This is a genomic window from Pseudomonas sp. GW821-FHT05H12 (genome assembly GCF_059419385.1).
In genome coordinates, this window is record NZ_JBWKRS010000036.1 from 1 (window position 1) to 57671 (window position 57671).

48 protein-coding genes and 1 pseudogene (1 of these 49 running past the window's edge) are annotated in these 57671 nt (G+C 62.4%); 16 read left to right on the forward strand and 33 right to left on the reverse strand.

Going from position 1 to position 57671, the window contains the following annotated elements; all coding sequences use genetic code 11:
- Positions 1-102: 102 nt before the first annotated feature.
- The 5 genes from hslU to AC07SU_RS25270 all read right to left on the reverse strand — a co-directional run bounded on the left by hslU (position 103) and on the right by AC07SU_RS25270 (position 7128).
- Entirely contained in the window at positions 103-1440 is a 1338-nt protein-coding gene (hslU, locus tag AC07SU_RS25250; RefSeq protein ID WP_176997236.1) for an ATP-dependent protease ATPase subunit HslU, read from the reverse strand.
- 36 nt (positions 1441-1476) lie between these two features.
- Complete coding sequence (hslV, locus tag AC07SU_RS25255; RefSeq protein WP_016972722.1) at positions 1477-2007, reverse strand: ATP-dependent protease subunit HslV; 531 nt, start codon at positions 2005-2007, stop codon at positions 1477-1479.
- 257 nt (positions 2008-2264) lie between these two features.
- Complete coding sequence (locus AC07SU_RS25260; RefSeq protein WP_016972721.1) at positions 2265-2966, reverse strand: SPOR domain-containing protein; 702 nt, start codon at positions 2964-2966, stop codon at positions 2265-2267.
- A gap of 1 nt (position 2967) precedes the next feature.
- Positions 2968-4704 carry an arginine--tRNA ligase gene (argS, locus tag AC07SU_RS25265; protein WP_494998568.1) on the reverse strand — a complete coding sequence of 579 codons (1737 nt, stop codon included), beginning with the start codon at positions 4702-4704 and terminating at the stop codon, positions 2968-2970.
- 204 nt (positions 4705-4908) lie between these two features.
- Positions 4909-7128: a primosomal protein N' gene (locus AC07SU_RS25270; protein WP_494998569.1), complete on the reverse strand. Its 2220-nt coding sequence runs from the start codon at positions 7126-7128 to the stop codon at positions 4909-4911.
- Positions 7129-7488: 360 nt separating this feature from the next.
- Between AC07SU_RS25270 and rpmE the strand changes: the two genes are divergently transcribed.
- Together rpmE and AC07SU_RS25280 are read left to right on the forward strand one after the other, a co-directional pair.
- Positions 7489-7707 carry a 50S ribosomal protein L31 gene (gene rpmE / locus AC07SU_RS25275; protein ID WP_010213765.1) on the forward strand — a complete coding sequence of 73 codons (219 nt, stop codon included), beginning with the start codon at positions 7489-7491 and terminating at the stop codon, positions 7705-7707.
- A gap of 293 nt (positions 7708-8000) precedes the next feature.
- A complete protein-coding gene (locus AC07SU_RS25280) occupies positions 8001-9269 on the forward strand; it encodes a malic enzyme-like NAD(P)-binding protein (RefSeq protein WP_176997232.1) in 1269 nt (422 codons plus the stop codon).
- Between the two features lie 195 nt (positions 9270-9464).
- On the opposite strand, the gene AC07SU_RS25285 is transcribed toward AC07SU_RS25280, so the two are convergent.
- Positions 9465-11927: a penicillin-binding protein 1A gene (locus AC07SU_RS25285; protein WP_494998598.1), complete on the reverse strand. Its 2463-nt coding sequence runs from the start codon at positions 11925-11927 to the stop codon at positions 9465-9467.
- A gap of 222 nt (positions 11928-12149) precedes the next feature.
- Here AC07SU_RS25285 and pilM point away from each other — a divergent pair, with 222 nt between their 5' ends.
- From pilM to hemE, 10 genes are all read left to right on the forward strand, one after another.
- Positions 12150-12803: a type IV pilus assembly protein PilM gene (gene pilM, locus AC07SU_RS25290; protein WP_494998599.1), complete on the forward strand. Its 654-nt coding sequence runs from the start codon at positions 12150-12152 to the stop codon at positions 12801-12803.
- The gene (locus tag AC07SU_RS25295) at positions 12803-13354 is read left to right on the forward strand and encodes a PilN domain-containing protein (protein WP_178918594.1); all 552 of its coding nucleotides are present in this window, start codon (positions 12803-12805) and stop codon (positions 13352-13354) included. The genes pilM and AC07SU_RS25295 overlap by 1 nt, the downstream gene beginning before the upstream one ends.
- The gene (locus AC07SU_RS25300; protein WP_494998570.1) at positions 13351-14322 is read left to right on the forward strand and encodes a pilus assembly protein PilP; all 972 of its coding nucleotides are present in this window, start codon (positions 13351-13353) and stop codon (positions 14320-14322) included. The genes AC07SU_RS25295 and AC07SU_RS25300 overlap by 4 nt, the downstream gene beginning before the upstream one ends.
- A gap of 69 nt (positions 14323-14391) precedes the next feature.
- The gene (locus tag AC07SU_RS25305; RefSeq protein WP_494998600.1) at positions 14392-15717 is read left to right on the forward strand and encodes a type IV pilus secretin PilQ; all 1326 of its coding nucleotides are present in this window, start codon (positions 14392-14394) and stop codon (positions 15715-15717) included.
- 4 nt (positions 15718-15721) lie between these two features.
- Positions 15722-16240 (forward strand): shikimate kinase AroK, encoded by a 519-nt coding sequence (aroK, locus tag AC07SU_RS25310; protein ID WP_017138567.1) that lies wholly within the window; start codon positions 15722-15724, stop codon positions 16238-16240.
- Positions 16241-16364: 124 nt separating this feature from the next.
- Complete coding sequence (gene aroB / locus AC07SU_RS25315) at positions 16365-17465, forward strand: 3-dehydroquinate synthase (RefSeq protein ID WP_176997228.1); 1101 nt, start codon at positions 16365-16367, stop codon at positions 17463-17465.
- A gap of 10 nt (positions 17466-17475) precedes the next feature.
- A complete protein-coding gene (locus AC07SU_RS25320; protein ID WP_494998571.1) occupies positions 17476-19035 on the forward strand; it encodes an SPOR domain-containing protein in 1560 nt (519 codons plus the stop codon).
- A gap of 350 nt (positions 19036-19385) precedes the next feature.
- Positions 19386-23831 (forward strand): glutamate synthase large subunit, encoded by a 4446-nt coding sequence (gene gltB / locus AC07SU_RS25325; RefSeq protein ID WP_494998572.1) that lies wholly within the window; start codon positions 19386-19388, stop codon positions 23829-23831.
- A 32-nt stretch (positions 23832-23863) separates the two neighbouring features.
- On the forward strand, positions 23864-25282 hold the full coding sequence (locus AC07SU_RS25330; RefSeq protein WP_010213750.1) for an FAD-dependent oxidoreductase: 1419 nt from the start codon (positions 23864-23866) through the stop codon (positions 25280-25282).
- Positions 25283-25504: 222 nt separating this feature from the next.
- Positions 25505-26572, forward strand: a complete 1068-nt coding sequence (gene hemE, locus AC07SU_RS25335) for a uroporphyrinogen decarboxylase (protein WP_494998573.1) — start codon at positions 25505-25507, stop codon at positions 26570-26572.
- 153 nt (positions 26573-26725) lie between these two features.
- Here hemE and AC07SU_RS25340 read toward each other — a convergent pair whose 3' ends face one another.
- The gene (locus AC07SU_RS25340) at positions 26726-28000 is read right to left on the reverse strand and encodes an MFS transporter (protein WP_494998574.1); all 1275 of its coding nucleotides are present in this window, start codon (positions 27998-28000) and stop codon (positions 26726-26728) included.
- A gap of 124 nt (positions 28001-28124) precedes the next feature.
- Here AC07SU_RS25340 and AC07SU_RS25345 point away from each other — a divergent pair, with 124 nt between their 5' ends.
- Positions 28125-29018 carry a LysR family transcriptional regulator gene (locus AC07SU_RS25345; protein ID WP_176997221.1) on the forward strand — a complete coding sequence of 298 codons (894 nt, stop codon included), beginning with the start codon at positions 28125-28127 and terminating at the stop codon, positions 29016-29018.
- 321 nt (positions 29019-29339) lie between these two features.
- On the opposite strand, the gene AC07SU_RS25350 is transcribed toward AC07SU_RS25345, so the two are convergent.
- From AC07SU_RS25350 to AC07SU_RS25445, 20 genes are all read right to left on the reverse strand, one after another.
- Positions 29340-29783: a hypothetical protein gene (locus AC07SU_RS25350; protein ID WP_494998575.1), complete on the reverse strand. Its 444-nt coding sequence runs from the start codon at positions 29781-29783 to the stop codon at positions 29340-29342.
- A gap of 26 nt (positions 29784-29809) precedes the next feature.
- Positions 29810-31036, reverse strand: coding sequence for a beta-ketoacyl-ACP synthase (locus AC07SU_RS25355; RefSeq protein ID WP_176997219.1), 1227 nt, complete (start codon positions 31034-31036; stop codon positions 29810-29812).
- Positions 31036-31764 (reverse strand): 3-oxoacyl-ACP reductase FabG, encoded by a 729-nt coding sequence (gene fabG, locus AC07SU_RS25360; RefSeq protein WP_176997218.1) that lies wholly within the window; start codon positions 31762-31764, stop codon positions 31036-31038. The genes AC07SU_RS25355 and fabG overlap by 1 nt, the downstream gene beginning before the upstream one ends.
- Positions 31761-32222: a hotdog family protein gene (locus AC07SU_RS25365; RefSeq protein ID WP_176997217.1), complete on the reverse strand. Its 462-nt coding sequence runs from the start codon at positions 32220-32222 to the stop codon at positions 31761-31763. The genes fabG and AC07SU_RS25365 overlap by 4 nt, the downstream gene beginning before the upstream one ends.
- Complete coding sequence (locus AC07SU_RS25370; protein ID WP_494998576.1) at positions 32219-33385, reverse strand: beta-ketoacyl-[acyl-carrier-protein] synthase family protein; 1167 nt, start codon at positions 33383-33385, stop codon at positions 32219-32221. The genes AC07SU_RS25365 and AC07SU_RS25370 overlap by 4 nt, the downstream gene beginning before the upstream one ends.
- A complete protein-coding gene (locus AC07SU_RS25375; protein WP_494998601.1) occupies positions 33382-33864 on the reverse strand; it encodes a hypothetical protein in 483 nt (160 codons plus the stop codon). The genes AC07SU_RS25370 and AC07SU_RS25375 overlap by 4 nt, the downstream gene beginning before the upstream one ends.
- Positions 33864-34595, reverse strand: coding sequence for a class I SAM-dependent methyltransferase (locus tag AC07SU_RS25380; protein WP_494998577.1), 732 nt, complete (start codon positions 34593-34595; stop codon positions 33864-33866). Before AC07SU_RS25380 ends, AC07SU_RS25375 begins: the two co-directional genes overlap by 1 nt.
- Positions 34592-35839 carry an NAD(P)/FAD-dependent oxidoreductase gene (locus tag AC07SU_RS25385; RefSeq protein WP_494998578.1) on the reverse strand — a complete coding sequence of 416 codons (1248 nt, stop codon included), beginning with the start codon at positions 35837-35839 and terminating at the stop codon, positions 34592-34594. The genes AC07SU_RS25380 and AC07SU_RS25385 overlap by 4 nt, the downstream gene beginning before the upstream one ends.
- A 33-nt stretch (positions 35840-35872) precedes the next feature.
- Positions 35873-38185 (reverse strand): MMPL family transporter, encoded by a 2313-nt coding sequence (locus AC07SU_RS25390; RefSeq protein ID WP_494998579.1) that lies wholly within the window; start codon positions 38183-38185, stop codon positions 35873-35875.
- The gene (locus tag AC07SU_RS25395) at positions 38175-38861 is read right to left on the reverse strand and encodes an outer membrane lipoprotein carrier protein LolA (protein WP_494998580.1); all 687 of its coding nucleotides are present in this window, start codon (positions 38859-38861) and stop codon (positions 38175-38177) included. The genes AC07SU_RS25390 and AC07SU_RS25395 overlap by 11 nt, the downstream gene beginning before the upstream one ends.
- Positions 38858-39283 carry an acyl-CoA thioesterase gene (locus AC07SU_RS25400; RefSeq protein ID WP_176997211.1) on the reverse strand — a complete coding sequence of 142 codons (426 nt, stop codon included), beginning with the start codon at positions 39281-39283 and terminating at the stop codon, positions 38858-38860. The genes AC07SU_RS25395 and AC07SU_RS25400 overlap by 4 nt, the downstream gene beginning before the upstream one ends.
- Positions 39276-40817, reverse strand: coding sequence for an HAL/PAL/TAL family ammonia-lyase (locus AC07SU_RS25405; RefSeq protein WP_176997210.1), 1542 nt, complete (start codon positions 40815-40817; stop codon positions 39276-39278). Before AC07SU_RS25405 ends, AC07SU_RS25400 begins: the two co-directional genes overlap by 8 nt.
- Entirely contained in the window at positions 40801-41736 is a 936-nt protein-coding gene (locus tag AC07SU_RS25410) for a lysophospholipid acyltransferase family protein (RefSeq protein WP_494998581.1), read from the reverse strand. The genes AC07SU_RS25405 and AC07SU_RS25410 overlap by 17 nt, the downstream gene beginning before the upstream one ends.
- Positions 41733-42467: a glycosyltransferase family 2 protein gene (locus AC07SU_RS25415; protein WP_494998582.1), complete on the reverse strand. Its 735-nt coding sequence runs from the start codon at positions 42465-42467 to the stop codon at positions 41733-41735. Before AC07SU_RS25415 ends, AC07SU_RS25410 begins: the two co-directional genes overlap by 4 nt.
- Before the next feature lie 164 nt (positions 42468-42631).
- Entirely contained in the window at positions 42632-44302 is a 1671-nt protein-coding gene (locus tag AC07SU_RS25420; protein WP_494998583.1) for an ApeI family dehydratase, read from the reverse strand.
- Positions 44299-44844: a COG4648 family protein gene (locus AC07SU_RS25425; protein WP_494998584.1), complete on the reverse strand. Its 546-nt coding sequence runs from the start codon at positions 44842-44844 to the stop codon at positions 44299-44301. Before AC07SU_RS25425 ends, AC07SU_RS25420 begins: the two co-directional genes overlap by 4 nt.
- On the reverse strand, positions 44841-45095 hold the full coding sequence (locus AC07SU_RS25430; protein WP_003187949.1) for an acyl carrier protein: 255 nt from the start codon (positions 45093-45095) through the stop codon (positions 44841-44843). Before AC07SU_RS25430 ends, AC07SU_RS25425 begins: the two co-directional genes overlap by 4 nt.
- A gap of 9 nt (positions 45096-45104) precedes the next feature.
- Positions 45105-45374: a phosphopantetheine-binding protein gene (locus tag AC07SU_RS25435; RefSeq protein WP_176997206.1), complete on the reverse strand. Its 270-nt coding sequence runs from the start codon at positions 45372-45374 to the stop codon at positions 45105-45107.
- Positions 45352-46164 carry a lysophospholipid acyltransferase family protein gene (locus tag AC07SU_RS25440; protein ID WP_494998585.1) on the reverse strand — a complete coding sequence of 271 codons (813 nt, stop codon included), beginning with the start codon at positions 46162-46164 and terminating at the stop codon, positions 45352-45354. The genes AC07SU_RS25435 and AC07SU_RS25440 overlap by 23 nt, the downstream gene beginning before the upstream one ends.
- Positions 46140-46859, reverse strand: a complete 720-nt coding sequence (locus AC07SU_RS25445; protein WP_494998586.1) for a beta-ketoacyl synthase chain length factor — start codon at positions 46857-46859, stop codon at positions 46140-46142. Before AC07SU_RS25445 ends, AC07SU_RS25440 begins: the two co-directional genes overlap by 25 nt.
- 348 nt (positions 46860-47207) lie before the next feature.
- Here AC07SU_RS25445 and AC07SU_RS25450 point away from each other — a divergent pair, with 348 nt between their 5' ends.
- Positions 47208-47978, forward strand: coding sequence for a ParA family protein (locus tag AC07SU_RS25450; RefSeq protein ID WP_028615448.1), 771 nt, complete (start codon positions 47208-47210; stop codon positions 47976-47978).
- 98 nt (positions 47979-48076) lie between these two features.
- On the opposite strand, the gene trxC is transcribed toward AC07SU_RS25450, so the two are convergent.
- Positions 48077-48511 carry a thioredoxin TrxC gene (trxC, locus tag AC07SU_RS25455; protein ID WP_494998587.1) on the reverse strand — a complete coding sequence of 145 codons (435 nt, stop codon included), beginning with the start codon at positions 48509-48511 and terminating at the stop codon, positions 48077-48079.
- Positions 48512-48745: 234 nt separating this feature from the next.
- Here trxC and AC07SU_RS25460 point away from each other — a divergent pair, with 234 nt between their 5' ends.
- Positions 48746-49033, forward strand: a complete 288-nt coding sequence (locus tag AC07SU_RS25460) for a type II toxin-antitoxin system HigB family toxin (protein ID WP_494998588.1) — start codon at positions 48746-48748, stop codon at positions 49031-49033.
- A gap of 5 nt (positions 49034-49038) precedes the next feature.
- Positions 49039-49440, forward strand: a complete 402-nt coding sequence (locus AC07SU_RS25465; protein ID WP_176997203.1) for a helix-turn-helix domain-containing protein — start codon at positions 49039-49041, stop codon at positions 49438-49440.
- Positions 49441-49470: 30 nt separating this feature from the next.
- Here the strand turns inward: AC07SU_RS25465 and selO are convergent, their stop codons facing one another.
- From selO to AC07SU_RS25490, 5 genes and pseudogenes are all read right to left on the reverse strand, one after another.
- Positions 49471-50934: a protein adenylyltransferase SelO gene (gene selO, locus AC07SU_RS25470; RefSeq protein ID WP_494998589.1), complete on the reverse strand. Its 1464-nt coding sequence runs from the start codon at positions 50932-50934 to the stop codon at positions 49471-49473.
- Between the two features lie 48 nt (positions 50935-50982).
- Positions 50983-54321 (reverse strand): mechanosensitive channel MscK, encoded by a 3339-nt coding sequence (mscK, locus tag AC07SU_RS25475; RefSeq protein WP_176997201.1) that lies wholly within the window; start codon positions 54319-54321, stop codon positions 50983-50985.
- A 52-nt stretch (positions 54322-54373) separates the two neighbouring features.
- Positions 54374-56116, reverse strand: a complete 1743-nt coding sequence (locus AC07SU_RS25480) for a potassium/proton antiporter (RefSeq protein ID WP_176997200.1) — start codon at positions 56114-56116, stop codon at positions 54374-54376.
- A gap of 244 nt (positions 56117-56360) precedes the next feature.
- Positions 56361-57233 carry a methyl-accepting chemotaxis protein gene (locus AC07SU_RS25485; RefSeq protein ID WP_370004714.1) on the reverse strand — a complete coding sequence of 291 codons (873 nt, stop codon included), beginning with the start codon at positions 57231-57233 and terminating at the stop codon, positions 56361-56363.
- 30 nt (positions 57234-57263) lie between these two features.
- A pseudogene (locus AC07SU_RS25490) lies at positions 57264-57671 on the reverse strand (MCP four helix bundle domain-containing protein); its annotated part runs 369 nt beyond the window's last position; the annotation flags it as partial.

The following is a 57671-nucleotide window of genomic DNA, read 5'->3' on the forward strand; positions in this document are numbered from 1 at the left end:
CCCCCCCCCCCCCCCCCCCCCCCCCCCCCCCCCCCCCCCCCCCCCCCCCCCCCCCCCCCCCCCCCAGCTCCCACATTAAAGCAAAGCGGCTCTACGTGTGGCTTACAGAATGTAGCGCGACAGATCTTCGTTCTGCGCCAATTCGCCCAAGTGGCTGTTGACGTACTCAGCGTCGATCTTGATCACCTCGCCATTCTGCGCCCCAGCCAGGTCGCCGGCGCTGAAGGACACTTCCTCCAACAGACGCTCCAGCAGGGTGTGCAGGCGACGGGCCCCGATGTTCTCGGTCTTCTCGTTGACCTGCCAGGCGATCTCCGCCAGGCGCTTGATACCGTCTGCTTGGAACTCAATGCCCAGGCCTTCGGTTTTCAGCAGCTCACGGTATTGCTCGGTGAGCGACGCGTGCGGCTCGCTGAGGATGCGTTCGAAATCGCCCGGGGTCAGCGCCTTGAGTTCCACGCGGATCGGCAGGCGGCCTTGCAGCTCCGGCACCAGGTCGCTTGGCTTGCTCAGGTGGAAGGCACCCGAAGCAATAAACAGGATGTGATCGGTCTTGACCATGCCCAGCTTGGTGTTCACGGTGCAGCCTTCGATCAGCGGCAGCAAGTCGCGCTGTACGCCTTCGCGGGACACATCGACACCACCGGAGTTGCCGCGCTTGGCCACCTTGTCGATCTCGTCGATAAACACGATGCCGTGCTGCTCGACGGCTTCCAGGGCCTTGGCCTTGAGTTCTTCCTCATTGACCAGGCGCCCGGCTTCTTCGTCGCGCACCAGTTTCAGCGCGTCCTTCACCTTGAGCTTGCGGCTTTTCTTCTTGCCCTTGCCCATGTTGCTGAACAAATTTTGCAGCTGGCTGGTCATTTCTTCCATGCCAGGCGGTGCAGAAATATCGACGCTGGAGGCTTCGGAGACTTCGATCTCGATCTCTTTGTCGTCCAACTGGCCTTCACGCAGGCGCTTGCGGAACAGCTGACGGGTGTTGGAGTCCGAGGCCGGTGCGGCGTCTTCGTTGAAGCCCATGCGTGCCGGGGGCAGTAGGGCGTCGAGGATGCGCTCCTCGGCGGCGTCTTCGGCGCGGTGGCTGACCTTGGTCACTTCCTGTTCGCGCAGCATTTTCAAGGCCGCGTCGGCCAGATCACGAATGATCGACTCGACGTCACGGCCCACGTAGCCCACTTCGGTGAACTTGGTGGCTTCGACCTTGATGAACGGCGCGTTGGCCAGCTTGGCCAGGCGACGGGCAATCTCGGTTTTACCGACGCCGGTCGGGCCGATCATCAGGATGTTCTTGGGCGTCACTTCAACGCGCAGTTCTTCGGGCAATTGCATCCGGCGCCAGCGGTTACGCAGCGCAATGGCTACGGCGCGCTTGGCATCGTCCTGGCCGATGATATGGCGATTGAGTTCATGGACGATTTCGCGGGGAGTCATGGACATAGTAGTTGGCGGCCTCAAGCCGAATAAGCCTGGGGCTTACTCAGCGAGGTCCTGCTCCTCAATGGTCAGGTTGTGGTTGGTGAACACGCAGATATCGCCGGCAATGCCCAGGGCCGTCTCGACGATTTCACGGGCCGACAAATCGGTCTTTTTCAACAGTGCGCTGGCGGCTGCCTGGGCGTAGCCACCGCCGGAACCCATGGCGATCAGGCCGTGTTCGGGTTCCACCACATCGCCGTTGCCGGTGATGATCAGGGATGCGTCTTTGTTGGCGACGGCCAACATGGCTTCCAGGCGGCTGAGGGAGCGGTCGGTGCGCCATTCTTTGGCGAGTTCGACCGCGGCGCGAACGAGGTGGCCCTGGTGTTTTTCCAGCTGGCCTTCGAAACGCTCGAACAGGGTGAAGGCGTCGGCGGTGGCGCCGGCAAAGCCTGCGAGCACCTGGCCGTGGTACAGGCGACGCACTTTCTTGGCGTTGCCTTTCATCACGGTATTACCCAGGGAAACCTGGCCGTCGCCGCCCATGACGACTTTGCCGTGGCGACGTACTGAAACGATGGTGGTCAAGGGGAGAGTCTCCACGCAGCGGGGCGAAAATGCCCTGATGAAAACTCATATGGGGGTGGCGGGGGGGATTTCAACTGTAGGACATGTGTGCGGACGAGCGGTGTTTACAGGTCTTACACACTTTTGAGAACGCCCTAAACCAAATGTGGGAGCTGGCTTGCCTGCGATTACGGTGTGTCAGTCACTGAAAATATTGACTGTTACACCGTAATCGCAGGCAAGCCAGCTCCCACATTTTGTCCCGCGTTGAGCTTGTGTCAGCGGCTTTGGCGTTGTTGTAACAACAGGTTGCTAAAGCCGGCGCCGGCCAGTTGTTTCTGCGCCACGGTCAGCTGTTCACGGTTACTGAACGGCCCCACCAGCACGCGATACCAGGTCGCATCCTTCACCGTGCCGGACTCGACCGTCACGGCCTGGCCCAACAGAATGATCTGCGCACGCACGCGGTCCGCGTCCGCCTGTTTCGGGAACGAACCCGCCTGCAGGAAGAACTTGGTCACCGGCGCGGCCTTGGTAGTCGCCACCGGTGGCGGTGGCGGCGGGGTAATCCCGGCCAGCGCTGCCTGGGCGCGGGCGGTGTCGATTTTCGCGGCTTCGGCTGGCGTTACCGGCGTGGTCGGCACTTGTGGCGTCGGCAGGGTTTTCTCCGGCACGGCGTCAGGCGGCACGATCACTTCCGATTCCGGCAGCAGCGTGTAGAAGTCGTACTTCGGCTTCACCGGTGCGGTCGGGCTTGGCGCGGTCTTGTTGGCTTCGGCGATCTTCGTGGCCTTCTGCTGCTCTTGCTTGACCCGTTTGACGTCATCGCCCTTGCCCGGCTCCAGCTTCATCAGGATCACGACAAACGCACCGACCGCCAGGCCGATGGCCATCCACAACCAGCCTGGAATAGGCTTCTTCGCCGGGGCCTGGTAGCGGCTGGCGCCGCGCTTGGGTGCAGGTTTTTTCTTGGCAGCCAACTTACATACGCTCCAGAGTTTCCAGGCCCAACAGCTCCAGGCCTTGCTTGAGGGTCCGTCCAGCCAGTGCGGCGAGGCGCAGGCGACTTTGCTTCTGGGCTTCGTCGTCTGCGGTGAGGATCGGGCAGTTCTCGTAGAAACTGGAGAACAGGCCGGCGACTTCGTACAGGTAGGTGCACAGGATATGCGGCGTACCTTTCTCACCGACGCTGTTCAGCACTTCGCCGAATTGCGCCAGCTTGGCGGCCAGTTCCTGTTCGTGCGGGGCGTCCAGCACGATGTGGCCTTCCACTTCGCTGAAGTCCTTGCCCAGCTTGCGGAACACGCCGGCTACGCGGGTGTAGGCGTACAGCAGGTACGGCGCGGTGTTGCCTTCGAAGTTCAGCATCAGCTCGAAGTTGAAGCTGTAGTCGCTGGTGCGGTGCTTGGACAGGTCGGCGTATTTCACCGCGCCAATGCCCACCACGCGGGCAATGTTGCGCAGGTCGGCCTCGGCCAGCTCCGGGTTCTTTTCCTTCACCAGGTTGTAGGCGCGCTCCTGGGCTTCGGTCAGCAGGTCGATCAGCTTCACGGTGCCGCCGTCGCGGGTCTTGAACGGGCGGCCGTCGGCGCCGTTCATGGTGCCAAAGCCCATGTGCTCCATGTGCATCGGGTGGGTGATGAAGCCCGCACGACGGGCCACCTCGAACACCTGCTGGAAGTGCAGGGCCTGGCGCTGGTCGACGAAGTACAGGGCGCGGTCGGCCTTGAGTACGCCGCTGCGGTAGCGCACGGCCGCCAGGTCGGTGGTGGCGTAGAGGTAGCCGCCATCGGCCTTGACGATGATCACCGGCAGCGGCTCGCCGTCGGCGGTCTTGAATTCTTCGAGGAACACGCACTGCGCGCCGTTGCTCTCGACCAGCAGGCCCTTGGCCTTGAGGTCGTTGACCACATTGATCAGGTCATCGTTGTAGGCGCTTTCGCCCATCACGTCGGCCATGGTCAGCTTGACGTTGAGCAACTCGTAGATTTCCTGGCAGTGGGACAGGGAGATCTCACGGAAGCGGTTCCACAGTGCCAGGCACTCTTCGTCACCGGCTTGCAGCTTGACCACCAGGCCACGGGCGCGGTCGGCGAATTCTTCGGATTCGTCAAAACGCTTCTTGGCGGCGCGGTAGAAGTTCTCCAGGTCCGACAGCTCGTTGCTGGTGATCGGGTTTTCCTGCAGGTACGCCATCAGCATGCCGAACTGGGTGCCCCAGTCGCCCACGTGGTTCTGGCGGATCACGGTGTCGCCGAGAAACTCGAGCACACGGGCCACGCCGTCGCCAATGATGGTGGAGCGCAGGTGGCCCACGTGCATCTCTTTGGCCAGGTTGGGGGCCGACAGGTCAATGGCTACTCGTTCCAGCGGGCCAGCCTTGCGCACGCCGATCTTGGCATCGGCCAGGGCCGCGTCCAGGCGCGAAGCCAGAGCCTGGGTGTTCTGGAAGAAGTTGATGAAGCCCGGGCCTGCGATTTCGGCCTTGGTGACGCTTTCGTCAGCCGGCAGGGCGGCGATGAGTTTTTCCGCCAGGTCACGCGGCTTCATGCCGGCCGGCTTGGCCAGCATCATCGCGATGTTGCTGGCGAAGTCACCGTGGGTCTTGTCGCGGGTGTTCTCCACCTGGATCGCCGGCGTCAGGCCTTCAGGCAACACACCTTCGTTGATGAGTTGGGTGAGGGCTTGTTGGATCAGCTGGCGAATGGTGTCTTTCATGGTGTTCTCTTTCGACCGCAAGCGGCGGCGCGCGATGCGCAGGTGGAAAAACTGGGCATTATCCGTGGCGAGGGCGGGCTTGCCAACCGTTCAGACGGGTTGACGGACCTGCGGGCCTCATCGCGGGCAAGCCCGCTCCCACATTTAACGGTGCACACATTTCAAAATGTGGGAGCTGGCTTGCCTGCGATAACGGAATTTCTATCAATACAAATCTACGGGATCGACATCCAACGACCATCGCACTTGCCGGCCGCTGGGCATTTGCTCCAGGGCAAGCAACCAGCTACTTAATAGCCGATGCAATGGCGCGCGGGACGTTGCCTGCAAGAGTAGCTGAGCACGATAGCGCCCGGCGCGGCGTTCCATGGGGGCGGGCACGGGGCCGAGCAGTTCGATGCCCGTCAGGCCCAGCTCGCCCAGCAAACCCTCGGCGGCGCTGCACGCCTCATCGAGGAAACCTTCTGCCTGCCCGGGCTTGTGCGCTTCGGCCCGCAACAGCGCCAAATGGGAAAACGGTGGCAGGCCCGCCGCACGGCGCTCACTCAACGCCTGTTCGGCAAAGGCAAAGTAGCCTTGTTCTGTTAGCTGGATCAGCAGCGGGTGGTCGGCCAAGTGCGTCTGGATAATCACCTTGCCCGGCTCTTCGGCGCGCCCGGCACGGCCGGCGACCTGTACGATCAACTGCGCCATGCGCTCGCTGGCGCGGAAGTCGCCGGAGAACAAACCGCCATCAGCGTCCAGGATCGACACCAGGGTCACCCGTGGGAAGTGATGCCCTTTGGCAAGCATCTGCGTGCCGATCAGGATGCACGGCTGGCCTTTCTGAATCGTGGCGAACAGCTGGTTCATCGCGTCTTTGCGCGAAGTGCTGTCACGGTCGACCCGCAGCACAGGGTAGTCCGGGAACAGGATGCCCAGGCGCTCTTCGGCCCGCTCGGTGCCCGCGCCCACCGGTCGCAAGTCAACTTTGCCGCACTGTGGGCAATGGCGCGGCACCCGCTCCACGTGGCCGCAGTGATGGCAGCGCAACTCGCCATAACGCTGGTGCACGGTCATGCGTGCGTCACAGCGCTCACACTCGGACATCCAGCCACAGTCATGGCACAGCAGAGTCGGCGCGAAGCCGCGGCGGTTGAGAAACACCAGCACTTGCTGGCCAGCCGCGAGGGTTTGGCCGATGGCCTGTTGCATCGGCCCGGAAATGCCGCTGTCCAGCGGGCGGCTTTTGACGTCCAGGCGCAGGAAGCGCGGTTGTTTGGCGCCGCCGGCCCGTTCGTTGAGGCGCAGCAGACCATAACGGCCGGTGTAGGCGTTGTGCAAGCTCTCAAGGGACGGCGTGGCCGAGCCCAGCACAATCGGGATGTCTTCCTGGCGTGCGCGCACCAGGGCCAGGTCGCGGGCGTGGTAGCGCAGGCCTTCCTGCTGTTTATAGGAGCCGTCGTGCTCCTCGTCGATGATGATCAGCCCGGGGTTTTTCATCGGGGTGAACAGCGCCGAACGGGTGCCGATAATGATGTCGGCCTCGCCGTCCCGGGCCGCCAGCCACGACTCCAGGCGCTCACGGTCGTTGACCGCCGAGTGCACCAGGGCGATACGCGCATTGAAGCGCTGCTCGAAGCGCGCCAGGGTTTGCGGGCCCAGGTTGATCTCGGGGATCAGCACCAGCGCCTGTTTGCCGGCCTGCAGGGTTTCGCGGATCAACTGCAAATACACTTCGGTCTTGCCGCTGCCGGTGACGCCGGCCAGCAGGAACGCATGGAAGCTGTCGAAGCCTGCGCGAATCGCCTCATAGGCGGCGCGTTGCTCGGGGTTGAGCGGCAATTCCGGTTGAGCCAGCCAGTGATCGTGGCGCGGGTCGGGGGCGTGCTTGCGGATTTCCACCTGCACCAGGCCCTTGGCCAGCAGCAGGTCGAGGCTGTCTTTGCTCAGCATCAGCTTGCTTAGCAGTTGATGCGCCACGCCGTGCGGGTGCTGGGCCAGGGTGGCCAGGGCTTCGCGCTGGCGCGGGGCGCGGGCGATACGCGGGTCGTCGAGACGGGCGCCGGGCGCCATCGACCAGAAGCGTTCCTGGCGTGCTTCAGCCAACTCGCCCTGGCGCAGCAGCACCGGCAGCGCCCAGCTCAGGGTGTCGCCCAGGCTGTGCTGATAGTACTGGGCCGTCCACAGGCATAGCTTGAACAGGGCGGGCGGCAGCGGCGGGGTGGCGTCGAGCATGGCCAGCGCGGGCTTGAGTTTCTCGGCGGGCACTTCGCTGTGATCGGCGACTTCCACCAGGATGCCGATCATTTCCCGGCGCCCGAACGGCACACGCACGCGCATGCCGGGCTGCAACTGCGCACGCGACACGCCGGCCGGAGCCCGGTAGTCAAACAGGCGGCGCAGGGGCGAAGGCAGGGCTAGGCGCAAAATGGCGTCGGGCACGCGGGGGTCTCATCTATAAAGGCAGGCAGTGGCGCAGGGGCGGGAGCCTAGCAGACCTGCGGTGGGGGTGTCCTGTCTCCGGTGCAGGAGACAGCACTTCTGTGCGAGCCGGGCTTGCCCGCGATGGCGGCGTATCAGACGCAAGATTGGCTGCCTGACGCACCGTCATCGCGGGCAAGCCCGGCTCCCACATGGAGTGTGGTGAACCGGTAGTTTTTCTGATGAAAGGGGCTTATATGTGTGGAATCGGCCGGCACCGCCGCTTGCGCGTTTAAAAAGGTCTGGTAGAATCCGCGGCCTAATTACGTGCGGTATTCGACAATAGTGTCGAGTGGCGGCACGCTAGCCCGAGGAAGTGCCATGAAAGCCGATATCCATCCAGCGTACGAAACCATCGAAGTCACCTGCAGCTGCGGCAACAAGTTCGAAACCCGTTCGAACCTGTGCAAGCCACTGGGTACTGACGTATGCAACGAGTGCCACCCGTTCTACACCGGTAAGCAGAAGACTCTGGACACCGGCGGCCGTGTACAGCGCTTTGCTGACCGTTTCGGTGCTTTCGGTGCCAAAAAGGCCTAAGGCCGATCAACCTGGAAAGCTGCGGTTTTCCATGCTGATGAAAGAGGCGCCCCTTGTGGGCGCCTTTTTTGTGCCTGTGATTTGGCGGGAAGCTCGATAAATCGGTCTTGAAGAAAAAATTGTAGACATTTTTTAAGTCGATTGTGAACAGTTGAGCCCTTGTATCCCGTGGGTCTTGGCCGAAAGTCGTAGCGCAGGGCCCTTGACACCTGTGACTGCCCAGTCTTGTGGGGACTTTGCGACACGCGTATCCTCGGCGGTCCGTCGACCAACAGTAAAAGCGGAATGCCGATATGTCTGATTTGAAAACTGCCGCTCTCGAATATCATGCCCATCCTCGTCCAGGAAAGCTGAGTGTAGAGCTCACCAAAGCCACTGCCACCGCTCGCGACCTGTCGCTGGCCTACAGCCCTGGTGTTGCCGAGCCCGTACGTGAAATCGCCCGCGACCCTGAACTGGCGTACAAGTACACCGGCAAAGGCAACCTGGTTGCAGTGATTTCCGATGGCACCGCGATTCTGGGCCTGGGCAACCTCGGCCCATTGGCTTCCAAGCCAGTCATGGAAGGTAAAGGCGTGCTGTTCAAGCGCTTTGCCGGCATCGACGTTTTCGACATCGAAGTCGACTCCGAAAGCCCGCAGGCTTTCATCGACACCGTCAAGCGCATTTCCATCACCTTCGGTGGCATCAACCTGGAAGACATCAAGGCACCTGAGTGCTTCGAGATCGAAAAGGCCCTGATCGAACAGTGCGACATCCCGGTATTCCACGATGACCAGCACGGCACCGCGATCGTCACCGCGGCCGGCATGATCAACGCCCTGGAAATCGCTGGCAAAACCCTGTCTGACGCCAAGATCGTCTGCCTGGGCGCTGGCGCTGCGGCCATCTCCTGCATGAAGTTGCTGGTGAGCATGGGCGCCAAGCTGGAAAACATCTTCATGGTCGACAGCAAGGGCGTGGTCCAGTCCGAGCGTACCGACCTGAACCAGTACAAGGCGATGTTTGCCCACGCCACCGAGAAGCGCACCCTGGCTGACGCCCTTGACGGTGCAGACGTATTCGTTGGCCTGTCCGGCCCGAACCTGCTGAGCGCTGAAGGCCTGAAGTCCATGGCGGCCAACCCGATCGTGTTCGCCTGCTCCAACCCTGATCCAGAAATCTCTCCGGAACTGGCTCACGCCACCCGTAGCGACGTGATCATGGCAACCGGCCGTTCGGACTACCCGAACCAGGTCAACAACGTGCTGGGCTTCCCGTTCATCTTCCGTGGTGCCCTGGACGTTCGCGCCAAGCGCATCAACGAAGAAATGAAAGTAGCGGCTGCCAATGCCCTGCGTGAACTGGCCAAGCTGCCGGTTCCTCAGGAAGTGTGCGATGCCTACGGCGGTATCAAATTGGAATTCGGTCGTGAGTACATCATCCCGAAACCAATGGATAAGCGCCTGATCACCCTGATCTCCGATGCCGTGGCCAAGGCCGCTATCGAGACCGGCGTGGCTACCCTGCCGTATCCGAAGCACTACCCGCTGAAAAGCGTGGATGATGTGTTCAACGGCTAAGCCGTTGTAGCGCACCAACAAAAAGCCCCGGCTCTTGCGAGTCGGGGCTTTTTTTGTACCTGAATTTTGTTGCCTGACACGGTCCTTGTAGGAGCCGGCTTGCCGGCGATGGCGACCCCAAGGTCACCGCAGGGCTTGAAGGCCCCATCGCCGGCAAGCCGGCTCCTACAAGGTTGATCGTGCCCGCGACGGCCGTCAGAACAGATCGATCGGCGCTGCCTCATCCGCCGGCAGCGGGCTGCCCGGTGCAACGCCATTGCCCAGTTCGTTGACCGACGGCGGCGTGTCTTCGCTCTTGAACAGTTCGAAGTACGCATTCGGCGTGCTTGGCGAGGCCGCACGGCCGCTGACCGGGTCGATCCGCAGGCTGAGAATGCCTTCAGGCTCTGGCTGGGTGTGCAGTGGCTTGTCTTTCAAGGCTGCGCCCATGTAGCTCATCCAGATCGGCAGCGCCACGGTGCCACCGAACTCACGGCGGCCCAGGCTTTCCGGCTGGTCGTAGCCGGTCCAGACGGTGGTCACGTAGTCGGCGTTGTAGCCGGAGAACCAGGCATCCTTGGAATCGTTGGTCGTACCGGTCTTGCCCGCGATGTCCGCACGGCCCAAGGCCAGGGCGCGGCGGCCGGTGCCTTTCTTGATCACGTCCTCAAGGATGCTGTTGAGGATGTAGGTGGTGCGGCCATCCACCACGCGCTCGGCAACTGCGGGTGCCTGTGGGTCTGCCGGTGCAGTCGTGCCTGCGGCTGGCGCTGTGCCCGGCGTCGGTTCGATGGTGATACCGCCGTGGCTCGGCGCTGCCAGGCCATCGGTAGCGGCTACGCCGTTGACCACATCGCCTGGCACCCGTGGCGGGTTGGCGGTGAACAGGGTGTCGCCATTGCGGCTTTCGATCTTGTCGATCAGGTACGGCGAAATTTTGTAGCCACCGTTGGCAAAGGTGCTCCAGCCCGTGGCAATTTCCATGGGCGTGAGGGTCGCGGTGCCCAACGCCAGGGACAAGTTTGGCGGCAAGTCCGACTTGTTGAAGCCAAAGCGCGTGATGTAGTCGATGGTTTTGCCGACGCCCATCGCTTGCAGCAAGCGGATCGACACAAGGTTACGCGACTTGTACAGCGCCTCACGCACGCGGATCGGGCCGAGGAAGGTGTTGGTGTCGTTCTTCGGGCGCCAGACCTTGTCCAGGTACTCGTCGACGAACACGATCGGTGCATCGTTGACCAGGCTCGCGGCAGTGTAGCCGTTGTCCAGGGCGGCGCTGTAGATGAACGGCTTGAAGCTCGAACCCGGCTGGCGCTTGGCTTGGGTGGCGCGGTTGTAGTTGCTCTGCTCGAAGGCAAAACCACCGACCAGCGCGCGAATCGCACCGTTCTGCGGGTCCAGGGACACCAGCGCACCTTGGGCGAGCGGTACCTGGCTGAATTTCAGGCTGTCATCCTTCTGGCGCTGCACGCGGATCAGATCACCCACTTGCGCAACGTCAGACGGCTGCTTGGGCATCGGGCCCATGCTGTTGGTGTTCAGGAATGGGCGTGCCCACTTCATGCTGTCCCAGCTCACATGGGCTTCGCCGGTGCGTGTCAGCACTTGCACGCCATCTTTCTTCACCTGGGTGACGATGGCCGGTTCCAGCCCGCTGATCGGGCGCTGTTTGCCCAGTTCGGTGGTCCAGGCGCTCAGGGTCTTGCCCGGCAGGCGCGACTCGGGGCCACGGTAGCCGTGACGCTGGTCGTAGGTGATCAACCCGGAGTGCACCGAGTTGTTGGCAATTTCCTGCAGGTCGCTCGGCACCGTCGTGGTCACACGGAAGCCTTCGGTGTAGGCATCGCTGCCATAGCGGCCGACCATCTCGGCGCGGGCCATTTCAGCGATGTACGGCGCGTTCACTTCCGGCGTCGGCACGTGGTAACTGGCGTTCAGCGGTTCGGCCACCGCGCTTTCATAGGCGGCCTGGTCGATTTTGCCCAGCTTGTACATGCGCCCCAGGATCCAGTCGCGACGCTCTTTGCTGCGCGCCGGGTTGGCTAGGGGGTTGAAGCGTGAAGGGGCTTTCGGCAGGCCGGCAATCATGGCCATCTGCGCCAGGCTGGCGTCACGTATGGACTTGCCGTAATACACCTGGGACGCAGCTTCGATCCCGTAGGCACGGTTACCCAGGTAGATCTTGTTCACATACAGCTCAAGGATCTCGTCCTTGGTCAGCTGACGCTCGATTTGCAGGGCCAGCAGGATCTCGGTGGCCTTGCGCGAGAAGCTGCGCTCGCTGGTGAGGAAGAAGTTCTTCGCCACCTGCATGGTGATGGTGCTGCCACCGGATTGAATGTGTCCGCTTTTTACCAACTGCGTGGCTGCACGCACCAGGCTGCTGGGGTCGACGCCGTAGTGGTTGGCGAAATTATCGTCCTCGGCCGACAGCAAGGCGCTGATGAAATTAGGCGGAATATCGGCGAAACGGATCGGTGTGCGGCGCATTTCGCCGAACTCCGCGATCAGCTTTTCATCGCTGCTGTAGACCCGCAAAGGAATCTGCAACTGGATACTTCTGAGGGCCTCTACGGAGGGCAAACCCGGACTAAGGTAGAGGTAGGCACCGCTGAGCACGAGCAGCAGCCCGCAGACAATCGCGACAATGGAGTACCCGAAAAACTTCAGCAGACGAATCAAGGCTTTTGGATTTCCAGAGAAAAGAAAGAGTTACGCGTCGGGGCATGCATGGCAAACGATGGATCGACCCGAGCTGCAGATAAAAAGCGGGGAAAAACGCTGGGCATTAAAGCATTTTTCGGCTTGGGGCGTCATTCGCACCACTTAAACAAGCCGACCGAATGCAGGGCGCCCAGCGGCAATCAGGCTGGTATGACAGGCAAAGTTTTAGGGAGTTTTATGAGAAAGGGATTTTTCAGGCGAAAAAACGACAGCATCCTGGGTATCGATATCAACGATGCCGGGATCAAGCTGATTGAGCTGGGTCGTTCAGGCAGTGGGTTTACGGTGCGGGGCTATGCCACGCAGGCGTTGGCGGCCCATGCCGTGGTTGATGGCACGCTGCTGGACCTTGAGGCAGTCGGGCACGCCTTGCACGAGGCTGTGTCCCGGTCGCTGGCCTCCACGCGGCTGGCGGCGGTTGCCGTTGCCGGGCCTTCAGTCATTACGCGCGTGATCGAGTTGGAGGCAGGGCTCAGCGACGAAGAAATGGTCTGGCGGATCCAGATGGAAGCCGACCAGTACATTCCCTACCCGCTGGATGAGGTGGCCATCGACTTCCAGGTCAAGGGACCTTCACCCCAGGACCCTGCCCGGGTAGAGGTGCTGCTGGCTGCCTGCCTCAGGGAGCAAGTCGAAGCGCGCGCAACGGTTTTGACCCGCACGGGCCTCGTGGCACAGGTGGTGGACGTCGAAGGGTTTGCATTGGAGCGCGCTTGCAGTCAGGATTTCGCCAGCTTCACGCCGGGCCATCGAGTCGATGGCGCACAATGGGCCGTGGATGCCCAAGGGATGGGAATTGCTTGCGGGTTGGCCCTGAGGAGTTTTGCTTGATGACACGCATCAACCTTTTGCCTTGGCGCCAGGCGCTGGAGCAGCGCAAGCGCAAATACTTTCTGATGTTTTTGCTGGCGTTCGGCTGTGCCGCACTCGCAGCGGTGTGGCTGGCAGACCAGGTGATCGATCAGGCCATCGACCGACAAGTGGCGCGCAACAGCCATTTGAACAAGGAAGTGGCCGTTGTCGACGCGCGTATCAAGACCATCGACAGCCTGCAGGAGCAGAGCCAGCAATTGGCTGAGCGGATGAAAGTCGTGCAGGACCTGCATGATGCCCGCTCCTCCAGCACCCAGATGTTTGATCAACTGGCCCGGGCGGTGCCCGAGGGCGTGCACCTGCACGAAGTGGTGGCCAACGGCGACACGATCAGCGTCAGCGGCAGTGCCGAATCCAGCCAGGATATCGCCCAACTGATGCGGCGCCTGGAGGCTTCGCAAGGTACCCATGCCACGCAGTTGCAGCATGTGCGTGCAGAGGGCGGGCGCGGAAACAACGAGTTTCAATTGATGGTGCGCCAGGGTGAGTCCACCGAGGCCCAGCCTTGAGCCTGCCCAGGCTCGACTTATCCACACTCTCTCACAACGCTACCAAATGGCCCCTGCCGGGTAAGGCCCTGTTGGGCTGCGCGCTCGCAGGCGTGGTGTTGTGGGTGGGTGATGGGTTGGTCGTGGGCCCATCCCGTGAGCAGTTGAAGGCGGCTGAGGCGCGTGAAGTCGTCTTGCAGCATGAGCTTGAGCAAAAAAACGCTGTTGCTTCCAGTCTCGACAGTCGCACGCGTCAGGTTCAGGTGATGCAGGACAACGTGTCGGGGCTTTTACGGCAGCTGCCCGGTGTGTCCGACATGCCTGGCTTGTTGGATGACATCACGCGACTGGCCGCGGCCAACGGTTTGGTGGTCGAGGATGTCACCGTGCTGGATGAACAGCCTGGTGCGCTTTATGTCGAGGAGCCCGTGCAGCTCAGTGTATTTGGCGGCTATCACGACTTGGCTGCGTTCGTCAGTGCCTTGGGTGGTTTGCCGCGAATCGTCACAGTGCATGATTTGGCGCTTCGCCGGGACGGCTCGATGCTGCGTCTCGATCTACTGGCAAAGGCCTATCGCAGCGCATCACCGCACGGCAAGCCTGGCTTGCCAGTCGAACCGGGGAAGCGTTTTGTCTACGCGGCGTCTTCCCTGCGTGACCCCTTTCAGTCGGCGGTGTCGCCAATCGATTATCTGCCTGGCCGGCCTGCGCCCGCGCCGGACCTGACCCGGGCCCGTGGGGCGCTAGAAAGTGTGTCGGTCGACCGGTTTGAAATGGTCGGCACGCTGTCACGTGGCGGGCAAACCTTTGTCCTGCTGCGTGCTGGGTCAACAGTGCACCGGCTTGCGGTCGGTGACTATCTGGGGCCGGACCATGGTCGGGTGACCTCCATTCAGGCTCAGCAAATGGAGCTGGCCGAGTTGTTTCCAGATGAAAGGGGCGCCTGGCTGGAGCGCTCGCGAATCCTCTTGTTAAACGTCAACTCATAACGGAATCAAACAATGAAAAGGACTTTCTCGTCCTTCGGTGTGGCGCTATGGATAGCGTTCACAGCACCGATGGCCTTCGCTGTGCCCAATCGCGTGGATCTGATCCAACTGCCACCACCTGTCAGTGCGCCTGTGAGCACCTATAGCGGCGACAAGTTGAGTCTCAACTTTCAAAACATCGAGCTGCGCACCGTGTTGCAGCAAATTGCCGACGTGGCCGGCTTGAACCTGGTGGCCAGCGATGAGGTGCAAGGCTCGATAACGTTGAGGCTCAAGGACGTGCCGTGGGATCAGGCGCTGGACCTGGTGTTGCAAAGCAAGGGTTTGGACAAACGAGTGCAAGCGGGGGTGTTGCTGGTGGCGCCTGCCGAAGAGCTCGCTGCCCGCGAACTGCTGGTGCTGGAGTCGCGCAAGCAAATTGCCGAACTGGCGCCCTTGCGTCGCGAGCTGTTGCAGGTCAACTACGCCAAGGCGGCTGACCTGGCCAAGTTGTTCCAGTCGGTGAGTGGCCTGGAAGGTGTCACGGATGAGCGGGGCTCAGTGGCAGTCGATGATCGCACCAATAACATCATTGCCTACCAGACCGGCGAGCGACTCGACGAGTTGCGACGCATCGTGGCGCAGTTGGATGTGCCAGTGCGCCAGGTGATGATTGAGGCGCGGATTGTCGAAGCCAACGTCGATTACGACAAAAGCCTGGGCGTACGCTGGGGTGGTCGGCTAAACCGGGGCAATTGGAATGCGGGGGGGATAAACAAGCCGCTCGCCGAAGGCGCCGAATTGCCGGAAAACCCACCCAGTTCGCCGTTTGTCGACATGGGTTCGCTGGCGGGGACTTCCGGCCTCGGCCTCGCCTTTATCACCGACAACCTGTTACTGGACCTTGAGCTGACCGCCATGGAGAAAACCGGCAACGGTGAAATCGTCTCGCAGCCCAAGGTGGTCACGTCCGACAAGGAAACCGCGCGCATCCTCAAGGGCACCGAAATTCCCTACCAGGAATCCAGCTCCAGCGGCGCCACGTCGGTGTCCTTCAAGGAGGCCTCGCTGTCGCTGGAAGTAACCCCGCAGATCACCCCCGATGGCCACGTGTTCATGGAGGTCAAGGTCACCAAGGACGAGCCCGACTACCTGAACAAGCTCAACGACGTACCGCCGATCAAGAAAAACGAGGTCAACGCCAAGGTGCTGGTCAAGGATGGCGAGACCATCGTCATCGGTGGGGTTTTCTCCAATACCCAAAGCAAAGTGGTAGATAAGGTGCCATTTTTGGGCGATGTGCCGTATCTTGGCCGCCTTTTCCGGCGCGATGTGCTGGCGGAGAAAAAATCCGAGCTGCTGGTATTCCTGACTCCGCGTATTATGAATAACCAGGCGATTGCTGTGAGTCGTTGATTCTGTGCGAAATTTGATTCTTGTAGGACCGATGGGGGCTGGAAAAAGCACCATCGGCCGTTTGCTGGCCAAAGAGCTGCGCCTGCCGTTCAAAGATTCCGACAAGGAAATTGAATTGCGCACGGGTGCCAATATCCCATGGATCTTCGATAAGGAAGGCGAACTGGGCTTTCGCGACCGCGAGCAGGCGATGATTGCCGAACTGTGCGGCTGCGATGGCGTGGTATTGGCGACCGGTGGTGGCGCAGTGATGCGCGATGAAAACCGTCGCGCGCTGCATGCCGGTGGTCGGGTTGTCTATCTGCATGCGTCGGTCGAGCAGCAGGTGGGCCGCACTGCCCGCGATCGCAATCGCCCGTTGCTGCGCACGGCTGATCCTGCAAAAACCTTGCGGGATTTGCTGACGCTGCGCGACCCGCTCTATCGGGAAATCGCCGATCTGGTGGTGGAAACCGATGAGCGGCCACCCCGAATGGTCGTCCTCGACATTCTGGAGCGCTTGCAGCAGCTGCCACCCCGTTAAAGCCAGGCCCGAAATGCGCTATTCTCGGCGGCGCGCCATGGCCCTTCGGAGTGTGGCGTAGAGCCATCAGGCGACGTCAGATCCGAGCGTTGCCGATCGTAAATATATCTTCACGCGGGGACACATGCAGACACTTAAGGTCGATCTAGGCGAGCGCAGCTACCCAATCCATATTGGCGAAGGTTTGTTGGACAACCCCGACTTGCTGGCACCGCATATCGCGGGGCGGCAAGTGGCGATCATCTCCAACGAAACGGTCGCGCCGCTGTATCTTGAGCGTCTGAGCCGCAGCCTGGCGGCGTACTCGGTGATCTCGGTGATCCTGCCCGATGGCGAAGCCCACAAGAACTGGGAAACCCTGCAACTGATTTTTGATGGCCTGCTGACCGCACGCCATGACCGCCGCACCACCGTAATTGCCCTGGGCGGCGGTGTGATCGGCGACATGGCCGGCTTCGCGGCCGCCTGCTACCAGCGCGGTGTGGACTTTATCCAGGTGCCGACCACGCTGTTGTCCCAGGTCGATTCGTCGGTGGGCGGCAAGACCGGTATCAACCACCCGCTGGGCAAGAACATGGTGGGCGCGTTCTACCAGCCCAATGCCGTGCTGATCGACACTGCCACCCTCAACACCTTGCCGCCCCGCGAGCTGTCGGCGGGCCTGGCGGAAGTCATCAAGTACGGGCTGATCTGCGACGAACCGTTCCTGACCTGGCTTGAAGAGCACGTCGACGCCCTGCGCAACCTGGACCAGGTTGCACTCACCGAAGCCATTTCCCGCTCCTGCGCCGCCAAGGCGTTGGTGGTGAATGCCGATGAACGAGAGTCTGGCGTGCGGGCCACCTTGAACCTGGGCCACACCTTCGGCCATGCGATCGAAACGCACATGGGCTATGGTGTGTGGTTGCATGGAGAGGCCGTGGCGGCTGGCACAGTGATGGCGCTGGAGATGTCGCAGCGCCTGGGCTGGATCACCGCCCAGGAGCGTGATCGCGGCATTCGCCTGTTCCAGCGCGCCGGGTTGCCAGTTATCCCGCCGCAGGAGATGACCGAGGCGGATTTCCTCGAACACATGGCAATAGACAAGAAAGTGATCGACGGTCGACTGCGACTGGTGCTGCTGCGCCACATGGGTGAAGCGGTGGTGACCGACGATTATCCGAAAGAGATTTTACAGGCCACGCTGGGAGCGGATTACCGCGCCCTGGCCCAGCTTAAAGGTTAATAAGATCCCGATGACTAGTTTGCATGCCGACGAGGCGTTCCTCGGCCATTACCAGTTAAGCCACGACCCTTTTGCTCCACGGGTGCCGGGCTTCAAATTTTTCCCGGCCCAGCGCAAGCCAGTGCTCGGCCAGTTGCACCATCTGGCGCGTTACAGCCAGCTGTTGTTGGTGGTAACCGGGCCTTTGGGCAGCGGCAAGACCCTGCTGCGCCAGGCGCTGGTGGCCAGCACCAACAAGCAATCGGTACAGAGTGTGGTGGTATCGGCCCGTGGTGCCGGTGATGCGGCGGGCGTGCTGCGCCAGGTCGCCCAGGCACTGGATGTGGCCACTGCCGAGCCGAACGCGATCCTCAAGCAGGTTGTTCAGCTGGGTCTCACTGGCCAGGAAGTCTACCTGCTGGTAGACGACGCCGAGCAGCTCGACGAATCCGCCCTGGAAGCGCTGCTGGCGCTGGCAGCGGGCACGCCGGAAGGCCGTCCGCATGTATTCCTGTTCGGTGAGTCGTCGTTGATCGCCGATCTGGAGCAGATCAGCGGTGATCAAGAGCTGTTTCACGTCATCGAGCTGCAACCGTACGAAGAGGAAGAAACCCGCGAATACCTGGCTCAGCGTCTGGAAGGTGCGGGGGCGGGTATCGAACTTTTCTCCGCCCAGCAGATCTCTGATATTCACGAAAGCTCCGACGGCTGGCCTGGCACCATCAACCAGGTTGCCCGCGATGCAATGATCGAAGCCATGATTGCCAGCCGCTCCGCGGTGAAGCGTCCAAAGATGGGGTTCACTATGCCTAAGAAGCACGTATTGGCTATTTCCGCGGTTGTCGTGGTTGCTGTAGCCGCCGCCTGGTTGATCCCGGGCCGCAGCAAGGCGCCGACGACTGCCGGCGCGCCAACCGAACAGGCGCAGTTGCCTCTGGGCAAACCCACGCCAAATGTCGAATTTGCCAACTCCGGCCAGCCGACCAACCTGCCGATGGTCGGCCAACCGGTCATGCGCGGCCCGTTGGCTGAAGAAGCCGGTGGTATCTCCGAAGGTGACGACGGTGTGCCGGTGGAAGGTTCCAGCGCGACGCCGCCAACCGTGACCACCACTGCACCGCCTGCAGGCGTGCCAGCGGGCCAGCCAGCGGCGGTTGCCAAGCCGACCCCTGCGCCGACCGTTGCCACCGCCAAGCCGGCGCCTGTGACCAAGCCGGTTGCCCCTGCGCCAGTCGCCAAGCCAGCTCCAGCGGCCAAGCCTGTTGAAAAACCGGCCGCCACCGTTGCCAAGGCCGGTGCCGCGGGCAGCAGCTGGTACGCCAGCCAGCCGACCGGCAACTTCGTGGTGCAGATCCTTGGCACCAGCTCCGAAGCCAACGCCCAGGCGTTCGTGAAAGAGCAGGGCGGCGAGTACCGTTATTTCAAGAAAGTGCTCAACGGCAAGCCTCTCTACGTGATCACCTACGGCAACTTCTCCAGCCGTGCAGCAGCCGATTCTGCGATCAAAGCCTTGCCAGCGAAGGTTCAGGCTGGTAAACCTTGGCCACGCACTGTTGCCAGCGTTCAACAAGAACTCGCAACAACTCGCTGAAGATCCGGCGGCCTTACCCAGGCCGCCCTCCCGGCACCTCAAAAAAACTACAACAGCGTGCAGCCCTGAAGGCCGCGCGCTTTGTGGTGTCTGCGTCACAGTAGCTTTTGAGTCGTAGCGGTCCGAACTAAAAAAGTTTTGACTAGCACAGCATATCGCTTTAAACCTTTCATAAATGCGACATAGATTTGCGACATTTCGTCGCTAAATTTGTGAGCGTTCGTGTCGGTGTGTACAATGACCTCCCTTTTGCCCCCGCTAAGCCGGCGTACGTTCGGCGTGGAAGGTAACCGGTTGAATTGAAAAGAAATTTGCCTCGATATAAGAGGCAGCCTGGTGAGAAAGTGTCTATGAAAGCAGGTCTGTACCAACCCGATGAATTCAAGGATAACTGCGGTTTCGGCCTGATAGCCCACATGCAGGGCGAGCCCAGCCATACCCTTTTGCAAACGGCCATCGAGGCCCTGACCTGCATGACCCACCGCGGTGGGATCAACGCCGACGGCAAGACCGGTGACGGTTGTGGCTTGCTGATTCAAAAGCCCGACCTGTTCCTGCGTGCTGTCGCAAAAGAGCAATTTGCAGTCGACCTGCCCAAGCAATACGCCGTGGGCATGGTGTTCTTCAACCAGGACCCGGTCAAAGCCGAAGCTGCTCGCGAGAACATGAACCGCGAGATCCTGGCTGCCGGCCTGCAACTCGTCGGCTGGCGCAAAGTGCCCATCGACACCAGCGTACTCGGCCGCCTGGCCTTGGAGCGCCTGCCGCAGATCGAACAAGTGTTCATCGCAGGTGACGGCCTGAGCGACCAGGACATGGCGATCAAGCTGTTCAGCTCCCGTCGTCGCTCGTCCGTGGCCAACGCCGCCGACACCGACCACTACATCTGCAGCTTTTCCCACAAGACCATCATTTATAAAGGCCTGATGATGCCGGCGGACCTCACCGCCTTCTATCCAGACCTGAGCGATGAGCGCCTGCAAACCGCGATCTGCGTGTTCCACCAGCGCTTCTCCACCAATACCCTGCCGAAATGGCCGCTGGCCCAGCCGTTCCGCTTCCTCGCCCACAACGGCGAGATCAACACTATCACCGGTAACCGCAACTGGGCCGTGGCCCGTCGCACCAAGTTCACCAACGACTTGATGGACCTGGAAGAGCTCGGCCCGCTGGTCAACCGCGTGGGTTCCGACTCCTCCAGCATGGACAACATGCTCGAGCTGATGGTCACCGGTGGTATCGACCTGTTCCGTGGCGTGCGCATGATCATTCCGCCAGCGTGGCAGAACGTCGAAACCATGGACCCGGATCTGCGTGCGTTCTACGAGTACAACTCGATGCACATGGAGCCGTGGGACGGCCCGGCCGGCGTGGTCATGACCGACGGTCGCTACGCAGTGTGCCTGCTCGACCGTAACGGTCTGCGCCCGGCGCGCTGGGTCACCACCACCAACGGTTTCATCACCCTGGCGTCGGAAATCGGCGTGTGGGACTACAAGCCCGAAGACGTGATCGCCAAAGGCCGCGTAGGCCCTGGCCAGATCCTGGCCGTGGACACCGAAACCGGGCAGATCCTCGACACCGACGCCATCGACAACCGCTTGAAGTCGCGTCACCCGTACAAGCAATGGCTGCGCAAGAACGCCCTGCGCATCCAGGCGACCATGGAAGACAACGACCACGGTTCGGCTTTCTACGATGTCGACCAGCTCAAGCAGTACATGAAGATGTACCAGGTCACGTTCGAAGAGCGCGACCAGGTGCTGCGTCCGCTCGGCGAGCAAGGCTATGAAGCCGTCGGTTCCATGGGCGATGACACGCCGATGGCCGTGCTGTCGCAGCGCGTGCGCACGCCGTACGACTACTTCCGCCAGCAGTTCGCTCAGGTGACCAACCCGCCGATCGACCCGCTGCGCGAAGCCATCGTGATGTCGTTGGAAGTGTGCCTCGGTGCCGAGCGCAACATCTTCCAGGAATCCCCTGAGCATGCGTCCCGCGTGATCCTCAGCTCGCCTGTGGTGTCCCCGGCCAAATGGCGCTCGTTGATGACCCTGGATCGCCCGGGCTTCGACCGTCAGATCATCGACCTGAACTACGACGAGAGCCTCGGCCTTGAAGCCGCTGTGCGCAACGTCGCCGACCAGGCCGAAGAAGCCGTGCGCGCCGGCCGTACCCAGATCGTGTTGACCGACCGTCACATTGCCCCGGGCAAGCTGCCGATCCACGCCTCCCTGGCCACCGGCGCGGTGCACCACCGCCTGACCGAGAAAGGCCTGCGCTGCGACTCCAACATCCTTGTCGAAACTGCCACCGCCCGTGACCCGCACCACTTTGCGGTGTTGATCGGCTTTGGCGCCTCGGCGGTGTACCCGTTCCTGGCCTACGAAGTGCTGGGCGACCTGATCCGTACCGGTGAAGTGCTGGGCGACCTCTACGAGGTGTTCAAGAACTACCGCAAAGGCATCACCAAAGGCTTGCTGAAGATCCTGTCGAAGATGGGCATCTCCACCGTCACGTCCTATCGCGGCGCTCAACTGTTCGAAGCCATCGGCCTGTCCGAAGAGGTCTGCGAACTGAGCTTCCGTGGCGTGCCAAGCCGCATCAAGGGCGCGCGTTTCGTCGACATCGAAGCCGAGCAGAAAGCCCTGGCAGCCGAAGCCTGGAGCGCGCGCAAGCCGATCCAGCAAGGCGGCCTGCTGAAGTTCGTGCACGGTGGCGAATACCACGCGTACAACCCGGACGTGGTCAACACCCTGCAAGTCGCTGTGCAGCAGGGCGACTATGCCAAGTTCAAGGAATACACCTCGCTGGTGGATAACCGCCCGGTGTCGATGATCCGTGACCTGTTCAAGGTGAAGACCCTGGACACAGCCATGGACATCAACGAAGTCGAGCCGCTGGAGTCGATCCTCAAGCGCTTTGACTCCGCCGGTATCTCCCTGGGCGCCTTGTCGCCTGAGGCTCACGAAGCCCTGGCCGAAGCCATGAACCGCCTGGGTGCGCGTTCCAACTCCGGCGAAGGTGGTGAAGACCCGGCGCGCTACGGCACCATCAAGAGCTCGAAAATCAAGCAGGTCGCGACCGGCCGCTTTGGTGTCACTCCGGAATACCTGGTCAACGCCGAAGTGCTGCAGATCAAGGTGGCCCAGGGCGCCAAGCCCGGTGAAGGCGGCCAGCTGCCAGGCGGCAAGGTCAACGGCCTGATCGCCAAGCTGCGTTATGCCGTGCCGGGCGTGACCCTGATCTCGCCTCCACCGCACCACGACATCTACTCGATTGAAGACTTGTCGCAGCTGATTTTCGACCTGAAACAAGTCAACCCGCAGGCGCTGGTCTCGGTGAAACTGGTAGCTGAAGCCGGCGTGGGCACCATCGCCGCTGGCGTGGCCAAGGCCTATGCCGACCTGATCACCATCTCCGGCTACGACGGCGGCACCGGCGCTTCGCCGCTGACCTCCATCAAGTACGCTGGCGCACCGTGGGAACTCGGCCTGGCCGAAACCCACCAGACCCTGCGCGGCAACGACCTGCGCGGCAAGGTGCGTGTACAGACCGACGGCGGCCTGAAAACCGGCCTCGACGTGATCAAGGCTGCGATCCTCGGCGCCGAAAGCTTCGGCTTCGGGACTGCGCCAATGATCGCCCTGGGCTGCAAATACCTGCGCATCTGCCACCTGAACAACTGCGCCACTGGCGTCGCCACTCAGAACGAGAAGCTGCGCAAGGATCACTACATTGGCACCGTCGACATGGTGGTGAATTTCTTCACCTACGTCGCCGAAGAGACCCGTGAGTGGCTGGCCAAGCTGGGCGTGCGTTCCCTCGAAGAGCTGATCGGCCGTACCGATCTGCTGGAAATCCTCGAAGGCCAGACCGCCAAGCAGCACCACCTGGACCTCACGCCGTTGCTCGGCAGCGATCACATCCCGGCTGACAAACCGCAGTTTTGTGGTGTGGACCGCAACCCGCCTTTCGACAAAGGCCTGCTGGCCGAGAAGATGGTGGACATCGCCGGTCGCGCAATCAGCGAAGCCAGCGGTGGCGAGTTCGAACTGGATATCTGCAACTGCGACCGTTCCATCGGCGCGCGCATCTCCGGTGAGATCGCACGCAAGCACGGCAACCAGGGCATGGCCAAGGCGCCGATCACCTTCCGCTTCAAGGGTACTGCGGGCCAGAGCTTTGGCGTGTGGAACGCCGGTGGCCTGCACATGTACCTGGAAGGCGACGCCAACGACTACGTGGGCAAGGGCATGACCGGCGGCAAGCTGGTGATCGTTCCGCCTAAAGGCAGCGTCTACAAGACCCAGGACAGTGCCATCATCGGCAACACCTGCTTGTACGGCGCCACCGGTGGCAAGCTGTTCGCCGCCGGTACTGCCGGCGAGCGTTTCGCCGTGCGCAACTCCGGTGCCCACACCGTGGTGGAAGGCACTGGCGATCACTGCTGTGAGTACATGACCGGGGGCTTTGTCGCGGTACTGGGCAAGACCGGTTACAACTTCGGTTCGGGCATGACCGGCGGTTTCGCCTACGTGCTCGACCAGGACAACACCTTCGTCGACAAGGTCAACCACGAGTTGGTCGAGATCCAGCGGATCAGCGGCGAAGCCATGGAATCCTACCGGAACCACTTGCAGCACGTGCTGGACGAGTATGTCGAGGAAACCGGCAGCGAATGGGGCCGCAACCTCGCCGAAAACCTCGATGATTACCTGCGTCGTTTCTGGCTGGTCAAGCCCAAGGCTGCCAACCTGAAATCGTTGCTTTCCAGCATCCGTGCCAACCCGCAGTGATATGCGCCTGAAGAGTTTGATGAGGTTTTAACATGGCTGAACGTCTGAATAACGACTTCCAGTTCATCGATGTCGGGCGCAAAGATCCGAAGAAGAAACTGTTGCGTCAACGCAAGAAAGAGTTCGTGGAAATCTACGAACCCTTCAAACCCCAGCACTCGGCCGACCAGGCCCACCGCTGCCTGGGGTGCGGTAACCCGTATTGCGAATGGAAGTGCCCGGTGCACAACTTCATTCCCAACTGGCTCAAGCTGGTGGCCGAGGGCAACATCCTCGCTGCCGCCGAGCTGTCGCACCAGACCAACACCCTGCCGGAAGTCTGCGGCCGGGTGTGCCCGCAAGACCGTCTGTGTGAAGGTGCCTGCACCCTCAACGACGGCTTCGGCGCGGTGACCATCGGTTCGGTGGAGAAGTACATCACCGACACCGCGTTTGCCATGGGCTGGCGCCCGGACATGTCCAAGGTCAAGCCGACCGGCAAGCGCGTCGCCATCATCGGTGCCGGTCCTGCTGGCCTGGGCTGTGCCGACGTGTTGGTACGCGGCGGCGTGACCCCGGTGGTGTTCGACAAGAACCCGGAAATCGGTGGCCTGCTGACCTTCGGCATCCCCGAGTTCAAGCTGGAAAAAACCGTACTGAGCAACCGTCGCGAAGTGTTCACCGGCATGGGCATTGAGTTCCGCCTGAACACCGAGATCGGCAAAGACGTGACCATGGAGCAACTGCTCGAAGAATACGATGCCGTGTTCATGGGCATGGGCACCTACACCTACATGAAGGGCGGCTTTGCCGGTGAGGACCTGCCAGGCGTCTACGACGCGCTGGACTTCCTGATCGCCAACGTCAATCGCAACCTGGGCTTTGAAAAGTCGCCGGAAGACTTCGTCGACATGAAAGGCAAGAAGGTTGTGGTGCTGGGCGGTGGTGACACCGCGATGGACTGCAACCGTACCTCGATCCGCCAGGGCGCCAAGTCGGTGACCTGTGCCTATCGTCGTGACGAAGCCAACATGCCGGGATCGCGCAAAGAGGTGAAGAACGCCAAGGAAGAAGGCGTGAAATTCCTCTACAACCGTCAGCCGATTGCCATTGTCGGTGAAGACCGTGTCGAAGGCGTGAAGGTGGTCGAGACCCGTCTCGGCGAGCCGGACGCCCGTGGCCGCCGCAGCCCCGAGCCGATCCCGGGTTCCGAAGAGATCATCCCGGCCGACGCCGTGGTCATCGCTTTCGGTTTCCGCCCAAGCCCGGCGCCGTGGTTCGAGCAGTTCCAGATCCAGACCGACAGCCAGGGCCGCGTCGTAGCCCCGGAACAAGGCCAGTACAAGCACCAGACCAGCAACCCGAAGATCTTCGCGGGTGGCGACATGGTGCGTGGTTCTGACCTGGTGGTGACCGCGATCTTCGAAGGCCGCAACGCCGCCGAAGGGATCCTGGATTACCTGCAGGTCTGATTGGAACGCGTCCTGTAGGAGCCGGCTTGCCGGCGATAGCGGTGGTGAATTCACCGGCGCCATCGCAGGCAAGCCAGCTCCCACACAAACCCCATTCCACATTGGGGTTTGCGACGCCAGTCATTGCGACAAATTGACCCGATAGACAAAAGGCACGGCTCACTCCGTGCCTTTTGCGTCTGGCTCTGAGAAAATGCCCGCACTTTTTTTGCGGATGCCGACATGACTGCCCTCAAGAACGACCGTTTCCTTCGTGCCCTGCTCAAGCAACCCGTGGACGTCACCCCTGTGTGGATGATGCGCCAAGCCGGTCGCTACCTGCCGGAATACCGCGCCAGCCGCGCCAACGCCGGTGATTTCATGAGCCTGTGCATGAACCCGGAGTTCGCCTGCGAAGTCACGATGCAGCCTTTGGACCGCTACCCGCAACTGGACGCGGCCATCCTCTTTTCCGACATTCTCACCATCCCTGACGCCATGGGCCAAGGCCTGTACTTCGAAACCGGCGAAGGCCCGCGTTTCAAGAAAGTCGTGAGCACCCTGGCTGACATCGAAGCCCTGCCGATCCCTGATCCGCACAAGGACCTCGGTTACGTGATGGACGCCGTCAGCACCATCCGCCGCGAACTCAACGGCCGCGTGCCGCTGATTGGCTTCTCCGGCAGTCCATGGACCCTGGCCACTTACATGGTCGAAGGCGGCTCGTCGAAAGACTTCCGCAAGACCAAGGCCATGCTCTACGACAACCCGCAAGCCATGCACCTGCTGCTGGACAAGTTGGCGCAGTCGGTCACCTCCTACCTCAACGGCCAGATCATGGCGGGCGCGCAAGCGGTGCAGATCTTCGACACGTGGGGCGGCAACCTGTCGGCAGCGGCGTACCAGGAGTTCTCCCTGGCCTACATGCGCAAGATCGTCAGCGGCCTGATCCGTGAACACGAAGGCCGCAAAGTGCCGGTCATCCTGTTCACCAAGAACGGCGGCCTGTGGCTGGAAAGCATCGCCGACTCCGGTGCTGATGCACTGGGCCTGGACTGGACCTGCGACCTGGGCGAAGCCCGCCAGCGCGTGGGCAACCGCGTCGCACTGCAAGGCAACATGGACCCGACCGTGCTCTACGCCAAGCCGGAAGCGATCCGCACCGAAGTCGGCCGCATCCTGGCCAGCTACGGCAAGGGCACCGGGCACGTGTTCAACCTGGGCCACGGCATCACACCGGAAGTGAACCCGGAGCATGCGGGCGCGTTCCTGCGTGCGGTGCATGAGCTGTCGGCGCAGTATCACGAATAAAAAAAGCCCGGTTTGATACCGGGCTTTTTCATGCCTGAACACAAGTCAAAATGTGGGAGCTGGCTCGTCGAATCGTCGCACCGCTGCGATAGCTGCATTGAATTCACCGCCGCTATCGCAGGCAAGCCAGCTCCCACATAAAAGCAAATAGCCTTAGACCTTCACGTCTCCCAACGGCGGCAATTTCGCCAGCTTCAACGCCACCAGCAACGCGCCAATCAACAGCGCCACGATAAACGCCCCAATCCCGTTCCACCCGGCAAAGTGCCAGAAGAACCCGCCCGCCGTCCCCGCAATACTCGACCCCACGTAGTAGCAGAACAGGTACAGCGACGACGCCTGCCCCTTGGCCTTTACTGCGCGGCGGCCGATCCAGCTACTGGCCACGGAGTGGGCGCCGAAGAAGCCGAAGGTGAAGATCAGCATGCCTGGCACCACCAGCCACAGTGGGGTGAACAGGGTGAGCGCCATGCCGGCCAGCATCAACACGATGGTGCCCCACAGCACGCGACGGCGGCCGAGGCGGTCGGCCAGTGAACCGATTTTGGCCGAGCTGTAGATGCCCGAGAGGTACACCAGCGACAGCAGGCCCACCACGGCCTGGCTCAGGTCATAGGGATCGGCCAGCAGGCGATAGCCGATGTAGTTGAACATCGTCACGAACGCGCCCATCAGCAGGAAGGCTTCTAGAAACAGCCACGGCAGGCCGGCGTCCTTGAAGTGCATGACAAAACCATCGAGCAAGGTGCGCGGCTTGAGGCTGCTGGCGCGGAAGTTGCGCGATTCGGGGAGGATTTTCCAGAACACCGTGGCGGCGATCAGGGCCAGGGCGCCGATGATCAGCATTGCGGTGTGCCAGCTTACAAAATCGATCAGCACGCCGATGATCAGCCGCCCGCTCATGCCGCCAATGGCGTTGCCGCCGATGTAGAGCCCCATCGCCAGGCCGATGTGCTGCGGGTGGATCTCTTCGCTCAGGTAGGTCATCGCAACGGCGGCCAGGCCGCTCAGCGACAGGCCCACCAATGCGCGCATGAACAGAATGCCTTCCCAGGTCGGCATCAGGCCGCTGGCGATGGTCGCGAGTGCGGCGCAGAACAACGCAGAAACCATCACCCGTTTACGCCCCAGGGTGTCGGAGATCGGCCCGGTAATCAGCAGGCCCAGCGCCAGCATCGCGGTCGCCACCGACAGGATCAGGCTGCTTTGCGCCGCATTGATGGAAAATTCGTGGGACAGCGCCGGCATCATCGGTTGTACGCAGTACAGCAGGGCAAAAGTGGCGAAACCACCGGAGAACAGCGCCAGCACCGTGCGCATGAACATCGGCGTGCCTTTTTCGATGTACTGCTCGTTGAGCTGGGCGACGACTTCGTCCAGGGCGGTAGGCGGGGCTTCTTGAGCAAGTGGAGCGACAGCAGCTTTCACGGGGACCTCGGGGAGGAAGAGCAGGCCAGGACCGGCACTGCAAAAAAGAATATAGCTGGCTAATGATTCTTTCCAATATATTGTTCGACCTGTTTGAGAGCTTTTACGACCTAATGAGGTTTGCATGGAATTGCGTCACTTGCGGTACTTCATCGCCGTCGCCGAAGAGCTGCATTTCGGCCGCGCCGCGCAGGTGCTGGGCATCTCGCAACCGCCCCTGAGCCAGCAGATCCAGGCGCTGGAACAGGAAGTGGGCGCGCGGTTGTTCGAGCGTACCAATCGTCGGGTCGAGCTGAGCGAGGCGGGACGACTGTTCCTGCACGAGGCGCGATTGGTGCTGGCCCAGGTCGACAAAGCCTCCGATGTGGCACGGCGTGCGCAACTGGGCGAGTTGGGGGAGCTGAAGATCGGCTTCACCTCCTCGGCACCGTTCAACGCCAGCATCCCCAAGGCGATCTTTGCGTTTCGCCAGGCGTTCCCGGCGGTGCATCTGAACCTGCAGGAAATGAGCAGCACCGAAGTGGCCGATTCCCTGGTAGATGAGTCGATCCAGGTTGGCCTGATGCGTCCACTGCCGCTGCCGGACTCCCTGAGTGTGGTCGAGCTGATGCGCGAGCCATTGGTGGCCGTATTGAGCGCCGGCCACCCACTGGTGCAAGGCAGCGAGCGAGGCCTGCACCTGGCGCAGCTGGCGCAGGAGCCATTCGTGTTTTTCCCGCGCAGTTATGGCAGTGGTCTCTACGCCCAGTTGATCAACCTGGCGCGAGATGCCGGTTTCAGCCCGCACTTCGCCCAGGAAGCCGGGGAGGCCATGACCATCATCGGTTTGGTCGCGGCGGGGTTGGGGGTTTCGGTGCTGCCGGCGTCTTACCAGCGCATCCGGATCGACGGGGTGGTCTATCGCACGCTGCTGGATGAGGAGGCGATGACGGCGGTGTGGCTAGTGCAGCGCAAAGGCGTGCAAACGCCGATGGCAGAGGCGTTTGTGGAGTTGTTGACGCGCAAGGCCATTCAATAAAAAACGGACTTTAAAACGAAGCAGCTCTTTGTGGGAGCTGGCTTGCCTGCGAATGTGGTGGGCCAGTTGGCAGGTGTGTCGACTGACACTCCGCATTCGCGGGCAAGCCCGCTCCCACATTTGATCGTCGGTATTTTCCAGCTGTCTTTGCTTCAGGCATACTGCCCGTGTTCCCGAAAAGGGGCTTGTGAGACTCTGAGGATCCTGGGTAACCAGCCATCGTAGAGCCAGACAGGACGCGGCGATGACAAGCCAACCTGTTTGTGAAGAGGGCGCCGAAAGGCGCCCTTTGTCGTTTCTGGAGAAACCACAACCTCAGCTTTACTGGGTGGTGCCCGTCTGCCCAAACGACTGCGCCGCCGAGCCCACTTCATTCATGCCATTGCTACGCAGCGCCGCCATGATGTCGCGGTCGAGCATGCTCACCCAGCGGTTGTAGTTGCGATGGATCGTGCCGTCCTTGTAGCCCAAATCGCGGCTGTCGCGGTAGGTGATGGCGTAGCTGTTGCGGGTGTAGCGGATGTCGATGGCGGCATAAAACTGGTTACGCACATTGATTTCGGCCTGCACCAGCTGCGGGCTCAGGCGCTGGACCGTCCATTCGCGCTTTTGCAGGGCGTTGACGATGATCACCTTCATTTTCTCTTCACTGACCTGGGCGTTGGCCGGCAGGTCGTGCTGGGTGTTGAGGATCGGCTTGTTGGTGCAGCCGGCGGTGACCAGCAGGGCCAGGGTGATCAGGGTGGCGCGTAGCAAGGAAGACATTCCGTATTCTCCAATCGATTTAACAGTCAGGACCAGCGGCGAAAGATCAGCGACGTGTTGACGCCGCCAAAGGCAAAGTTGTTGTTCATCACGTAGTCGTGGTGCATCTCGCGAAATTCACCCTGCAGGTAATCCAGCTCGCCGCATTGCGGGTCCACCGAATCCAGGTTGAAGGTGTGCACGTACTGGTTGCGGTTCATCATCTCGATGCTGAACCACGACTCCAACGCTCCGCATGCGCCCAGGGTGTGGCCGAGAAAGCTCTTCTGCGAGCTGATGGGCATGCGGCTACCGAACAGGCTGCTGGTGGCCAGGGTCTCGGCGATGTCGCCCTGGTCGGTAGCGGTGCCGTGACCGTTGACGTAGCCGATGGCAGACGGCTCCAGCCCGGCGTCTTCCAACGCCAGCTCCATCGCGCGGCGCATGGTTTTCTGCTCGGGGCGGGTGGTGTGCTGGCCGTCGGCGTTGCTGCCGAAACCGACCAGTTCAGCGTGGATATGCGCCCCACGGGCCAACGCATGCTCCAGCTCTTCGAGGACCAGCATGCCGCCGCCTTCGCCGATCACCAGGCCATCGCGGCCGCTGTCGTAGGGGCGCGGGCTGGTTTGCGGTGCATCGTTTTTCAGGCTGGTGGCGTACAGCGCGTCGAACACCATGGCTTCGGTCGGGCACAGCTCTTCGGCGCCCCCGGCGAGCATCAACGGCAAGCGCCCGAACTTGATCGCCTCGTAGGCATACCCGATGCCTTGGCTGCCGCTGGTGCAGGCGCTGGAGGTGGGGATCAGCCGCCCGGTGAGGCCAAAGAAGATGCTGATATTCGCTGCCGTGGTGTGCGGCATCATGCGCACGTAGGAGTTGGCATTCAGCCCCTCGGCCACCGAGTTCAGCAGCATATTGCCGAACGCCTTGATCTCATCGGTGCTGCCGGTGGACGAGCCACAGGCCACGCCCATGCGCCCGTCCTTGATCGACTCGTCGCCGAGCAAACCCGCGTCCTGCAACGCCTGCTCAGCGGCCCACACGGCCAGGCGCGAAACACGGCCCATGCTACGCAGCTGCTTGCGCGTCCAGTGGGCGGGCACGACGAAGTCGTCGATCGGCCCGGCCAAGCGCGTGTTCAATTCGGTAAACCGGTCCCACTCGTCCATGCGCCGGATGCCGCTGCGGTTGGCACGAAAGTTGGCGGCGATGGTCTCCCAGTCGCCACCCAGGGAGGTCATACCGGCCATGCCGGTCACTACAACGCGCTTCATCAGCACAGGCCTCCGTTCACGGCCAGCACCTGGCGCGTGATGTAGCCGGCCTCGGCCGACATCAGGAAATTCACCGCGCCGGCCACCTCTTCCGGGGTGCCCATGCGCTGCGCGGGGATCATCTTCATCAGCTCTTCCACCGGCACGTTCTCATCGAGCATGGCGGTGTCGATCAGGCCAGGTGCCACGCAGTTGACCGTGATCTTGCGCTTGCCCAGCTCGATGGCCAGGGCCTTGGCGGCGCCGATCAAGCCGGCCTTGGACGCGCTGTAGTTGACCTGGCCACGGTTGCCGATCAAGCCGGACACCGACGTGATGCACACGATACGCCCGGCCGCGCGACGTCGGATCATCGGCATCATCACCGGGTGCAGCACGTTGTAGAAACCGTCGAGGTTGGTGCGCATCACCACGTCCCAGTCGTCTTCCGACAGGGCCGGGAACGCGCCGTCGCGGGTCAGGCCGGCGTTGAGCACCACGCCGTAGTAGGCGCCATGCTGCTCCACATCGGCTTCGAGGATTGCCTTGCACGCGGCACGGTCCGCCACATCGAACTGCAGCACCCGTGCCTTGCGGCCCAGGGCTTCGATTTCGACTTGCACCGCGTCGGCTTGGGCGCGGCCACTGCGGCAATGCAGCACGATGTCATGGCCGGCCTGGGCCAGGCGCAGGGCGATGGCGCGGCCAATGCCACGGCTGGAGCCGGTGACCAGTACGGATTCAGTCATGGCGTTACGTCCTTCGATTCATCTAAATAGTTGGCCGCCTGGGGCGGTCGGAATACGTTCAAGCGGGCGCTAGCCAAAATGCCATCACCGGTCAGGTGGCATTCGAACACACCCATGCCATTGTCGTCTTCCAGGGAGCGCAGGCCGTGGATGGTCAGCTCGGCGCCGGCCGGGAAGTGTTCCACGTTGCACTCGTACTTGCGTGTGCCCAGCAGGAAGCCCAGTTCCACGGCCTCGCCTTTCTGACGCGCACGGCAACCGGCGTAAGCCGCGACGCTTTGCGCCATCAGCTCGATGCCGACCCACGCCGGCAGGCTGCCGTCGTCGCGGTTGAACAGGCCGCCAGGCTTGACGGTGACGCGGGTGTGAACCTGCTCTTCATCGAACGACAGCACCTGGTCGATCAGGATCATGTCGCCCGCGTGGGGCAGCAGTTCAGCGAGTGGCCAATCGATCATGGGGCCTCTGCGATTATCAGGCTGACGTTGTTGCCGCCGAAGGCAAACGAATTGCTCATCAGGCAGCGTTTTTTCAAGGTGTCACCGGCTTGCGCCCAGTGCAGGGCCGGCAGTGCCGGGTCGGCCTGGCCGTCCCACACATGGGGCGGCACCACGCCGTGGGCCAGGCTCAACCAGCAGAACGCGGCCTCCAGTGCACCGGCGGCGCCCAGAGTGTGGCCGCTCATGGGCTTGGTCGACGAACAGGCCACGCCTTGGGGGAACAGTTGGGCAACCGCCAGGCTTTCCATGGCGTCGTTGTGTTGGGTGGCTGTGCCGTGCAGGTTCAGGTAACCGATCTGCTCGGGCGCAAGTTTGGCGCTGGCCAACGCCTTGCGCATTGCTTGCAGCGCGCCCTTGCCGGTGGGCTCCGGCGCGGAAATATGGTGCGCGTCGCAGCTGGCGCCGCTGCCCAGCAGCGCGATGGGCGCGGTCTCACGGCTCATCAGGAACAGCACCGCGGCTTCGCCGATGTTGATGCCGTTGCGGTTCACCGAGAACGGGTTGCAACGCTCGCTCGACACCGCTTCCAGCGAGGTAAAGCCGTTAAGCGTCAGCTTGCACAGGCTGTCGACGCCGCCGCAGATCACCGCATCGCACACGCCCAGGTCCAGCAGGCGCTGGGCACTCATCAACGCGCGGGCGCTGGAGGTGCAGGCGGTGGAGATCACATAGGCCGGTCCGCTCAGTTGCAACCAGTCGGCGAGGAAGTTGGCCGGAGCGCTGAGTTCCTGTTGCTGGTAGTCGTAATCACCGGGGAACTGGTTGTCGCGCAGGTAATGCGCAATGCCACGGCTCGCCTCATCGATACCCGACGTGCTGGTACCGAGCACAATGCCGACCCGAGAGGCGCCATACGTTTCAATGGCCTGACGAATCTGTACCTCAATCTGCAGCGCCGCTTCCAGCAACAGCTGGTTATTCCGGCTGCTTTGCTGGTTCAGCTCCGTTGGGATGGTCGCCAGTTCACCCGGCACGCCGGCCACCGGCAGCACACGGTCCGGTACCCAGCCGCTTTCGGCGCGCATGCCCGAGCAGTCACCGGCAAACAGGCTGCGACTGACTTCGTCCTGGCCACGGCCGAGGGCGCAGATTACGCCGAGGGCGTTGAGGTAGGCGGTCATCGTGCGGCCCCCAGCGGGCTGATGCGGTAGCTCAACCGTTGCCCGCTCATGTTCACACTGAAGACCTCAGACGACTGGTACACGATCTGCCAGTGGCCGGGCAGCGTGCGGGTAAGGTCCATGGCCTGCGCGGTGGGGTACAGCTTTCGCACATCGTCCGCCGACGTCAGGGCGAATAACAGTGCGGCGAACAAGTCCCGTGCCTGGGGGTTGGGCGGCAGCAAGCCGTCGGCTTGCCACTGACCGTCGACCAGCTTCTGCCGGGCCTGGGGAATACCCAGCGGGTCCATCATCGACCAGCGTATCGCACCGCCTTCGCGCTGGATCACCAGCAGCCAGTCCTGGGTTTGACCGTCTGCCTGGCGCTGAACATGCAGCTGCATGGGCAGCGTCAGCGCCGGGACTTTTTCGGGCAGCGGTGGCTGGCTGGCGCAGGCGCTCAGCAGCAACAGGCAGCCGATCAACAACAGACGAATCATCATTCAGGGCTCGCCAAGGGTTTGCGTGCCACGCAGTTCACCAGGGTTTCCTCACGCTGGCCCACCGGCGGCGGGTTGCGCAGGCCCCAGCGTTCCAGCAGGCCGAAATCGCTGGAGCGGCTCCACCACAGGTACGGGTAGGAGACGTTCTGCGGGCCAAATTCAAAGCCTTGTTCGCGCAGCATCTCCAGATACTCCTCGGCGCTTTTCTGCACGTGCATGGGGTGGCGGAACAGCCAGCGAATCACCCAGGTGTCGATGTACGCCTCGGTGGATTCGGCAAACAACAGGTAGCCGCCCGGCTTGAGCACGCGGTAGAACTCCTTCAGCGCGCGATGCTGCTCCACGAGGTGGTGGAAAGTCTGGTGGCAGAACAGGATGTCGACGCTTGCGTCCGGCACATCGAGGGTGGCGCAGTCGCTGCCGATCAGTTGCACATCCAGGCCCTGGCGTACGGCTTCGGCCTTGCTCAACGCCAGGCTGTGAAGGTCGGCGTCCAGGCCGATCAAGCGGCCAGGGGCGAACACCTGTTGCAACAGCTTGAAGGATTTGCCCTGGCCGCAGCCGGCATCCAGCAGCACTGGCGCCACCGGCAGCGGCTCGCTGAACAGGCTGCGCAAGTCGTTGATCGCCACGCGCAGCACATGGTGTTGCCAGGTGTGGCTGCGCAGGAACCAGAACCCAAATTTGGTTTCTTCGACGTAGTTTTTACTGAGGTATTGAGTGCTCACGCGGCATCCCCTGCACAAATCTGCGACAACATCCGTAGCCGTCGCTTGGGTTCACTGACAAACGGGTTGCGCTCGTCCCACGCGTAGCCGGCGAGGATCGAGCTGATCATCCGGCGAATCTCCGGCGAGCTGCCCGGGTGGAAAATCACATCCTGGAAGGTACCGGCATACCAGCCTTCGACGTAGCAACGGAAGGTGTCGACACCGCGCTTCAACGGCTCGGCAAACTCGGTTTGCCAGTCCACCGCTTCGCCGTTCAGTTGGCGATGCAGCAGCCCAGCGGCCATGCTCGCCGAACGCATGGCGATGGTCACGCCGGAAGAGAATACCGGGTCGAGGAATTCCGCCGCATTGCCCAACAGCGCGAAGCCGGGGCCGTGCAGGCTTTTGACGTTGGCCGCATAACCGCCGATGGTGCGCGCCGGGGTGTCCCACACGGCTTCTTTCAGCACACCGGACAGGCTTGGGGTTTCATCGATGAAACCGCGCAGGCAGGCATCGAGGTCACCGTCGCGGCCGTCGAAATGCTCCTTGGCCGCGACTACCCCCACCGAGCAACGGCCGTTGCTGAACGGTATGGTCCAGAACCAGATATCGCGCTGGGTCGGGTGCGTGGTGACGAGGATCTTGGTGCGGTCAAAACCCGGGTGTTCGATGCGGTCTTCGACGTGGGTGAACACCGCCTGGCGCACCGGGAAATCAGACGGCACATCGAGGTCCAGCAGGCGCGGCAGCACGCGGCCGTAACCGCTGGCATCCAACACGAACTTGGCCTTGAGGTGGTACTCGCTGCCGTTCTCGCGGCGCACGTGCAGGTAGCGGCAATCGCCTTTGAAGTCCACGCCGACGATGCTTTCGCCGTAGCGGATCTCCACCCCTTGCAGCGCGGCCTGGTCAGCCAGCAGTTTGTCGAAGTCACCGCGCTGCACCTGGAAGGTAGTGGGTTTGCCGTTGCTGAAGGTATCGCTGAAATCAAACGCACTGTAGCGCTCGCCCCAGGCGAACGCGGCGCCGGTTTTCAGCTGGAACCCCGCGGCCTGCACAGCGTCGAGCATGCCGGCTTCTTCGATGAAGTCGATGCAGTGGGACAACAGGCTTTCGCCGATGGAAAAACGTGGAAAATGCTGGCGTTCGATGACCAGCACGTCATGTCCTTTGCGCTTGAGCAGGGCTGCCGCGATGGCGCCGGACGGCCCGGCACCGATCACCACGACCTGGCGACGTTCCATTTCAACTGTGGGCACGAGGGCTCCTTGCCGCGTTGGCGATAATCGGGTTCATGAGGCGTGCTTCTGATGGCCGGCCCAGGGCGCCAGCATAAAGCTGAAAGCCAGGCCCAGGCTGACCGACAGGCCGAAATTGCTCACCGCTGGCGTACTTGAGACCGCCAGCAGGCCGAACGACAGCCAGGTGGTCAGCGCGGCCAGCAGCGTTCCCAGCAGGCTGACTGCTGCGCCGCCGATCTGCTCGCGCATCAAGATCGCGTAATCCACGCTGATGGCCGTGACCAGCAGCAGGCCAAACAGGCTGAACAGGGTCAGCGGTTGGCCCAGCCAGCCGAGGCTGGCCAGGCTGCACAGCGCGGCCAGCAACGGCAGCGCGACGATGCGCAAGGCGCCGCCGAACCCGAAGGGCAGGATCAGCAGCAACACGATCAGCACGCACGACATCAACTTCAATTCGGCGGCGCTGATCTGCGTGTCGGCAAATACCCGGTTCAAATCACCGAGGCGATCCACCAGTTGCACCCCGGGCAGGTCCACCGCCTGCACCCGCAGCAGCGCCGGGTTGTTCAAGCCTTGCAGACTGACCATGGCGGCCACACCGCCATCCACCGGCCCCAGCCACAGCGTGCGCCAGGGTTCGGCGAGCGGGCCGACCAGCGCGGCGTCGATGTCTTGGGTGGGCAGTGTTTGCAGTTGCGCGACTTCGGCTTGCAAGGCCGCAGCGGGAACGCCGAGGTCGAGCAGTGGCTGCCAGTGTTGTGGCAACGCGTTCAGCGCATCCCGCAGGTGTTGTTGCTCGGCGGGCAGGCTGACCAGTTGGTTCAGCGCCAGGTAACCCTGGAGCTTGTCCATGTTCACCAACTGATCCAGGCGCTGGCCCAGCGCGGCCTGGCGTTCCAGCAACTGCTGCTGGTTGTCGGCCCGCACCAGGAAAAACTGGCTGGTGGGTTGGAACCCGGTGATGCGCGCCACCGCCTGTGCTTCCTGCAGTAACTGCGGCGGGGCACCGATCCACTGGCGAATATCGTTCTTGCTGTTCAAGTGCCACAGGCCACCGGCGCAAAACAGCACCACCAGCACCAGCAACACCGGGCTTGGCACGCGCTTGAGCAACGAGGCGCGCATCAGCCACAGGCATTCGGCGATGCGCAGCGGCCATTGCGCCGGGCGCAGCTCGACGCCCTTGAGCAGGGCGGGCAACAGGCACACCGCCGACAAGTACGCGCCCACCAGGCCGGCAGCGGAGAACACCGCGATCTGGGTCAGCGCCGGGAACGGCGTCCAGGCCAGTGCCAGGTAGCCGATGCAACTGGTCGCCAGGCTCAAGCTCAGCCCCGGCAGCGTGATGCGCAGCGCCGGCCAGCTGCGCCAGGGTTGCATACTCCAGCTCTTGGACAGGTAGTGCAGCGGGTAATCCACCGCCACGCCAATCAGGCTCGAGCCCAGCACCAACGTCATCACATGCATGTGGCCAAACAGCGCCACACAGGCCACCGCGCCAAACAGCATGCCCACCAGCACCGGCACAAACGCCAGCAGCACACGCCAGCGACGGAACGCCAGCAACAGCAATAACAGAATGCCCAAGGTGGCGCCGCCGCCGACCCAGGTGATTTCCCGCGTGGCCTGCTGCTGGCCGTTGGCGGCATACAGCAAGCCGCTGGCGGCGAGCAGCTGCGCACCTTGGCCGCTGGCCTGTTCACGGCTGGCCTTGAGCAGGTCGGCCACCTGTATCGGCAGTTGCATGTCGAAGGCATTGCCGGTGGTGCGCGCACGCAGCAGCACCCAGCTTTTGCCGTCGGCATCGGCAATCAGGGCGCCGCTGCCAATGTCCAGCTGCACTGAACCGTGCTGCGGCTGGCTGTTCTGGATGCGCCCGGTCAGGCCGAGCCAGTCGTCCTGGCTCGGCACCAGGCTGAACCCGGTGAAGGGGTCGAACAGCGCTTGCACGCGCTGCTGGATAAACGCGTCGGGGTGTTCGATCAGCTGTTCGCGGTCCTTGGCCGAGAGCATCGCCAGGCGCCCGCGCAGCAATTGCTTACGCAGCGCCGGCAGGTCGGCTTGCAGGTTCCACTGCACCTTTTCAAACAGCCCGCTGGCCTGCCAGCGCTCGCCCAGCTGCTGCGCCACGGCCACGGCTTGTTGGCGGTCGGCGTGCCCGACCAGCACCAGCATTTCGCGGTTCAGGGGCTCCTGCATGCGCTGTTCGGCTTGCTGTTCCAAGGCGTCCGGCGTGTTGCCCGGCACCAATTCCATCAAGTTGGCCGACAACGGCGCGCCATGGCGCCACTGCCAGCCGGCCAGGGCCAGCACAGCCACCAGCAGGATCAGGAACAGGCGCGGTAGCAGGCGCTCACTGGGCAAAGTCGTGTTGCTCCGCATCGCTCAGAGGTTGGTCGGCACGGCTGTCCTGCATGCGCAGCACGGTGCTGTCGCCTTGGGTTTCCAGCAGCTCGATCTTCTGCACCAGCTCGCCACCGTCGATATTGATCTGGGTGAAGACCTGTTTTAACAGCAGTGAGCGCGGGATCAGCGTGAGTTTCCATCCGTTGGCTTCGCCTTGCAGCTGCAATTCGAAGTCGCGCTGCAAGCCACTGCTGTCACCTTGGAGGACGGCGAGGAACAGGCGGTTTTGCTCGGCGCCGGCGCTCTTGTTTGGCAGCAATTGCCAGCCATTGGCGTCACGGCGGGCAATGCCTTGGGCGCTGATGCGGTAATCCTGTTGCAGCGGGGTCTTGAGCAGCCAGAGCAGGCCGTGGTCCTTGGCGAGGACAAAGGTGCCTTTGCTGACCAGGGGTTGGGGCAGGGCACGCAGGTGTTTTTCCTGGGTGAAGGTGCCGTGGATTACGGAGGGTTTGGCGAGTTGATCGCTCAGTTGTTGTAGATCGAAAGCGTGAGCACTGAAACTCAAAAGCAACCCGATCAATAATGTGGGAGCGGGCTTGCCCGCGAAAAACCTGAGGACGCCGCGGAGTATCAGGCGGATTGCGTTATCGTTAACGACCTTCGCGGGCAAGCCCGCTCCCACAGGGGATCTCATTTCAGGGCTCTCTCGACGGCGTCTGTAAATATCTTGGGGGAGGCCAGCTGCATTTCACGGTTGGCGATTTCCACCGCCACCTGCACCGTGGTTGCACGGGTCAAACGCTCGCCGCTGGCCAGGTCGGTGATCAGGTAATTGACCTTCAAGCGGTTCTCCCATTCCACCAGGCTGGCGCGTACGTTGATCGTCTGGCCGAACACGGCGCCGCGCACGTAGCGCAGCTGCATGTCGATCACCGGCCACGCGTAGCCGGATTCCAGCATAGCCGTGTAGTTATGGCCGATCTTGTCCAGCAACGCGCAGCGCGCCACTTCCAGGTACTTTACGTAGTGCCCGTGCCAGACCACGTTCATGGTATCGACGTCAAAAAACGGCACGAGGATTTCAGTGTCGCAGTGCAGCACGCCCTGGCTACGCATGCAGCCTCCAATGTTGCTCGGCGATGCGTTGCAGGCACAGGCGCAGTTCGCCTTCCAGGGCGCGGTCTTCGATCACCGGCGGGAAGTCTTTGGCGAGTTCTTCATGCATGGCGGCCAGGGCCGGTGGCAATGGGCGGGCGTCTTCGGCCTGGGCGCGCAGCCACACCCCTTGGTTGGCGGCGAGCAAGGTAGCGGCGGCAACCTGTTCGGTCAGCTCCAGCACACGGATCGCATCGCGGGCGGCGATGGTGCCCATGCTCACTTTGTCCTGGTTATGGCATTCGGTGGAGCGCGAGAACACGCTGGCCGGCATGGTGTTTTTCAGGGCTTCGGCGGTCCAGGCGCTGGTGCCGATCTGCACGGCCTTGAAGCCGTGGTTGATCATCGCGCGGTCGGCCGGCGCGCCGGACAGGTTGCTCGGCAGGCCGTGGTTGTAACGCACGTCCACCAGCAGCGCGAGCTGGCGGTCGAGCAGGTCGGCCACGTTGGCCACCAGGGTCTTGAGGCTGTCCATGGCGAAGGCGATGTGGCCTCCGTAGAAGTGACCGCCGTGCAGCACGCGCTCTTCTTCGGCATCGATGATCGGGTTGTCGTTGGCGCTGTTCAGTTCGGTTTCGATGAACGAACGCAGCCAGCCCAGGCTGTCGGCCAACACACCCAGCACGTGCGGTGCGCAGCGCAGCGAGTAGCGGTCTTGCAGGCGATGCAGTGGCGCGGTCGGCGCGTCGATGGCCAGGTCCTTGCGCAGCCAGGCAGCCACTTGCATCTGCCCAGGGTGCGGCTTGGCGGCGAACAGGCGCTCGTCAAAGTGTTCCGGGTTGCCTTGCAGCGCCACCACGTTCAGCGCGGTGATGCGCGTGGCCAGTTGCAGCAGGTAGTCGGCGCGGGCGAAGGCCAGGCACGCGAGGCCGGTCATCACGGCGGTGCCATTCATCAGGGCCAGGGCTTCCTTGGGGCGCAACACCAGCGGGTCCCAACCCAGTTCGCGGTGCACGTCGGCCGCCTGACGGCGTTCGCCACGGAACATCACTTCGCGTTCGCCGGACAAGGTCGCAGCCACGTAGGACAGTGGTGTCAGGTCACCGCTGGCGCCCACCGAGCCCTCTTCCGGGATCAGCGGCAGCACGTCGTGTTCGAGGAACGCATGCAGACGCTCCAGCAACTCCACGCGCACCCCGGACACGCCATGGCACAGTGACTGCAACCGCGCCGCCAGCACCGCACGGGTGGCTTGGGCGTCCAGTAACTTGCCCAGGCCGCAACCGTGGAAGGTGTACAGGTGACGCGGCAGTGCTTCGACGTGCTGCAACGGTACGGCCACCACGCAGGAGTCGCCGTAGCCGGTGGTCACGCCGTAGATCACGCCTTCCTTGTCCAGCAGCGAGTCGAGGAACTGCGCACCCTTGGCGATGCGCTGGCGATACGCCGCGTCGCCCTGCAATCGGGTAGGCGCCTGACGGTTGGCCAGGGCCAGCACGTCCTCAATGCGCAGGGGGCGTTCGCCAAAGGTTACCGGCTCAAGATGCGTCGTCATCGGTCTTCCAGAAAGGGTAAAAGTTGAACCATTGTTGGGGCGCTTCCAGGCAAAACTGGCCCAGGCGGGCGGCGTAGCGCTCGGTCCACTGGGCGATGACCTGCTCGCGGGTGGTGCGCTTCCATTCGATCAATTCGGCGAACGGCTCGATGGTCAGGCGATAGCGGTTGTTGTGCTTGAGGCACATCAGCAGGTTCACCGGGCATTTGAGCAACCCGGCCAGCAACCACGGGCCTTGTGGGAAGGCGGCGCTGTGACCGAGGAAATCCGCGCGGACCGTGCGCCCGCCATGCAGGGGCACTCGATCGCCCGCAATGGCCAGCCATTCGCCTTCGTCCAGGCGCTGGCTGAGCAGCAGCATGGTGGCCGGGTCCAGCTCGCTGACCTGGATCAGGCGCAAATGCGTGGCCCCGGCTTCGCCCAGCAAACGGTTGAATTGTTCGGCGTGCTTGGTGTGCACCAGCACGTTCATGGTGACCTGCTCGCCAAGCTCGGCGAGGGCGCGACACACTTCGAGGTTGCCCAGGTGGGCGCCCACCAGCATCTGCCCGCGTTCACCGCGCAGTTGGTTGCGCAATTGCGCCGGGTCGTTGATTTCGATCTGTTCGATGCGCAGCTTGCCGTTCCACACGTCGAGCTTGTCGAGCAAGGAATCGGCGAAGGCCATGAACTGGCCAAAGACTCGTGTGTGGGTGGGGCGCAGTGCGTCTTGCCCGCTCCAGTCGGCCAGGCGCTGCTGGTATTGCCAGGCGCTCTGGCGTGCGGTGCGACCGAACACGAAGAAGTACAGCACGATGCCGTAGAGCACCGGGCTCAGCAGGCGCCGGCCGAGCACTTTGGCGGCGAAGGCGGTGAGTTTCATCAACAGGAAACTGCCGCGCTCCTCGCGGTCGGCCCAGTGCTTGGTGCTGTCGCTCATGCTTGCCACCGTCGCCACAGGATCATCGGCGCACGCACCAGCATGCCGAAGAACAGCCGGGTGTGCATGGCCGAGATGCGCACGTTGTCGCGGAACAAGCGAAAGTGCGACAAGCCGTCGGCGGGGTAATGCACCCGGGTCGGCAGCCAGCGCATCGGTTGGTTGCGCCAGGCCAGGCGCACCAGGATGTCCGAGTCAAAATCCATGCGCGTGCCGATGTACGCCGAGTCCATCAACGCCAACACCGGTGCCAGCGGGTACACGCGAAAGCCGCACATCGAGTCGCGGATCTGCAGCGACAGGGTGTTGATCCACACCCACACGTGGGTCAGGTAGCGCGCATACAGGCGGCCCTTGGGCACGCTGTCGTCGTATTCGGGGTAGCCGCAGATAATGGCGTCGGGGTGACGGCGCGAGGTGTCGAGGAAAGTCTCGACTTCGCGCAGATCGTGCTGGCCGTCGGCGTCCACTTGCAAGGCGTGGCTGTAGCCCAGGCGCGCGGCTTCGCGGAACCCGGCCATGACGGCGCCGCCTTTGCCCTGGTTGCTGGGCAGGGTCAGCAGGGTAACGTTATCCAGGCTTGCAAGTTGTGCCAAGACCGCCGCGCAGGCCGGGCTGCTGCCGTCGTCTACCAGCAGGCATGGCAGGCCGCTGTCTAACAGGCTGTGGACCACGGCCGGCACGGCGGCTTCGTGGTTGTAGACCGGGATCAGGGCACAGGGGTTATGCATGATCGCCGGCTCTTGATGGATCGGGTCGCCAGCATCGCAGCGGTGCGGCGATCCGACAAGCCAGCTCCCACATTTGATCGGCTGTGTGTAGTAGATCTGTGGCTGGCGCAGACCCAATGTGGGAGCGGGCTTGCCCGCGATTGAGCGCGAAGCGCTCACCAGATCTACACATGCGTAGCCTCCAGTTGAATGCGCCCGCTGGAACAGGCCGCGACGCCATTGCGATAGGCGAAATACAACTTGCCGCGCTCCTGATCAAAGCGCAGGTGCAGTTCGATCGCATCGCCCGGGCGCACCAGTTGCTGGAACTTGAGCACTTCCATCCCGGCAAAGGTTGCGGGCAGGTCGAGCAGTTGCTGGCCCAGGTTGAACGCCCATTCCACCTGCACCACGCCCGGCAACACCGGGGTGACCGGGAAGTGCCCGCTGAAATAGGCCAGGTCCGGCGGAACGCTCAGTTGCAAGGTCCATTCGCCATCGGCTTCCACCTGTTCCAGCACTTCCGGGGCTTTCGGGCGGGGTGCCAGCAACAGCGCCTCGACCTGCGCCTGTGGCAGTTTGCCTTGGCTGTTCAGGGGTAACTGGCGCAGCAAACGCCAGCGACGGGGCAAGGCCAGCGCTTCGCAATGCTGGCTCAAGTGCTGGCGCAGGGTTTGGGTGAGGGTGCGACGGCCCTGATTGCGCAAGGCGTGCAAGCCATCGGCGCTGAGTACCACCAGCGCGCCGAGGGAAGCGCGGTTTTCCTGGACCACGCCCAAGCGGGTGTCGGCGACCCATGGGTGGGCCATCAACGCCTGTTCCAGCATGGGCAGGGAGATGCGTTTTTCTTCCAGCTTGACGATGCGGTCCAGGCGCCCGAGCAGCTCGAAACGGCCATCGGCATGGATGCGCGCCGCGTCGGCGGTCTGTTCGACATGGCCGGCAGGCAGGTAAGGCGAAGCGATGCGCAGGGCGCCGTCGGCGTCCTGGCTCAGCACCACGCCGGCAAACGGCTGCCAGGGTTGTGCGCCTTGGCGCCAGGCGATGCCGCCGGTCTCGGAGCTGCCGAGGATTTCCGTCGGCCATTGCTGCAAGCGGTCGTAAAGCTCGCCCGCCGCTTCCACGGGCAAGGCGCCGCCCGACGAAAACACCCGCAACACCTGGCTCAGTGCTGGCCAGTCGAGGTTGTCGCCCATGCGCTTGAGCAGGGCGGGGCTGGCGACCCAGGCGAACTGTGTGTGTTCGCGGCTGGCGCGTTGCAAGTCTTCGGGGAAGGCCAGTTGCTTGCGCACAAAGGTGCGGCCGGCGCACAGCGGCCACAACACGCGGAACAGCAAACCGTAGATGTGCTGCGTGGCGACGCTGCCGATGATGCAGGCGCGCTTGAGGTCCGGGCCCCACAGGGCTTCCAGCGCTTCGACTTCATTGGCCAGTTGGCGCAGGGTCTTGTCGATGCGCTTGGGCTCGCCGCTGGAGCCGGAGGTGCACAGGCTCAGTTGGCAAGCGTCCAGGTCGAGGGCGGCGGCGCTTAAGGGTGCCTGGTACAGCGCGTCCAGGTCGGCGGCTTCGGTCAGCCAGCTGTCGACGGCCTCGTCCCAGCGCTGGCGGGTCTGTGGTTGCAGGTCGGCAGGCAGCAGCACGCTGACCCCGGCCCGCCAGGCGCCGAGCAGGGCAATCGCCAGTTGGCCGGCGTCTTCCAGGTACACGGCCAGGCGTTGGATACCGCGCGCTTGCAGGCCTGCGGCCAGGCTCAGGGCGTGCGCCCACAGCTGGGCATGGTTCATGTCAGGTTCGGTGGTGACCGGACGCTGTTCCAGCGGCTCAAGCAGCAAGTGCTCAAGTTTCAACCCATTCATACGCGGCCTCGAACCCTTTGTCGTACCAGCCATTCCACGGCAAACAACAGCCCCATCAACCCGTAGGCGATCAGGCCGTTGTACAACGTCCACCAGCTCAGCGGCGCCCACAGGGTGAGGGCGGCGGCGAGCAGGCCATTACACAGAAAGAACACACTCCACACCACCGTAACCTGGCGGGTGTACACGATGGCGTGGGGTGGCAGCACCGGGTCGGTCATGCGTGCCAGGCGTTCCACCATCGGCGGGCCGTATTTGAGGCTCAAGCCGAACAGCGACAACATGAACGCGCTGACCAGGCTCGGGTACCAGCGCAGCAGGTGCGGGTTGTCGAACCAGGCCAGCAACAGGCAGAACACGATGATCGCCACGGCCATCCAGCGACTGCCGGGTCGGCGTGCGCCGGTGAGCGCGCGCAACAGCCACAGGCTGCCCAGCAGCAGGCCGAATTGCCACGGTGCGAAGTGTTCGGTGCCGTAATACACCGCAAAGGGGTACAGCAGGCCCGCCAGCAGCAGGCCCAGGCCGATCAGCCGGCTCATGCGGCAGGCTGGACCAGACGGTACACCGCCTCAACCACATCGTTCACGGTGCGCACGGCCTTGAATTCTTCGGCGGCGATCTTCTTGCCGGTCTGGCGCTTGATATGGTCGATCAAGTCCACGGCATCAATGCTGTCGATTTCCAGGTCCTGGTACAGGTTGGCGTCAAGGGTGACGCGTTCCGGAGGCAGTTCAAACAGTTCCACCAAGGCATCGCGCAGGGTGTTGAAAATATCGTCACGAGTTTGCATGGTCCGGTCTCAAGCTGCCTGTCTGGCCGTGACGAATGCCGCGAGGCTGGCCACGTTGGTGAAGTGATTTCGAGTGTCCTTGGCGTCGGCATCGATCTTGATGCCGTACTTTTTCTGGATCGCCAGGCCCAACTCCAGGGCATCTACCGAATCCAGGCCCAGGCCTTCGCCGAACAGGGTCTGCTCGCTGCCGATGTCGTCGGCGCTGATGTCTTCCAGGCCCAGGGCCTCGATGATCAGCGTCTTTATGTCGTGCTCAAGGCGGTGTCTGTCGCTCATCTTCGGCGAGCTCCTTAATAAAATAGTGATGCAGGTAATCGTTGAGCTTGCGTGAAGCCTGGGGCGCTGGGCCCATTGCGGCGAACGCCTGTGGTTCTATATCGGCACCCACCCGCAAACTGAAGTGCACGCGGCATTTTGGGATGCGATACCAGGGTTCGGCCTTGGTCAGCGTGGTCGGGCTGACCTTGATCACCACGGGGGTGATGATTGTCGCACCCCGCAGCGCGATGGCGGCGCCGCCACGATGAAAGGCAGGCGCCGCGCCGGGTGTGGTGCGGGTGCCTTCGGGAAAGATGATCAGGGTCTGGCCCGTCCGCAGGGCGTCGGCGGCGGCGTCGAGCATCTCGGCGCTGCCGTCGTTGCTGATATAACCGGCTTCGCGCACGGGGCCGCGGGTAAAGGGGTTCTGCCACAGGCTCTGCTTGACCACGCAGTTGGCCTGGCGCACCAGGCCGATCAGGAACACCACATCGATCAGCGACGGGTGGTTGGCAATGATCATCTGGCCCGGACGGCCGAGGTTTTCCGCGCCTTCGACGCTGTAGGTCAACACGCCGACGCGCTGCATCAGGCGGATGAACAGCCAGAACAGCCAACTGATCGTGTGGCGGGCGCGGCGGCGATGTTTTGCAGCGTCCCCCGGCAGGCAACTGAGCAGTGGAAACACCAGCAAACGCAGGCACAGCCCGCCGAAGCCGAACAGCGCAAAGCTGGCGGCGGTGGCGAACAGGCGCCAGTAGTAGGCGTCCCGGGGTTTATCGGTCAGGGCTTGCGTTGCCAGTTCCATACGCGGTTCTTCCAGGCATGTTGGCAGGCGACCTGTTCGGTGAGCAGGGTGCGCAGCAGGTTCAGGGCGTGGGGCCACTGGGTTTGAGTGGGTTGGACAGTGCCGGTGCCGAGTTCCAGCTGCCACTCGTCGCCCGGTGTGAGCAGCAGGCCGAGGGCGTAGGGGAACGGCACGTCGTGGATCCAGCTGGCATAGGCCTCGGGCGGCTGTTCTTCGGTGATCACCAGCAAGACGGCCGGGGCGCCGTCGTTGAGCAGGGCGGCGGCCTCGAGCATGCCGTGTTCCAGGCCGTCGCCTGCGGCGGCGAGGGCGGTCATTTCGCTGGTTTCGTTGCGCAGGATCGACCACAGGCCAATTACCGCATTGTGCACCGACAGGCTGAACTGGGTCGGCGACAGCGGCTGGTCGTTGGCCAGGTCCGTGAGGATGTCGAGGGTGCGCGGGGTTTCGCCGTGACGGGATATGAACACCAGCGGCAGGTCCTGCAGGCCATCGGCCAGTGGCCAGCCCACGCTGAACGCCATGCGGGCCAGGCGGCTCAGGCGACGGCGCTGCATGGCCGGCAGGAATGACACGTCGGGGCAGGCTTGGTTGTCGTGCAGCAACACCGGGTTCCGGCACCAGGCATGCCAGTCGTCCGCGCTTTCGAGCCCAGGGGCCCAGGCGCGCCATTGGGCGATGTTGAAAGTGATCACTGAGAAGTTATCCCGCCCCTGCGGGCTTCCATGTGCGGCTGTTGGCCCCGAATTCCGGGACAGGGAGCAATGGCCGAATGGCGCGCATTATCCCGGTGCCGTGGGGTTCTAGCAAACTTTGGTAAAGATTTGTTCACGGCTGATTACAATTTGCTTGGAAAGATTTACAGATTGTCCTTTACCAAGGGCCTGACTGGATTGTCGGACCGTTCCTTTTAATTTGTCGGTGACGTATGACAGTGGAAGCATAAAGGACCGCTGATGCAGCAGTGCATGGATGAACGAGGTAGCTAACAGGCGCTTTTGCCCTCTACACTCGGACATTCATTGATACACGGAGGTTTTTCCATGCGGCGTGTGGTGTTCAATCAGAAAGGCGGCGTTGGCAAGTCCAGCATTGCCTGCAACCTGGCGGCTGTCAGCGCCAGCGAAGGTTATCGAACCCTATTGGTGGACCTCGATGCACAAGCCAACTCGACCCAGTACCTCACTGGCTTGACTGGCGACGATATCCCCATGGGGATCGCGGATTTTTTCAAGCAAACCCTGTCTTCCGGGCCGTTTTCCAAGAAGAACAAGGTCGACATCTACGAAACCCCGTTCGACAACCTGCACGTCATCACCGCGACCCCGGAGTTGGCAGACCTGCAGCCCAAGCTCGAGGCCAAGCACAAGATCAACAAGCTGCGAAAGCTGCTGGATGATCTGAGTGAGGATTACGACCGGATCTACCTCGACACCCCGCCAGCGCTGAACTTCTATGCGGTTTCTGCATTAATTGCCGCTGATCGTGTGCTGATCCCCTTCGATTGCGACAGCTTTTCGCGCCAGGCCCTCTATGGGCTGCTGGCAGAAATCGAAGAATTGAAGGAAGACCACAACGAAGGCCTCGAAGTGGAAGGCATCGTGGTCAACCAGTTCCAGGCCCGGGCGAGTTTGCCGCAGCAGATGCTCGATGAGCTGATTGCAGAGGGGTTGCCGGTGCTACCGGTGTACCTGGCCAGTTCCGTGCGCATGCGTGAGTCGCACCAGGAGAGCAAGCCGCTGATCCACCTGGACCCACGGCACAAGCTGACGCAGCAGTTTGTGGAGTTGCACAACCTGCTGGAAAACGCCTGACCTCAAAGGCAGCCCATTCCCCTGTAGGAGCCGGCTTGCCGGCGATGGCTGCCTCGAGATCGCTATCGCCGGCGAGCCGGCTCCTACAATTGATCTGTTTACACGCCTTGGCTACGCAGCCAGCTCATCAGTTGTGGCAACGGAAATGCCCCACTCTGGCGCGCCACTTCGCGGCCGTTCTTGAACAGAATCAAACTAGGGATCGAGCGAATCCCCAACTGCGCGGACAACTGCTGATTCGCCTCGCTGTCGAGCTTGGCCAGCCTGCACTTGCCCGCCAACTGGCCAGCGGCCTGCTCAAACACCGGCGCAAACGATTTACACGGCCCACACCAATCAGCCCATACATCCACCAGCAACGGCAGATCGCCCTTGATCTGGCTGGCGTAGTCGCCTTGGTTCAGCTCAAACGGCTTGTTCAACAACACCGGCTGCTTGCAGCGTCCGCACTTGGGCGCATCACCCAGGCGTTCGCCGGGGATGCGGTTGAGGCCGTTGCAATGGGGGCAGGGGATGACAAGAGGTTCGGACATGGAGGCTCCAACAAAACAGACCAGGAAGGTCTTATTTGGAGTCGTTTCCGAGCATTATCAAGTTCAGGTTGGCGTTGCATATGCTCACAGATTTTTCGGTGGCGATTGCGTTTGTCTATCTAGGCTCTGAAGGCGTGTTCGACAAAGCACCATTGGTCCGTTCGAGGCCATAGCAAATTGCGATAGTTGGCGTTCGGGATTAACCTTCATAGCAAGATGCGATAGGGATGTTGCATGCGAGTGATCAGTGCAAAGCAAATTCGAAATGCCAAGGAAAAATGGCCCTATTCGGCCAGTGCATTGGATGAGTGGTATCGGAAGGTCAAAGTCATCAGCCCTGAAGATTTTGCAGCGTTGAGATCGGTTTTCCCCGCATTGGACAAGGTAGGCGCGTTGCACGTCTTCAATATCGGTGGCAACAAATTACGGCTCATTGCGGTTGTGCGCTATCGAATGCAACGCCTCTATATCCGGCATGTGCTGGGCCACCGGGAGTACGACAAGGGTAAATGGAAGGAGTAAGTGCAGTGACAGCATTGATCGAGCAAGTAGCTGAGCATTGGCAATACGTGGCGCCTCTGCTGCGCAAGCCTAAAACCGAGGCTGACTACGATGTTCTGGTGGCAGCGCTGGATGAGTTGTTGGATATCGTTGGCGAGGATGAAGCCCATCCGCTGATGGGGCTGGTCGATATCATCGGTGATTGGGTTGAGGCCTATGACGTGGAGCATTGGCCAATGCCCGAAGCGAGCGGTGTCGACGTATTACGGTCAATGATGCAGGAGCATGGTTTGACACAAAGTGACTTGCCTGGAGTCGGCGCTCAATCGGTTGTTTCGGAAATACTGAGTGGAAAACGCCAGCTCAACGTTCGGCAGATTCGTTGGCTGGCGGAGTTCTTCAAGGTGCCGGTGGATATGTTCATCTGACGGTGATCGAAGCGCTGGGTGAACGTCTGCTTAGGACGAACAGCTGATTTCCAAATGCTTGCCCCAATCCGGTGGCCGTTGTGCGTATTGCTCCATCCCTGCTTGCTCCTCGAATGGCTTGGAGAGCACCTCCTGCAGCCGCCGCACCTCGCTGTAATCCCCAGACTCGGCAGCCGCGATGGCGTTCTGCGCCAGGTAGTTGCGCAAGATATACAGCGGGTTCACCCCATGCATTCGCGCACGGCGCTGTTCCTCGCTGTAGTCACCATCCCGTGCAACGCGTGCCTTGTACTGCTCGGCCCAGGCGTCAAACCCGGCCAGGTCGACAAAGTCATCGCGCAATCGCGCCACGGCCAGCGCCGCCGATTCATCCCCCAGGCGCCGGAAGAACAGGGTGTAGTCCACGCCGCTGTTCTGCATCAGCTTCAATAAGCGCTCTACCAACTGCTGGTCATCCTCTTCGGCGGTGGTCAGCCCCAGTCGGCGCCGCATCAAGTCCAGGTAGTTCGCCTGGTACAGCGGCAGGTACAGCCCCAGCGCTTCTTTCAACGCATCGACGCTGATAAACGGCGTCAATGCCTGTGCGAGTGCGCTGAGGTTCCACTGCCCGATCGGCACCTGATTGCTGAAGGAATAGCGCCCTTCATGGTCCGAGTGGTTGCAGACGAAGTGCGCGTCAAAGTCATCCAGAAACGCAAACGGCCCGAAGTCGAAGGTGATGCCGAGGATCGACATGTTGTCGGTGTTCATCACGCCGTGGCAAAAACCGTACGCCTGCCACTTGGCAATCAGCTCGGCATTGCGTTCGACGATTTTGCGGAACATCGCCAGGTACGGCTCGGGCTGTTCGCGGCACTCGGGGTAGTGCAGGTTCAATACGTGCTCGGCCAGAAGCGCCTGCTGTTCGGGCTTCTTGGTGTAGTAGAAGTATTCGAAGTGCCCAAAGCGGATGTGGCTGGGCGCCATGCGCAACACCATCGCGCCGCGTTCCTGTTTCTCGCGCCATACCGGGGTGTCGGAGCCGATCACGCACAGCGCGCGGCTGCTGGGGATGCCCAGCGCGTGCAGCGCTTCGGAGGCGAGGAACTCGCGGATCGAGGAGCGCAACACGGCGCGGCCATCGCCCATGCGTGAGTAAGGCGTCATGCCAGCGCCCTTGAGGTGCAAGTCCCAGTGCTCGCCGACCGCGTTGTACACCTCGCCCAGCAACAGGCCACGGCCGTCGCCCAATTGCGGGGTGTAGCCACCGAACTGATGCCCGGAATAGACCATCGCCCGCGGTTCCGCCTCGGCCCACAGTTTGTGGCCGCCAAACAGCTCGGCAAATACCGGTGTTTCGGCCACGGCCGGGTCAAGGTCGAGCAGGCCCATGGCAGCCTCGCTCGCCACGACCAGGCGTGGGTTATCGAGGGGTTCAGGCAATACGTGGGTCGAGAACGCGTCGCCCAGGCGTGCGAAGCGGTTGTCGAAGGTCAGTTCGTCGAGGGCTTTCACCGGCCATCTCCAGCAGAATGTCCGAGCATTCTGCTGGGGATAGCGCGGTTAGTCGAGTTTGCTCGGCGGCGGTTCCTGCACGCCACCGTCGTTGGCGGGCTTGGCCGGGGTGTCGACTTCCACCAGTTTGTATTCCTGGCCATGGAGGTTCTTGAGGTAGACCTCCATCTGGCGGAACGAAATGTTGATGTGCTCTTTCTTGAACTCGCGATTGATGAAGCGGTTCACTTCGTCGATCACCGGGTTACGGTCGCCCAGGTCGCGCACGTGCATGCGCAGTTCGTGGTCGAGGGTGCTTTCGCCGAAGTTGAGGAAGTACACGTGGGGTTCCGGCTCCTTGAGTACCCGTGGGTTATCGCGGGCGGCCTTGAGCAGCAGTTCCTTCACGCGGTCCAGGTCGGAGCCGTAGTCCACGCCAAGTTTCAGGGTGACGCGGGTGATGGTGTCGGTCAGCGACCAGTTGATCAGCTGCCCGGTGATGAAGGTCTTGTTCGGGACAATGATGTCCTTGCGGTCGAAGTCGGTGATGGTGGTGGCGCGGATGCGGATCTTGCTCACCGTGCCCGACAGGTTGCCGATGGTGATGGTGTCGCCAATCCGCACCGGGCGCTCGAACAGGATCATGATGCCGGAGATGAAGTTGGCGAAGATCTCCTGCATCCCGAAGCCCAACCCCACCGACAGCGCCGCCACCAGCCATTGCAGCTTGTCCCAGCTCACGCCGAGGGTGGACAGGGTGGACACGAAGCCCACGCCGGCAATCACATAGGACAGCAGCGTGGTGGTCGCATAGGCACTGCCCTGGGCCAGGTCCAGCTTGGACAGTACCAACACTTCCAGCAAACCGGGCAAGTTGCGCGCCAGGGCAAAGGTGATGCCGACGATGATCGACGCACCGAGCAAGTCGCCGATGCTGATCGGCACCATGCTGATATTGGCGCCGGTGCCGCTGGTGTATTCGTAGAGGGTCACGTTGTCCAGGTAGGAGAACACGGTGATCAGGTCTTTCCACACCCAGTACAGCGCCGCGATAAAGCCGCCGAGCAGGGCCAGGCGGATCAGGCGCATGGACTGTTCGTTGACCTGCTCAATGTCCAGGGTCGGTTCTTCGATCACCGCTTCACCGTCGCCGGCTTCCTTGGCCGCCTGGCGCTTGGCCAGGGCGCGGGCATAAGCCAGTCGCCGTGCCGCAACGCCCAGGCCACGCACGAAGGTGGCTTCGATCACCAGCCAGAACATCAGCAGGTACAGGGTGTTGATCAAGCGGTCGCTGAGCTTGAGCGCGGTGTAGTAGTAGCCGAAACACACGGCGACAAACAGCGCGATGGGCAGGGCGGTAAACAGCAGGCCCACCGCCTTGCGGAACAACGAGGCTTTTTCGTGGGTCGGGCTGTTCAGCAGCAAGCGGCCCAGCAGCCAGGCCATCAGTGCGTAGCAGGTCAGCACCACGCCGATGCCCAGCACGTCGTCGGCCAGCGCGGCCGGTTGGTGCTCGGCGATGGCCACCACGGCCACCAGGGCCAGTACCACCAGGCCGAGCTTGCGCACCCAGCCTTGCAGGAATTCGACCTGGGGTTTTTCCCAACGGAAGTGCAGTTCGGCCACGCCGCCCGGCGCGAGGATGCGGTAGGCGGTGTAGAACACCATCCACGCCTGGGCAATCTGCAGCAGTGCCGCGCCCAGATTGGCGTTTTGCCCACGGGCGTCGATCTGCAGCGCGTAGCCGCACAGTGCCAGGCCCAGGGCCACCGGCATGGCCAGCAAGATGTTGATCAGGATGGCCTGGGGCGTGTGCCACTGGCTGTCGCGCTTGAAGTGGCCGATGTCCTGGTGGACTTTGTTCAGGCGTTGATACAGGTTCTTGCGCCGCCACAACAATGCGCCAATCAACAGCAGCAGTGGCAGGAACAGCAGCGGGCGTTGGGTCAGGCCGTCGTACAGTTCGCTGACGCTGGAGGCCCAGGGCAGGGTGGTGACTTGTTTGCTCAGGTGCGCCGGCACGGTTTCCAGCCACTCGGTGTCCAGCGGCTTGTTGCTGGGGATCCAGAACATCTGCTCATCCAGCGTCGCCCGCAGGGTCGTGGCGGTGCTGAGCAACTGTTTCTGGTTGAGCTGCAAGGTGATGGATTCATTGAGCAGTGCGCTCAGTTCACGGCTCAGGCGCTCCAGCAGGTCGCTGCGGGTGATCGCCAGTTCCAGCAGGGTGCGGCGCAATTGCGGGGTCACGTCATCCGGTGGCTGGTTGGCCAGCAGGTTATCCACATAGGTGCTGGGTGAGCTGATCAGCTCGCGTTGCTGGTTGACCTCGAACTGGTACAGGCGAATGTTGGCAATGTCGTCCGCCAGGTCGCGGTCCACGGTGAGGCGCGGCAGGGCCTGCTTCTGCTTGTAGAGGATCTTGGACAGCAGCAGGCTGCCCTTGAGTACGTTGATCTGCTCGTCCAGGGCGGAATCACTCTGGGTCACGGTGTCCAGTTGCTGCTTGGTCTGCAGGTTCTTCTGGGTCAGGTCGTTGAGGCGGTCGGTGCTTTTGAGCAGGTAGTCGGAGAGCTTCAGGTTGGCCGCGCTTTCGGTGGCCAACAGGCTGCTGCCCCCGGCCTTTTGCGCCTCGATGGACTGCTGGGTCACGGTCTGCTGGGACTGAGCCAGGCGTTTCTGGTTGATCAGGGTTTGCAGGTCCTGGATCTCTTGTTCCAGGCGTGCAGTCTTTTCCACCACCAGGTCATGCTGGCTGTTGCCCAGGTCTTGCAGTTGGCTGTTGCCGGCCAGTTCCTGGCGGCGCAGCGGGATCAAGGCATTGAGCGCGGCGAGTTCGGCGTTGAGCTGGTTGCGCTGGTCGCCGCTGAGGGTTTTGCCGTTGTCCTTACCGACCTTGAGGATCGAATTGATCTGCAGGATGCGGGTCTGGCTGCTGCTGATTTCGGTCTGGGCGCGTTCCGGGCGGGTTTGCGCGGCGATGGTCAGGCTGTTGGCGTCGGCCAGGTCTTTTTGCAGGTCGCCTTGTTGGGTAGTGCGCTGCACCAGCAATTGTTCGAGCTGTGGCACCGGCAGGGTGGCATAGCGCTGGGCGACGGGAATGACTTTGGTGGCCTTGAGCCTTACCAGTTCACGCTGGTTCTCGGTGGTCTGGCGCGGCGCGTCTTCCAGCTGACGCTTGAGGTCGACCAGGCGCTGCTCGTAATCCTGCTTGTTGCCCAGGTACGTCAGGGTCTGCTGCAGGATGGTCTGCAGTGCCTTCATGTCGGCATCGGGCAGCTTGCGGTCGGGCAGCTTGTCCAGGGTTTGCTGGATAGCGTCGGCGCTGGGCGGGTCGGCCGCGTGAACGGTGCCGACACAAAGGGTCAGGCCCAGCAGGGCAGTGGCGAGAAACGTGCGCAGGGTTGGCATAGAGACCGGTCGAGCAAAATGAAGAAAAGGGAGCGAATTGTCGCTCCGCAGTTTAGAGGAAGAGTCCGGGGCCCGGGCGACTTCCTTCGGGGAATCTGACGCCGACTTTGCCGATCTTGTTCCCGTCCATGACCGCGACGGTCCAGATGGTGTTGTTCCATTCCACCTGGTCGCCGACGATGGGCGCGCCGCCGACTTTCTGGGTAATGAAACTGCTCAATGGCATGTCCGGGTCGATGCCCTCCAGCTTCAGGCCGTACAAGGCGGAAACCGCGCCCAGCTGGGCGTCGCCTTCGAGTACGAAGTCGCCGAAGAAGCGCAGGTCCAGACCCCGTTGCGGGGCCTGGCTGAACAGTTTGCCCAGGGCCGGCAGGTTATGTTCGTGGCCGATCACGCAGAGCAGGTCGCCGACTTCCAGCACGGTACTACCCGACGGGTGGAGCAGTTGCTGGCCACGGAACAGTGCCGCGATCCGCGTGCCTTCGGGCATTTTCAGCTCGCGCAGGGCTGCGCCGATGCACCATTTTTCCGCACCCAGGCGGTAGACGAACAGCTCCCACTCGCTGGTGACGTGCACTTCCAGGGCTGCGCGGGAGATCGGCGCAGGGTCTGGCGGTACGGTCACTTTCAGCAGCTTGGCCACCCACGGCAGGCTGGTGCCTTGCACCAATAGGGAGACCAGCACGATAAAGAACGCCAGGTTGAAGTACAGCTGTGCGTGGGGCAGGCCGGCCATCAGCGGGAACACCGCCAAAATGATCGGGACCGCGCCACGCAGACCGACCCATGCGATAAAGGCTTTTTCGCGACCATGGAACGCCTTGAACGGCAGCAGGCCGACCATCACCGACAGCGGCCGCGCAAACAGAATCATCCACAGCGCCAGGCCCAGGGCCGGCAGGGCAATCGGCAGCAGGTCATGGGGCGTGACCAACAGGCCCAGCACCAAAAACATGCCGATCTGTGCCAGCCAGGCCATGCCGTCGAGCATATGCAGAATACCGTGGCGGCTGCGCACCGGGCGGTTGCCGATCACCAGGCCGCACAGGTACACGGCGAGGAAGCCGCTGCCGTGCAGGGCGTTGGTCAGGGCGAACACCACCAGGCCGCCGGCGATCACCAGGATCGGGTACAGGCCGGTGGCCAGGTTGATCCGGTTGACCATCTGCAGCATCAGCCAGCCGCCGCCCAGGCCGACGATGCCACCGATGCCGAACTCGCGCACCAGGTGGGTCAGCAGGCTCCAGTGCAGGCCGGTCTGGCCGCTGGCGAGCATGTCGATGAGGGTGACGGTGAGGAACACTGCCATCGGGTCGTTGCTGCCGGACTCGATTTCCAGGCTGGCGGTGACCCGTTCGTTCAGGCCCTTGCCGCCGAGCAACGAGAACACCGCCGCGGCGTCCGTGGAGCCGACGATGGCGCCGATCAGCAGGCCTTGAATGATATTGAGGTTAAACAGCCAGGCGGCCGCCATGCCGGTGAGGCCGGTGGTAATCAACACCCCCACCGTGGCCAGCGACAGCGCCGGCCAGAGTGCCACGCGGAAACTCGCCACCCGGGTACGCAGGCCGCCGTCGAGCAGGATCACGGCCAGTGCGAGGTTGCCCACCAGATAGGCGGTCGGGTAGTTGTCGAAGATGATGCCGCCGCCGTCGACGCCGGCGACCATGCCCACGGCCAGGATGATCACCAGGATGGGGATCCCCAGGCGGGACGAAAGAGAACTCACCAGAATGCTCGCACCCACCAGCAACGCGCCGATCAAGAACAGGCTGTTGATGGTCGTCGCATTCAAAGGCAGTACTCCATGAGCAATAAGGACGAGACGCAAACTGACCATGCAGTCTGCGTGCCAGCGATTCTAACCTGTTGAATTGCTGCGCTGTCAAAAAGCTTTTAAGGGCATACGTCGATCTAATGTGGGAGTGATCCATGTGGGAGCTGGCTTGCCTGCGATAGCGGTCTGCCAGTTAAAGAGATGCAGGCTGGCCCACCGCCATCGCAGGCAAGCCAGCTCCCACAGGGGATCGGCGTCGGTTTCAGAGGCGGAAGCGTCCGACCATCCCGTTCAGGTCCACTGCCAGGCGCGACAGCTCGCTGCTGGCTGCACTGGTCTGGCTGGCGCCGGTCGCCGACTGCACCGACAGATCGCGGATGTTCACCAGGTTGCGGTCCACTTCCCGCGCGACCTGCGCCTGCTCTTCTGCCGCGCTGGCGATGACCAGGTTGCGTTCGTTGATCTCGACGATGGCCGTGTTGATGGTGTCCAGGGATAGCCCTGCACCTTTGGCGATGTTCAACGTCGATTCCGCGCGCTCGGTGCTGTTGCGCATCGAATCTACCGCGTGTTCGGTGCCGGCCTGGATGCTGCCGATCATCCGCTCGATTTCGCTGGTGGACTGCTGGGTGCGATGGGCCAGTGCACGGACCTCGTCTGCCACTACGGCAAACCCTCGGCCGGCTTCACCGGCGCGGGCGGCTTCAATGGCGGCGTTCAGGGCCAGCAGGTTGGTCTGGTCGGCCAGGCCGCGAATCACATCCAGCACCTTGCCGATATCCCGGGATTCGTTGGCCAGGTCGCCAATCAAGGTCGCCGTGGCTTGCACGTCGCCGCTCATGCGCTCGATCGCGCTGACGGTTTCCTGCACCAGGTCGCGGCCATCACCGGCGGAGGTGGTGGCGTTGCGCGAGGCTTCGGAGGTGCTCACCGCGTTGCGTGCGACTTCTTCCACCGCGCTGGTCATCTCGTTGACAGCGGTGGCGGCTTGTTCAATTTCATTGTTCTGCTGGGTCAGGCCGCGGGCGCTTTCGTCGGTGACGGCGTTCAGCTCCTCGGCAGCAGACGCCAACTGGGTGGCGGACCCGGCGATGCGTTGCAGGGTGTCGCGCAGCTTGTCCTGCATCTTGGCCATGGCAGCCAGCAGACGGCCGGCTTCGTCGTTGCCGTCGACCTTGATCGGGCGCGTCAGGTTGCCTTCGGCGACTTCTTCGGCCGCTTCAAGCGCCTGGGAGATGGGTTGGGTAATGCTGCGGGTCAGCAGCCAGGCGAACAGCAGTGTCAGCACGGTGGCGACAACCAGCAGGCCCACGACCAGGTCAAAGGCCATGTTGTACTGGTCTTCGGCTTGCTGGTTGGTGGCGTTGGCCATCTTGTTATTGATGTCCACCAGGCGCGTCAGCACGGCGTTGACCTGTTCGGAGTTGGCCAGCAGTTCGGTGTTGAGCAAGGCGCGCAGCTCTTCAACTTGATTGGCCTGGGACAGGCTCTTCATGCGCGCTTCGATCTGATGGTACTGGCCGAGCAGGCGTACATACTCATCGTAGGTCGCGCGCTCTTCGCTGCTGTCGAT

Coding starts and splice junctions, on each gene's coding strand:
- AC07SU_RS25320 (WP_494998571.1), top strand. CDS start 17,476: ATGACTAGTTTGCATGCCGACGAGGCGTTCCTCGGCCATTACCAGTTA.
- argS (WP_494998568.1), bottom strand. CDS start 4,704: ATGAAAGACACCATTCGCCAGCTGATCCAACAAGCCCTCACCCAACTC.
- AC07SU_RS25330 (WP_010213750.1), top strand. CDS start 23,864: ATGGCTGAACGTCTGAATAACGACTTCCAGTTCATCGATGTCGGGCGC.
- AC07SU_RS25450 (WP_028615448.1), top strand. CDS start 47,208: ATGCGGCGTGTGGTGTTCAATCAGAAAGGCGGCGTTGGCAAGTCCAGC.
- AC07SU_RS25345 (WP_176997221.1), top strand. CDS start 28,125: ATGGAATTGCGTCACTTGCGGTACTTCATCGCCGTCGCCGAAGAGCTG.
- gltB (WP_494998572.1), top strand. CDS start 19,386: ATGAAAGCAGGTCTGTACCAACCCGATGAATTCAAGGATAACTGCGGT.
- AC07SU_RS25410 (WP_494998581.1), bottom strand. CDS start 41,736: ATGAGCGACAGCACCAAGCACTGGGCCGACCGCGAGGAGCGCGGCAGT.
- AC07SU_RS25460 (WP_494998588.1), top strand. CDS start 48,746: ATGCGAGTGATCAGTGCAAAGCAAATTCGAAATGCCAAGGAAAAATGG.
- AC07SU_RS25305 (WP_494998600.1), top strand. CDS start 14,392: ATGGCCTTCGCTGTGCCCAATCGCGTGGATCTGATCCAACTGCCACCA.
- AC07SU_RS25415 (WP_494998582.1), bottom strand. CDS start 42,467: ATGCATAACCCCTGTGCCCTGATCCCGGTCTACAACCACGAAGCCGCC.
- AC07SU_RS25485 (WP_370004714.1), bottom strand. CDS start 57,233: ATGGCCAAGATGCAGGACAAGCTGCGCGACACCCTGCAACGCATCGCC.
- AC07SU_RS25440 (WP_494998585.1), bottom strand. CDS start 46,164: ATGGAACTGGCAACGCAAGCCCTGACCGATAAACCCCGGGACGCCTAC.
- AC07SU_RS25365 (WP_176997217.1), bottom strand. CDS start 32,222: ATGATCGATTGGCCACTCGCTGAACTGCTGCCCCACGCGGGCGACATG.
- AC07SU_RS25370 (WP_494998576.1), bottom strand. CDS start 33,385: ATGACCGCCTACCTCAACGCCCTCGGCGTAATCTGCGCCCTCGGCCGT.
- hemE (WP_494998573.1), top strand. CDS start 25,505: ATGACTGCCCTCAAGAACGACCGTTTCCTTCGTGCCCTGCTCAAGCAA.
- hslU (WP_176997236.1), bottom strand. CDS start 1,440: ATGTCCATGACTCCCCGCGAAATCGTCCATGAACTCAATCGCCATATC.
- AC07SU_RS25350 (WP_494998575.1), bottom strand. CDS start 29,783: ATGTCTTCCTTGCTACGCGCCACCCTGATCACCCTGGCCCTGCTGGTC.
- fabG (WP_176997218.1), bottom strand. CDS start 31,764: ATGACTGAATCCGTACTGGTCACCGGCTCCAGCCGTGGCATTGGCCGC.
- AC07SU_RS25405 (WP_176997210.1), bottom strand. CDS start 40,817: ATGACGACGCATCTTGAGCCGGTAACCTTTGGCGAACGCCCCCTGCGC.
- pilM (WP_494998599.1), top strand. CDS start 12,150: ATGAGAAAGGGATTTTTCAGGCGAAAAAACGACAGCATCCTGGGTATC.
- rpmE (WP_010213765.1), top strand. CDS start 7,489: ATGAAAGCCGATATCCATCCAGCGTACGAAACCATCGAAGTCACCTGC.
- AC07SU_RS25280 (WP_176997232.1), top strand. CDS start 8,001: ATGTCTGATTTGAAAACTGCCGCTCTCGAATATCATGCCCATCCTCGT.
- AC07SU_RS25430 (WP_003187949.1), bottom strand. CDS start 45,095: ATGCAAACTCGTGACGATATTTTCAACACCCTGCGCGATGCCTTGGTG.
- AC07SU_RS25435 (WP_176997206.1), bottom strand. CDS start 45,374: ATGAGCGACAGACACCGCCTTGAGCACGACATAAAGACGCTGATCATC.
- AC07SU_RS25375 (WP_494998601.1), bottom strand. CDS start 33,864: ATGATTCGTCTGTTGTTGATCGGCTGCCTGTTGCTGCTGAGCGCCTGC.
- AC07SU_RS25395 (WP_494998580.1), bottom strand. CDS start 38,861: ATGAGATCCCCTGTGGGAGCGGGCTTGCCCGCGAAGGTCGTTAACGAT.
- AC07SU_RS25295 (WP_178918594.1), top strand. CDS start 12,803: ATGACACGCATCAACCTTTTGCCTTGGCGCCAGGCGCTGGAGCAGCGC.
- AC07SU_RS25425 (WP_494998584.1), bottom strand. CDS start 44,844: ATGAGCCGGCTGATCGGCCTGGGCCTGCTGCTGGCGGGCCTGCTGTAC.
- AC07SU_RS25400 (WP_176997211.1), bottom strand. CDS start 39,283: ATGCGTAGCCAGGGCGTGCTGCACTGCGACACTGAAATCCTCGTGCCG.
- trxC (WP_494998587.1), bottom strand. CDS start 48,511: ATGTCCGAACCTCTTGTCATCCCCTGCCCCCATTGCAACGGCCTCAAC.
- mscK (WP_176997201.1), bottom strand. CDS start 54,321: ATGCCAACCCTGCGCACGTTTCTCGCCACTGCCCTGCTGGGCCTGACC.
- AC07SU_RS25355 (WP_176997219.1), bottom strand. CDS start 31,036: ATGAAGCGCGTTGTAGTGACCGGCATGGCCGGTATGACCTCCCTGGGT.
- aroB (WP_176997228.1), top strand. CDS start 16,365: ATGCAGACACTTAAGGTCGATCTAGGCGAGCGCAGCTACCCAATCCAT.
- AC07SU_RS25420 (WP_494998583.1), bottom strand. CDS start 44,302: ATGAATGGGTTGAAACTTGAGCACTTGCTGCTTGAGCCGCTGGAACAG.